This is a genomic window from Pseudomonas sp. S4_EA_1b, assembly GCF_016307435.1.
GTDB classification, from domain to species: Bacteria; Pseudomonadota; Gammaproteobacteria; order Pseudomonadales; family Pseudomonadaceae; genus Aquipseudomonas; species Aquipseudomonas rhodesiae.
Genome location: NZ_JAEILC010000056.1, coordinates 1 through 57532, shown reverse-complemented (window position 1 = coordinate 57532; position 57532 = coordinate 1). Strand labels below are relative to the sequence as shown.

Here is a 57532-nt window from a genome sequence, read left to right as displayed (position 1 = left end):
AAAACGTATCCCTACCTTATGCATCAGGGAGAGACCTTGCTCGAAGGCATCCCGGTCAAATTTTTCGAAAACCAGGCTGGCAAAGCTCTCTGGCGGTGTCTTTCTCTTAAGACGAACCCCCAAGGCAATCATTTCTGCGAGCCCGAGCTCTATCAGACCATCTCTTTTGGGTCGGCCATTCAGGCTCGGTAGATTCTGGATAACGACGGCTGACGCAATCTGAGCCACATCCCACTGGGCGAGGAGATCGACTATCGAGTCTTTAGTGTCCCTCAGAGCCTCTGCTTGGGACTGGAGCATCGGTAGGTAAAGGACAGTTTCTTTCACGAACTCATCTCAACAATAAAAATCAACGCCATACCAGGTATGGCTGCCTCGGAGGCAGGGTCAGTGTATCTGTCACCGAAATATATGCCACCCAAGCGCGACCCCGCATCGCTTAGCGGCTTTGCGCGATCACACCCAATGCCCTGTGAGATTGGGCCCTCACCAGTTGCAATGTCGCCTTTCAATGGTACCTAGAAGGCCCTAACTGCTCCCTCTCAGGGTACAGATCTACGAACCGTACTTGAGGAATTCAGTGAATATGCTCAAGGACGCCACATCTGAAACAGAGGACTACCTCCATGCATGCCCATCAACAGGCCAGCATTGCTTCAACCCCACGAGTCACCAGAGCCGAGCTGTTCACCGGCGACACAGACTACTGGTCGACTTGCCGGAAAGACGACGAAGATGAGCGCATGTATGGTCCGCTGATGATGCCGTACGCGATCCCCGGAGACATGCTCAGCAACCAGAATGGGGAAGCCGCTTGGGCACTGTGGTACGGCTCTCACAAGGACGCCCGCAAAGCTGCAAACCTCTCCAGCCGCAGACTCTCCGACCTTGAGATCTCCTACTCACAGAAGCTCGAGGAGATGTCGCCGTTTACACGCCTCGCAAAACGTCTTGATCTCGACCAAATGCGGCTGGCGGCCGACCTAGCTCACTCCGGCACTGGCGGAGCCGTAGCTTTCAAACTACACACCCAGGAAATGATGCCCCTGCTTCACTTGGACGCCGCACTGCAGCGCCAGATTGGCGCAGCCAACTGCCAACAGATCTATCGCCTGGCTATGGCTGCCCCTGCCCCAGAGTTGGCGAAGATGGTTGAGGGCGAATTCCCGTTCATGAAGGCATTGCATGAAAAAGGGGCTTTCCGTCGCAGTACCAGCCAACACCTCCTCGGCCTGGCTTGCCTAATCCAGACAATCAGGCCTGGCTCGAATCTGCCTGATGCGGAAACTCTGGTTGGCAAGCTCCTTATCACCTGCATCGTTCGCTCCCTTCCTGCTCGCCTTGGCATTCTGGTAGCAGTTACCTCGCCTGAGGTGGCCAGTTGCTTCGATTGGCCATGCCTCTTCCACGGCGTAAGCAGCTCAGATTTTCAGGAAGGCACTGACATCTGGACACTGGTGCCCGGCGAGGTGCTGGAGGAGACCTCAACCAGCCTGAAGGCCTACACCTTCCCGATGTACCCCGACCAGGTTACCAACGAGATCATCCAGCGCCTGGATGTACTGGCCATTGCCGCCGCCAGCGGAAGCCCTGTGGCAATGGAGTTCAACGCTATTCACCAGGACTTCCTGACGAAAAGCGCCCTCGAAATGCATGATGAGTTGAAAATGTTCATCACCGAGGGCGGCATCTTCTTCGCAGCTCATCCTTACGAAGCCCCTGAAGACATGGTTAGGCCCGGCTACAACCTGGCCATTGAGGGCCGTGAGAATGAGATAGCCGAAGCCCTGTTTTCAGTAATCCTCTCCACCTACTTCGCCGGATCTGTGCGGCCTCTTCTCGTGAAGGTCGCTGACTACAAACTCAGCCTTGAAAAGACTGGCAAGAAGATCGAGGAATACTCCAAATCCGGCTCTGCCAAGCTGGTAGCCAAGATCAACGGCCTGGGCAAAAAAGGCATGGCTGAGCTCGCGACTGGCCGGGAGTGGTTCGTCGACGAGGCCATGCGGCTTAAGGGCCTGGTATCTGCCTGGGCTGACTTCTACGGGCAGCTGGACGCGTTCCGGCGATAACGCCTCCTAACGACGCTCTACGCGTCCCGTCCGACCGGATGCCGTAAACCAACAGAAGGATGTCGATATGCGCAATATCATGCCCCACATGGCCGCTGCGGGTCTTGTCCTGGCAACGAGCTGTTTGGCAACCGCGGGGGAACGCCCCTTCACCCGCAACGTCCAGGACCTTAAGCAGGGGCAATGTGTTTACGCCAGCTACGTCTATGAGCAGGGTGAACTGCTCAAGATGGGTGAGAGCACCACTAAGGTTTGCACGAAGGTCGATGGACGAAGCCTTTGGCTCACAGTCGATCCGAAGGCGCTCAAAGAGATGGGCGGCTAAACGAGCAGTGCATAAAAAAACCGGCCTCTTGGCCGGTTTTTTGTTTTGGGATCATCCAAGATTTTAACGCTTTAAGTCGCTAACGAAGGAAGCGATTTGCTCCCCAGTGACTCCTAACAACCCCTACGACCTTGTGAGGGTGCGCACGCCCCCGCCGCGGCCCAATCAGTTTCCCGTAGCTGTCTATGCTGTGCGGATTTCTTCCGTACCAGTACCCGCGAAACAATCCAGGTCCTGACGAGTCGGAATTGAGCCGCTTAGCTCTTAGCTCCCGTTTGCCAATTTGCAGTCGCGCGTAGTAACGAGTGTCGCCGGGAATTTTTACAAGGAGGGTTTTCATGCGAACACCAGGATCAAGAGTTTCGCTGATGCTCTCATAGGATGCGAAAGCGCAAGATCCGGCAGGACACCAGGTCATCGCAAGTAATGGAGGACGAAGATACTTCGAGCTGCAGTGGCGACCCAGTTGTGACAGATGGGGCGCCAGCAGCTGAGGCTCAGGAACTACTGGGGCACCCCAGTAAAGTCAGCATTACCAAGACTCCCGTCGGACTGAACAACCCAGAATTTCCCTCGCCCTCTATCGCTCTTCGCAAAGAAGGAAACGCTGGGCACCAGCATGGTCTGTACGTCGGCCAGATCAGAAAAAGTCTGCACGAGGATCACCAACACTGCCCCGCACTCTTTTACCCGATTTACCAGGTCAGCCAGGCCCTCTGTACGGGCTCGAAATTCGTCGACAATCACAAGGCTCCCCTTGGGGAAGTTGTACTTAGCGACGTCCCGAAAGCCCTCGATCAGGGCCAGATGGATGCGGTCGGGGTGCTCATCGTTACACTTCTGCCAAATCTTGGCGCCCAAATCGGTTTCATGGCGAACCGCCGGGGCATAGCAAGTGACCAAGACCACCTCACCACCTGATTCGCCCAAGTACTGCTGAGCAAGGGCCATGGCTGCGACTGACTTACCGGAACCGCTTACGCCCACAAGCAGCCCTACAGGTCGGTCCTCTGTGAGGTCAACATTGAAATGGCCGGACAGGGATGGGAACTTGAGGCTGACCAGCACGTCCCTCCGCGGGTTCAGCAGCGACTCAACAAGTTGACCTTCGGCTTGACTGAGATGCTCTTTGCTCAGCAGGATCCGCGTAGTGGTATTTGCTACGATCGCAGCGCCAATTTCAGGTGAAGCGCCGACGAGGTCTCTCACATCGGTCGCGGCGTTGATATTGTTCATCGCATTATCCTTTCGCTGGGGTTTGCTGAGTTTGGTTGGAAGATGAGCCCCTATATAGCCCTGTCCACCAGGTGGAAAGGGATCGCATCTAGGCCGGCATGGCTGCCTGCGAGGGAGGGATGATTTGGGAAACTTCAGGTTGTAAAACGCTGATTGTGCGAGGCAGGTTGGCTCTTTCGAGAAAAGCCTTCCCTCGTGCCGATAGCACGTAGAAGGCCTCTTCGCCCATGCTGATGTGGTAGTTGCAGCAATGCAGTCTCTGCCCGATCACCAAGCCCTTCTTGAGTAGCGACTCACAAGCATCGCGGGCCTCGATCTCGAAGTTATGGTCGGTGTCCCAGCGGCGGCCAATCCTCCACAACGGGGCGTCATACCGCATGTAGCCCCCTTGCTTACCCAACGAGCGAAGCATGGTGAATTCGCTCTTGGTTAGCTTTTCTCGTGCGTCCACAGTTCTCGCCTGCTCTAGTCATGCTTGAGATTCATAATCTCTGACCGAGCAAGTGGATAAACCCGAGTTTGCCCCCGCAAGTGGTACGAATCTTTGAATGCCAGATGCGAAAATGGCCCCGATGGGGCCATTTCGACTTGGGCTTACAGCTTGTAGGTATCGGGGTGCCGAACAACTGCCAAGACGGCGTCGGGATGCCCCGCTGCTGCAGCCTTGTTAACTAGGACCTTGGCGAGGTACGGGTCAGAGCGATGCTTAATGGTTGCGAGAGTCATCATTGCTTCACCATTTCCCGACTCAGCTAACGCTTCCAGCGCCTTGAGGCGTTCCGGGTCACCTGGATGGTTCACGGCCATCCAGACGATGGCGTCAGGCTTACCTTGAGCCGCTAGGTCGCTCATCTGAGCGCCGATCTGTTCGATTTGCTGCTCACGGTCAACGGATCTCGCCCATTTCATCAAGGGACCATTGCTGTCCAGAAGGAACAGAAATAGAACAAGGAAGGCAGCGGTAATAGCCAGACCAATTTTCTGTTTCTTGGTCCACAGTTTGAAAGGCTTGTTCAATTCACACACAGCACATTTTTCACTCATCGGCTCGCATCCTCAGGGGCGTTAATAGATGGAAGCGAGCCTAGGCCCTAAACAAAGGACTTACTTGCCAATTCGTCCCTGTGGCGGGGCTCCCCCCTGACGTGGAAATCGCATTCCAATGCTGAAAGCATTGGAGTGGGATCTCAGGAAACACCCCGGCACTATGCCGGGGGATTCCTAGCTACAAACCCGCCATCAATCGAGCGCCCTCGATATCCTGCGCTTTAACCCAGCCACTGCCCTGCACGTAGAAGGCCGGAACCAGTACCGGTGGAGCAGGTTCCAGATCCTCCTCAGTGAGGAACCCGTAGCGCTCAGGCTGGCTCGTAAGTCGTGCAACACGATCACGATGACTGGCTTGGCGCCACTGGTTGAGAAAGGCAACTACCTCCCCCGCTGGCGCGGATTGATCCTCGTAAGAGGCAGTGCCAATCCGGGTGACACAGTCACGCTCAAAGTCCTCCGCAGATCCGTTATAGGTCTCGCGAAGCTTCTCGCAGTTTTCGGTGCCAACCAGCACCTGGTGAAGCCGGTTGTTGAACCAAAATTTCACCATCTGGAGACCGAAGTAATCAGCTCCGGAGTAGACGTTTCCGAAGGCGCTGAGCGGGTTGATGATTTGCTGAAATGCGGACATGGAATCACTCCTGAAAGGAGCAGGACCAGCCCCAGCGGGGCTAAATCCCGCTGGGGTTTTGAAGGGGTTAAGCGACGCTGTGGGTGGCCACAGTTCGTTCAGCCATATAGCGATCAATTGCTACGCGGATATCCGCAGCAATCAGGTTGCACGGATCCTCATCGAAGATGCCGAAAGCAAAGCTGGAAAACTCATCCCAGCTGCTATACGTAAACTCCGAGCGCTTCACCGAAGCAACCAGGAGGACTTCTGCATAGCTTTCACCGTCATCCACGAATTTAAGCTCGTCTTGCCCAAACTCTTGGAAGGTAACCTCCAGTGCTTCAGGAAGAGCATCAGGCGCAAAAGCTTTCGCCAAACGCGCCAGAACGATCTGCTTCTTATCTTCGGTGAATGGTGTGACCTTCGCCGTTACACCGACAACGCTGTTCGGGTTTACCGGCCAGGTGATCACTGGTTGACGCTTGTTGTCATGCCCAGCACAGAAGACAAAATGGCCATCCTCGTCGAGGCTGCCACACTCCTCCAGCACCAGGTCAACCTTATCAACGCACTTGGAAAGCCGAAGCGCCCCCTCACAATCCTCTGCTACGGAGACGGTTGCAGGCTCATCGGATTTGTCGAACGAGACACGCTCGAAACGGCGTTCGACAACGTTGAACATCGCTTGAGGTATAGCGCCGAAAAGGGCCTTTCCAATTTCACCATAGCGACTGAGGCCGACCTCCTCAGCAACCTCTACGACGACCTTTACAGTCGAGCGAGTGATTACCTCTACGGTCAGTTCCAGGGTCTTGGTGGGCTTAACTTGGTTCATGGTTCTCTCCACAGATTAAGGGAGAACCACACCCAGGCGGGGATGGCTCCCCGATGGGTTGCGGCACTAGGCCAATGGTGCTGCAGGCGCAGCTGACAAGGTGCACCGGCATCGGCACACACAAGAGCCTGCATCTTCCCAAAACGCAAAGGACCATTCAAGGCCCTCAGTCTGGCCCAACGCCGGCTTGCATATCTGGGGGAAATGAGAGACTGACAGCATTGATTCTGGACTTCGCTCCCATGCTGACACTTAAGCAACATCCTATTCCTGGCTATCGAGCTCGGACTCTCGTGAATGCTGAGTCTGCCGATCTGACAGTTGCCTTTGCCTCGGACTTCGGTACCGCGGGTGAGCGCCTCACCCACAAGGCCGCCGGGAAGCGATATATCGCGATACCGCTCACCACCCCAGCGGAAGAGGCCGGCATGATCTTGGCGGCGAGTTTGCGCAAGCATGGCGCCTCAACGCTCAACGTGGCTGGCAACGGCATATACACGCTCTCCCAACACGGGTGGACCCAAGAAAGCGTCAACCTTTGGATCTACCTGGCGGTACGTGCCGCATGCCAGGCCGTACCAATCCAGCTGATGCGTAGCGGTGGCCAGACGGGTGCTGATCTGGCCGGCCTGGTAGCTGCGTGTGAGCTCTCCATCCCGGCATTGGGCTACTTCCCAAAAGGCTTTCTGCAACGCGGACTCGACCAGGTCGATCGCGCGCGTACGCCATTCGAGATTCAGCAGCAAATAGACGGCTATCTCGTCTCACTACGCAACGACCTTTGCTCCACCACTCAGCCCCATAGAAAGTTGGGCACCCAATCGACTTTCAATTTCTAGACCGATCCTGACAGAGCATCGACGATGACCAAGCATGAACGCCTTGTTGAAGCACTTAACCTCTGGGTGGCTGTGACCGGTTTCGATGAAGACCGCCGTAGCTTCAAACTCTCTGGGCGCCTCTCTGAATGGGCCGTCCACTCGATGAGCGAGGCCATCAAAGAGGCTCTTGACCTGGATGAAACTAACATCACAGGCTTCCTGCTGCTCAGCTACTTCTCGAGGCATTTCATCGAGCACACGCATTTCAAGCTCAACGAGCTCCTGAACGAGCCTGAACGGGTCGAGTCCTTTGTTGCACAGATCAAAAAGCTGCTCTCGATCATGAACGACAAGGAAATGCTCGAGGACCTGTCCCACTTCCAGTTAGTAACTCGCCAGGCTGTGCGGCACTACCACGCCGACCGTGACGAAGTCATGACCCTGATTGAGCAGCAGGACGATATAGCCTTCCTGCGCCGTGACGCCCTCAAATCTATGCAGCGCCTACGCGTCGACCATTTCCTGGTTGGCGCTACCGAGGATGAGTCCTTCAAGCCAGTCTACAACCGGGAGGTCTATCAGTTCTGGAACATCAACTCGATGCTGCAGGCTGTGTGCAAAGCGCCCTCCGGCGTGTCACTCAACCTGATCCGCACTCCCGACGACTACCAAAGCTACTTCGTCTTCGCCATCCGCAATGGTGGCAACGTCATCACTCTTTCAGACATCGCTCAGCACTCTCACCCGCTGCAGGCATACATGTCCCGGCGGCCGGACAAGTCTTTCGGCAAGCGTGTCGTGCAGAATTGGTTTCCCTACAACCTGATGAATTATCAGTACGACGAGGAATCAGGCAGCCTCTGGATCGAAAAGCAGGATTTCGGAAACGCCATAGCCCCTCTCAACCAAACGGCCTTCCCGCTCTCCCCCATCAAGGACCTGATGCCAGAAGAAATCATCTGGATCACGCTGATGTTCGAGCTGATCGTCGAACGCTTTTGGCGAAAGCCGATCGAGCCCGCTCAGCTCTCCTACACCGGCGACATGGTGAAGATCGAATCCACCCTTATCGAGCACGCTAAACAGGCGGGGCTACCTGTCGTTCAATACGAAGGAATCCAGGCGAAGGAGCTTAACGTCCAGGAGATTGCATACCCTGACGATGCAGTCCGAGAGGCAATCGGGGAGTTCGGCGGGGACCACAATCAGTGGATGGTCGACCGCTACAGCGCCAAAGTAAATCCAGCGTTGATGAACCTGATGGGAAGCGGTGACGTTTCTGCGTATGTGACTTCACGCTCCAATGAGTTGAAGCTCATTTCATCAGGTGAACTCCAGCGCCTCAAAAACAGTGTTTTCAGCCGCAATGACACCCAGTATTACGAGTTCCACAAGCTCGACACTGCCGGCTTTGGTTCGAAAGAACAGATCCTGGCCGACCGTGCGTTCATCGCTCGGTACAACCTGGCCCGTGAGATCAAGCGCCTTGCGTACGCTGAGTACACAGAGCGCAAGGAAGACATCAAGAAATGGTATGAGGAGCGCCTAGCTGCGAATGTGGGAACTCTCTACGCGCTGGCCACACAAGATGAGGTCTGGTTTGACTGCAGCCGCGATGACGCAAAATTGGGACTGGACAACCATTCACGGATTGGCCAGGACATGGCTCGGTACCGCATCGCGAAACTGTACGACAAGGCGGAGTACGACAAAAACTGCCTGTACATCAATCACGACCACACTTTGAGCCAGGGGTGGATCAACTCTGCAAGCGCTCATGCCTGCCATATAACTGGCGCTCGCTCTTCCTACAGCCTGTACCTGACCCCACACACCTCCAGTGACTTGGCGTTCCTCGCGGGCGTACCACACAGTGAGCTTCCTGATGTTCTTCAACACTGGCGTGCCCGGACCGAATCCAGAGGAAACCACATCCTCGACCGGATCGATCCGGTGGCCTGGGCTCTCACAAACCCCTGGGAGTCTCATTCGGCCTTTAAGATCCGGCTGTGCCTTTCTAAACGTGCACTAAACAACATCCAAAAATCGATGCAACTACCATCTGATCGAACTATTTATCGGAGTTACAACGATCAATGGAAAAGCAAAGATCGGTCGAATTGATGTAGGTATCAGGCACTTCGTATTGCATTCCCCCAGGATGCGACATAATCGAGCCCACTACCTTATCTCGGAGCAGCACATGACCAGCTCGCGCCATCAGCCCATTCTTCTCGCCATTTCGATGCACCAGAACGAGAAGACCACCCTTTACATCGAGCACCGCGGGCTCACGCTGGAAATCAGCTTCCTTCCTGATCCAGCGGCAACTCCTGAGGTCAGCCCTAACGCCGAGTACCCCATATCCCAGGAACAATACGAGGCCTGGCACCGGGGCGACTGGTGGTTCTTTCAGCTGGTAATCAAGGTCTATGACCGCGATCGCCGGCAGGCAGACAACAACAAAGCAGTATGGAAGGCTCGAATCCCAAGCTTCATCGACCAGCATGCCCTGCTCGAAAAAATGGCGAATGATCTTTGCGATCTGGAGGGGACCGATATCAAGGCATCGAGCCCCGAGAAAACGGTTGCGGCTCCAGATTTGCGCGACCACGTGTTTACCCTGGAAGAGGGAATGGTTGTCGCTGACGGCAAGTCGCACTACCCCGACCTTGTCCGCATTCGCATCCCCAAAGAACAAGGGCTTAGTCTCGCCATGCAGATTTTACGCAGCCTGGAAAACAGCCAGTACCGACCCGATGAGGCGTACCTAATGGAGTTGCCTTTGTTCGGCAGGCTTGAACGCCTGAAGGACGAATAAGCATGCAGGCAAGAAGCAAGATTTCCCTGTTTGCTGCCTGTGTGGCCTCATTCGGTTCGCTAGCCCTTGTACTCTGGTTGCTGAAGCCTGATCACGTGGATCAGATTGACTACAGGGTCCTTCACTTGGATTCGCCTACGTGCATCATCACCTTACCCAATGGTGAGGTCTTCAAACCGGATGGCCAAAACCGCGAAATGACTTCACGAGTACCTAAGGGGACTCAGATGACGGGAGGCTGCTTCAAAACGTTGCTGAAGCAGCAGTGAATCGATCTCTTACCAGGGTCCTGAAGAACGCACTGGACAGCGCAGAACACAGCAGGTGTGTGGCTGCTGAAGTGTACCAGCATTACGGCCTTGCTGAGCCCACAAAGACTGATCTGATCGTTTGTTGGTGGAGAGGTCTACTTGCCGGTCTCCTTGGAGATCGGTCCGCCAAGCAGCTTGGGCACCGCGTATGGCAAAGGGCATCAGGTTGGGTCAGCAACTCTTTAGCCCGGAGGCGCTAGGGTGCTCAGCTTCAACGATCTTCCCGAAGGAGTTTGCTACGACACCGCCGCTGCGCAGCGTGCCGCTTGTCTTTACGCCTACTTGAGTAAGCCGCTGATCTCTAGCTTGGCGACTTTCCTCGACGGCAAGAATGTCCTGGAGGTGTTTGCCGGCCGCGGTCACCTCAGCGCCCTCCTCCGGGAGCAGGGCATTCCAGTTATAGCTACCAGCTTGCAAAGCAGTCACGACGGCAGCGATATGCTTGGCCATGCCATCGAAGTTGAAGAAATCAGTGTGATTGAAGCCGTGTCGAAGTACGGCGCCTGGATGGACATACTGCTGGTTGCTTGGCCTACGACCACGGGGGAGATGCACCGAGCTCTAGCCTCCTTGCGACACGACGCCCTGATCGTCTTCATTGGGGAGGTAACGGACTACAGTACTTCTCCCCCGTTCCTTGGGGGCTGCGCCACTGACGCGTTCTTTAGCGCCGTAGAGGAGGTGCCTGAGATGACCCTGATGCTTCGGTACCCTACCCCGCGGCTAGACAAGATCAAGGTGTTCAGGCGCCGCAAGTAGAAAGGCCTACCGGCCTACCCCTTGAACTTCACTTTTCCCGAACCAGCAACGGAATGGTCTCTCGCCGCCGGGTTCCCGCGTACGACGACATCCCCAGACCCGGCAATCCGGGCTTTCACAGACCGAGTGACATGCGCATCAATGCCTCCCGAGCCCGCGATCGAAAGCCTTGCGGCTGCTGCAACAAGATCACTGGCATCTACATCACCAGAGCCGGCGATCTCAACCTCGAGGTCATCGACCCGCCCGAAGGCTGTTACATCGCCGGACCCTTGGATGCTGATCTCAAGGGTCTGCTGGTTCAGTCCATACAGGACGACTTCACCGCTCCCCTGTATGCCCACCGTAGGGGCTTCTGGCAACGCCAGGCCTACAAGGCAACCTCCCGAGGAAACCACTACATTCGCAGATGAGCCTCCAAAGCTCATTGACACCCCGCCACGCCCGCCAATGTGAATCGAACCGCCGGCAACAATGTTGCCTGAACCCGAAACGTGGACTCGGCCACCGCCGCCCTGGATGGTGACGCCCTCCTGCTCGATGACCAGCTTATCGCCATCAATATAGGTTTTGACACGGTTGATAACGTCCCGGTTTTCGCCCGCTACAACCATTTGCGGCTTGGAGCCGGTAAAGAAGACGACGTTGACTGCGCCTATCACGAGCAGCTTTCGAACCTGCTGAACAGGGCGCTCCTCCTTCACATAACCATTGGCGGCTTTCCATTCGTTTTCTTCGTGTGCGGGGCCCATAAGAGAAGCGGTCATAGGTTCAAGTACCTGTGAGTTGAACGATGCCCCAGTCTTTCAAAGTCGTTTCGGTAGCGCGTGCCTATTCGCACCAAGGAGAGGGCCGGATTGCGCCCCTGACACACTGATTTAGACATACCTTCACAGCATGTGCTGTTGGGGTCTGTGGAGTCCTTGCACTTTCCAGACATTGTGGAAAATCACTTCATGCACATGAATCCTTCGGCAAATAGAGGTGCTCGATGAGCGAGGACATTGGGTTTCAGGGGTTTGATGACCTGGACGAATTTGACAGCGCTCCTGTCCACGTCGAGCTGCCTCCGACGATCGAAGCCGCATCGAAGAACACATCAGTAGCGGCCGTTGCTGACCTGATCATTGAGACGTGCCCCAAATGCTTTGGGTCCGGCCGCTACCACCACCGTTCCGAGCACGGAATCGTGTGCCTGAAATGTAATGGCAAAGGAACCCTCACGTTTAAAACCACTGCTGCCCAGCGCTCTGCAGCCCGAGCTAAGGCCGCCGCTAATCGCGAAAAGAAACAGACTGCCAACCTAGAGACCTTCGAGGCTCTGCATCCTGAGTTCGCCGAGTGGTGGCGGGACACAGATTTCGCGTATGCCATCTCGCTACGCGATGACGTCAAGCGGTGCGGGAAACTTTCCGAATCGCAAATCGCTGCCGGCAAAAAGTGCATTGCCAGTTTCAAAGCGATACAGGAGGAAAGGAAGAAGCGCGAGGCAGCAGAAGCAGAGCGGGTAAAAGCCCTACCGGTGCTCGACATGAGCGCGGTCACAACCGCGATGGATCGGGCACGTGGCAACGGCATCAAACACCCGAAAATTCGGCTTCTTGCCGGCGACGTGGGCTTTGTTCTTTCGTTCGCAAGCGAGAAGGGGAAGTGGGCAGGCTCCCTATACCTGAAAGACACAGCGGGCGAGTACCTGGGCCGGATCACCAGTGGGAAGTTCTATCGCAGCCGGGACGTCTCAGGTGAATTGGAGGCCGCAATACTCGTTTCCTGTGGAGCGCCGGCGGAGTCTGCAGTCGCCTATGGCCGTCGAACTGGCTCCTGCTCTTGCTGCGGCCGAGAACTGACAAACCATGCCTCCATAGAGGCCGGGATCGGGCCAATCTGCGCAAGCAATTTCTTCGGTTAGCACTCCAGGCTCAATCCACCTTGAACACCAACAACCAGGTTGCTGACACCGTCGGCGACGGAGAAACGAACTGATGGGATCTCCGACCCACAACAAGCAGCTGCTCGAGCTGATCAATACCGTCAGCGACGACGTGGATTCGGCCGCAAGCAAGGATGACCTGCTGGCGGCTATTCAGAAGGTTCGCGACTTCAAAGGGCCGCTTACTTTTGACAACACCACTCCTGGGATCCTGGCCGGGGTCGGGGCTGCATTCCTACTTCTGGCTATCTGGCTCATGCTCTGGGCGCCGCAGAGCGCTAGACACTGGCTGATCGGCTTCACGGGCATTGATTACACCATTATCCAGATCGTGCCGGCGGTGTTTGGAGTGGTATCTACCCTCTCTGCACTGACCTATATCGGAAGCCGTTCCAGCATGCTTCCAGACCTCTCGCGTCGCATAGCACGGATGTCGTCCTACCTCACTCTTGGCCTCAAGCACATCAGAAAGAATCCAGAGAAGATCCTTTCCCGCTTGATGGCTGAGTTCGCGGACTACCACCGCGGCAACTACAGCCGGGAGATTGAGCTGTCGCTTGGGGGCACATACAAGGGGGCTTTGCACCTCATCCCGTATGTCTTCCATCACCTTCATTACGTGAACAAGCGTGTCGTCGTTGAACGTGTGTCTGATGGAAAGGGCGGATATAGAACCGTGGTTAAAACGGTCTACGACCACTTTGACCGCTACAGCATCGTGTTTCGATTCCCATGGGTACGCGGAATCGCAGTTCGAGCTGATGGCATGTCGGACATCGACCGTAAAACCAGCTGGGAAACCACCTCAACTGATTTCAACAGCTACTTCACTCTCACGGGGCCGACTGAGATGGATTGTGCGAAGTTCGCTAAGCCAACCACTGTCCTGACCCTCCTAGAGCTGCCGCGCTACCTGGCCAGCGCAAATCTCGAGTTCTCCCAAGACGGAAACCTCTGTGTCAGCTTTGGCAACGACAACCTGCTCGACTACTCGATGAAGACGTCCCTGGCTGATCCCGATGCTTTCTATGAGGAAATCGCCAAAGGCGTGCAGCTTCCTCATCTCACTACCGTCCTCCAGCTGGTGCACAGGCTGGCTGAGCAGCACGACGACAACTTCACCCCTATCCCAACCCCCGCATCTATTCAGGAGCAATGAAATCGTGGAAATCTCCGTGATCATCACCATAGCCGTCGTGGCGCTCGTAGTTCTATCCACCATCGGCCTCTACAACGGCATCATCGGCGGCCATAACCGTGCACAACGGGCTTGGTCTGACGTTCTGGCATTCGAGCGTGCCAAGACGAAAGTGCTCGAGGCACTCCTTGAGCAGGCCAAACTGTTCAAAGAGTACGAAAGCAAAGTAGTTGAGACAGTAACCCGGCTGCGGAGCGCAATCAGCGGCCTTCCCAAGGAAGCCAATGGCGATGCCCTGGAAACGGTCGAACGGGAAACCAAGGAGCTCCTGGGCGGCCTGCGCGTCGCGTTTGAGGCCTACCCTGACCTAAAGGCCTCTGAAGTGGTCAACAGCCTGATGCGCGAGATTTCTGAGAAGCAGGACAACGTCGCGGCCTCTATCACCATCTTTAACCGAGAGGTCGAGCGCTTCAACAATGCCATCCAAATGTTCCCTGGCTCCCTGGTGAATAGCTTCCTCAACAAGAAGACCGCTATCAACCCCTTCACCGACGAAGCTGCATCTGCGGGCTTCGAGTACCGCCCGAACTTCTAAACCGCCTGGTCTGGAACTGACATTGTCTGCAGCGGCCGCCTTTGGCCGCTGACTCATACAACATCGAATCTGAGGACAGTCAAATGGGCTGGAAGGCAGTAAAGGAACATTACCAAATCGGGCATATCGTCCACATGCAGCCCCAGGGGCTGTGTATTGGCTCCGGCTACATCCCTGACCTAATCGTCGTTGGACCAGATGGCCAGCTCGTAAAGAAGCTCGATAGCCACTCCAACAAGGACCTTTCTCGCTACCAAGCGGAAATGCTGGCGGATCCTGCAAAGCTTCGAGAGCTTTTGGAGACCCCCGACCAGTTCGCCCGCTCCATCCCGGTATACACCTACAAGGGTGCCGAGATCCTGGAAAAGCACTGCGAGGCCCTGGGTTACCCCAATATCACTCATGATGGGGACCTGCAGTACGAGAACACCTATTCAGGCGATCGCGACCAGGTTGTTCGTTGGGCAAAGAGGAGCGCAGCGCTTGGCGCAGTGCACACGCGTCGCTGGATCGAAGACCTGGAGAAGAAGCTGGAGGAGGCCCGGAATCGCCTGAGCTGCGAAGAGACCAATCTCTCGCTGCTTAATTCGGCACATCCCAGCGTGGAGTATGAGCGGCCTGAAGATTTTTGATCGCCCAGCAAGCTGGTAAATAACCCCGGTAGCTTCCAACAGAGCCGGGGTTTTCTTTTGCCTATTCAGCTACAACCACACCCTGGCCGACATCGTTGGCCAAGGCCATGACGGCACTAAAAATCCCATCCGTGATAGATCTTCCTGAGAAAATCTGCACCTTCAATCTGAAGCCCCTAGAACCTGGCTCGCAGCATACCTCTCCTCTGCCTGCTGGCGCCGGTAGGACTCCTTCTGAAGCACCTCAGGTGAAACTGGCTCGCCAGCGTCGAGGCATTGCCCGATGGCCTTTTCGTGAGCTTTTACGATCTGCAGGTACAGGCTGTCGGTTTCAGCAGCATCGAGCCATCCGATCATTGCCAGAGTTTTGTGCATGGCCAGGCATTCGCCGAAATAGCGGCTCCTGAACTCAGTGGTTTCCTGACGCTGCAGATCTTTGATGGTCTGTTCCAGCTGCCAGACCATACCCTCTTTGTCCATCGGACTGCTTGCACCAAGCATCGAGTTCTGTGCGTAGAGCGGCTCCTTTTGCGCCCCTGCCGCAGTATCTAGCGGAGCCACAAACAGCAAGTCGATTTCGATGCTACCTGCAGTGGTCGCTTCGAGAGCACCAGCAAACCGAAGCCGCTTTACAAAGCCCTGAACGTCGTCAACCTGGTTGACGCCAGCGTCATATGCTTCACGAATCCGTTGCAGCTCAGCGAGATATTCCGCGTTTCCCTGGAGCGCCTGCGCCAAACGCTCAAAGATGCTCTTCATGTTGAGCCTCCCATAAAAGATCGGAGAAGTAGACTACAGCCTACCTCCCAGTGCACGCCTTTCGTAGATGGCTTTGGGCGGGTTCAGGGGGACGATCGGTCTAGAAAGGAAGGCTCAGGGGCAGTTGGCAAAAGCGCTGCGCCTCTTCAATGCATTCTTGCAAGGCCTCGTCATCGCTATCGCAACCGCGGCCAGCACCGAGCATCTCAGCATAAAGACTTTTGAGCGCTTGCTCGCCCGCAGTCCCGCCACTCATCTGGTCGAGAGTCTGCCATTTGGATAGGTCGTCTTCCGGAATGAAGCGGTAGGGATCGTCCACCAGGCCGCAGGAGAACGTGCCTTCTGACCGCTGTAGAAGCGCCTTACAGTTCTGATCGTCGCCAAGCGCAACACCCAGGTCACAGACCTGGGCAATGCAGCAGATGCCGCATCCATTGCAGGGGGAACCGAGAGCCGGTTTATCGAGTGACACGGATTCGATCAGGTGCCACTTCATGAGGATGCTCCAGGGAACAGGCGAGGTCTCTCTATTTTAGAGGGTCTCTTTCCCGCTGGTCATGAAATCCATGAAGAACTCGAACCACAGCCCTTCATTATCCGCGGGTAGTTCTAGAGGGTATCGCTCGGGATCCTCCTTGTGCTTAGCATGCCAAGCAGCCTGGAACCGCGTGATATCTCGCCGTACCTCTTCCACAAAGTCATCAATGCCAGCCACAGTCAGTACCCTCAATAGCAATTGCTGCTAGGTTCCCATGGGCCGGCAGATATGCAAGGAAATGGATCGAGACCTCTACTGTGGCGCCGCCCCTTTCAACTTGATCGTTGCAGGCAGTATCTGGACTCGCTGCAACTCCTCATCGGAAAGGTCAATCATGGTCAGGTTGGCGTGACATTCGTTCTCCGATGAGCCGACGGCGTTAATCAAAGGCCGACCATCCACCCATGGGAGGAAGCACTCAAACTCGGTCATCGTTCTTTCACCTTCGTTAGTTTGCCCTTCACTTCTGCCTCCGTAATGATGTGTCCCTTCTTTAGAAGGTTCAGCCAAAGCGCGTGACAGAAAAGGGTTTTAGTCGGCCGTCTGCGCATGAGCGATTCACGCTCGCTGGCGCTCAAGAGGTGAATTTTGCAAAAGAGGTCAACCGCCTTCTCGAACGCCTCTTCAAAGCCGTGCACCGTGGTGGCAAAAACCTGCTGACCCTTGCCATATCCAGGATATCCAACGATGAAGCAGGGAGTGACGTACGTCCCGTAGTGCGATTTCCGTCCACGCTCAACTCTGAACGCTGCCCGAAGCCCCATTGCAATGATGCCTGGCCCGCCGTTGGCACGCCCACGGCGGATACGGTTTTCCCTTTTGACAGTTTCTGCCTCAGCCCGCCATTTTGCATCCAGCTCATCAGCCAAATGCGATGCTTCACGAGGACTGTACTGCGATAGGGCGAAGTATCTTTGCCTGAGTAGATCAGCTTCTCCGATCGTGGTCACAACTCGGTAGCCCACAAACCCGGCCGGATGGTCGCCCTCCCCGTAGAAGTACACTGCCATGCTAAGCGCCTCTTAATGCGTCACTTCCCATACATAGCCCAAGCTGGCTGAACGGCCACGATCGCGCAGCGATGTCCGGCCACGTGCCCCCAGGCCTCGGTAAATACACGCCATCCCTTCCCGTTGCTGCCATCGTGGCCAGGCTCACGACCATAATCTGCGTTTCTCAGCCAACCAGCGACGAAGCTGACAGCCTCCTTAAGGTCAAGAGGGTACGGAAGCGCCAAAGCATCTTGCTCAGATTTCCATAGGAGAACGAGCGTTTTCTTCCCCTTCTCGGACTCAACCTGCGATTCGCTGTGGCTACTGGTCGGGCTCCCGTAGTAGTCAGTCTTTGTAGCAAGGTTGATCTCCTTGTAGTGAGTAGCCTTGCCACCAACGGCCCCCGGCCAGGCGATGCTCAGCGCCATTTCAAGAGGAGCCTTTCCTTCAGAGGTAATGTCGAGTTGTCGGTTGTCCATACGGCATGTCCACCTTCAGGTATCAAGGAAAGTCAGCAAGTGAATGTCACAGCCCTGATAAAGCTTCTGGAGCTGGCGATAAAGGGCCTTACCCTCTTCAGTCAGGTCTTCAAACGTGCAGACCCAAGTCTGGTGGTCCTCAACGCGAGAACCGGACCACCCAGTAGAACCGATGACCATAGCCGCGACGTAAGGCCGCGACGTGTATTGCTCAATTCCCTGCACCGAGGCATCGGCATACCGGGGGTAATGCCGCGAAACCCATTCACCCTGCGCTTTCTGCTCAGCCGCCAGCGCTGCGAGCAAGGCTTCAGGATCGGATTCGTCGACGATCGGCGACAGAGGTTGCGGGCATTTGTCATCACCTACAAATGTCTCGCTCATCACGTCAAATACATTGGCGCCACAGCAAACGCCGAGCTGGGTATCGAAGTCGCGGTTATCGCAGACCACCAGCTTGACCAGCATCCCGCCTTCGAAGGTGTTCTTCCAGGCGGGATCGTTCACTGGAAAGGCGACCCAGCCCTCGACATCAGTGGATTTACGGTTCATTGGGTGGATCGCCTTATTTGGAAGTGAGCGTTCGAATTAGGTCAGCGGCGTCATACAAGCCCAGGCGATTTGCAAAAGCCCTGAGGTCGCGCAACTGATCATTGGTGGAATCTTGACGTTGCGGCTGCTGCGGAATGCTTTCCAGCAGTTTCTTCAGGTTGTCTGGCATCTTTCTGTCTCCAGTTTCCTGCCCTGAAAAGTCGGGGTGAGATATCCCTTGTGACGATTGGATCTGACACCTTCTATGAAGCAGGGTCAGGCATCGCTTTCAGGCTGAAAATAGTCCAGCCGCCAGGTTGGATAACCAGTAGCAACGTTGCAGTACTCAATCACCGCGGCCAGTTGAAGACCTTGGTTCTCGCACCAATCACGAAGGAACGCCTCGATTTTCTTCGGGGCTCTCCCCTCCCAGCGTTGGCCGCGATTGCCAAAGTGCTTCTCGCACAGGAGGTCATGCTTCTTGAAGTCCCACTGGAGAAGCCGATCGGTATAGATCGTGCCGTTAGGCTTCACCGATGAATCAAGGAATTGGGTGATCGGGTCGTAGCTGTACGGATGACTTTGTTTCGTCCGGGCATTCGGGTCGACGGGCATCCCGTACGAAACATACATCCCGCTTTTGTCTACCTGCATGAGCATCCTCTCTTAGCAATTCAATAGCGCTTCAAGCGACTTACAGACTGCATTCTCTCGCACTCCCAAAGAATGCAACTGTCTCTCGCAGTTCTCAGCGTTAGAGCGCTGTAGCCGCGTGCTCCTCAACCAGGCGAAGGGCTTTTTGCATGTCTTCTACGGTGATTTCGCGATCACCAGATCGATCCGAGCAGCACCACAAAGCTCCAGTTTTGGGCGAGTTGCCACCCATGCCGTTTCGAGCTTGTTCATACCGAGCAAACGGTACCAACGCCTCAGTCAGGATCTTATTCGTGACCTTCAACTCATCCGACCCCGTCTCGGCTACGACTCCTTGAGCGGTTGCGCCTAACTCGATCTCCAGAGCTGCCTCAATGTCATCCAGGGCCTTGAGCTCATGCTCGATAAAATTACGGTCATCCGGATCGCCTTTGAGCATGAGCGTGTCTGTCAGCGCCTCACGCCATGCCGCAATATGGGTGCTCACCATGTCAGCGAAGGAAATGTGTCCTTTCAGGTGCTCTTTACCGGTCATGATCTTTATCTCCTTTGTGTTGGGTGGCTATTTGGTCGAGGGTTACGCCATCGACTATTCGGACAAGCAACACCTGCTCGCCGGCCCCCTGCTTGCAGTCTTCCGCCGAAGGCTTGTTTCCAAAAACCGCGTACTGGACGCCATCAGTTGCAGCCACAGACATTTTCTGCGTCGGTCCGCCATCGTCGCCACCAACAACGGCGTACGCGGCTACCGAAGACACCTTTAGCGCCTCGAGCTGGTCCCTGAGAGAGACAAGGGCACGCTCCGCCTCGTCTGCTCGAAGCTTCTCTTTCAACCGCTCGCTCTCATTGGATGCAAGCTCCTTCGCAAGGGAGTCGTAATCCGAACCCAGTACCAGCTCAGTCATCTCCCGGAGGGCGAACTCCTTGGATCGGGCCAAGCCATCAAGACCTGGTGCATAGAATCGGCGAACCTTGGCCATAATTTTCCTCCCCAAGAGGATACCGTTCAGGGGCTACTCTCAAGCAGCCATCTACACTCAATTCTCCCATCCTTTTTGAAACCGCAAGTCATCTGTCCGCCCCTGGAACCGGGCCTGTAAGTCAACCTCGCATGCTGGTCTGGCCTCTTGCAGTTCCAGCAAAAAATGAGAGCCTTAGGCCGATCAACAATCAGAAGGCCTTCCATGAAAAATTCGCTCAATGAACTGCCCCTGGTGATGGGCGACGGGGAACTACCGTTTGCTCTCAACTTCAAGAGCGGCCTGCCGCCGAACAGCTACGGGCCAGTGGTATTTCTCTTGGATAACGGATCGATCCATGAGGGGAAAATCGTGGATTCCGAAACCTTCAAAGCTGGGGCTCTTCTGACTTTCAGCTTTGCCGGGGTTATCCCTGAACCGCTGGAGATTCCAATCCATCGCGTCATCGGATACGCCTATGCAGGCCCCCAGCATCCGTTCGCGAGTGAGCTGCCAACCTGACTTTGAGGTAAGCCCTGCTAAAGGACATGAAGCGATGACAGATACCGCACCGCCACCTGATGGATACGATCTGCTGTCAGCTGAGGATATGGAAGCCAGAATCAAGTCTGGCGACCTTCTCTGGAACGATGGCGAATGTGAGTGGCAGAGTCCCACGGGGAGTGAAATAGGTGACTACGTGTACGGGTACTTCGCTGTCGCTAGACAAGCTGCAGGCAAATAAACAGCCGCCCCCTATTAGCCCCGGTTTACGGGGCTGATTGCCTGATGATTACTTCTCTCGACTGCGAAGATACTTCTGATCAAAGTCAGTAGCCGAGACGCCCGTCATGTCTATCAGAAGCAAGCCCCTAAACCGAAACTACGTGCTCCTCCCCTGGGTCGCGCTTCTGCTCGCTATGTTCATCACCTGGGCGAGCACCAGGGACTACTCTGGCGCTCCCCCTGCCAGGATCTTCGCAAAGACCGCCGTGAGCACAGCAGTCGGCAACATCACCAGTATTCATCTCCATGAGACGTCCTCTTCGACTTCGACCACGCTGGTAACTGACGTAGGGAGCTTCCACGTACGTGGAGCGGTATCAGCTGCGCTTGGTGACGGGGTGACTCTCACGAAAGAAACGACAGGCTCAACCGAGCGGACCTTTGCTTGCATTGAGTCCAAGATCAAGACCGGGTGCTACGATCTGCTGTAACGGCCACCAGTCGGCGGCCGCCCAGCGACCTCTTCAACCCACTTCCGCTGCCTTCGTAGCCAGGTGCTCGCGTACGAATTTCTCGGCACGGGCCTGCCCTCGCTCATAGCTGCGAGCCAGCTGCTTCTGCGCATCAACCAGAGCCCGGCGCCCATACTTTCTGATTATCTCGTCCTGAATCTGCTGCACCACCGGTGATTCATAGATGGGAGCCACATTGAGTGTTCCCATCATCCCGGCGGCCGTGTAATCCCGAGTGTTCATGTACACCTGGTTGTCACGGCGATCCAGAACCTGAAACCCCAGCGCCTCGTAGTACGGCACCTTCTCAATAGAGCAGCTCAGTCCCGCATGTGGGAACAGCGCCAGCATCTCGTTAACCATCGCGCGCGCGATACCCTGACGCCGGCGCCGGCCGGAGACAGCCATGTAGGTCACGCCGCAGGCATCAGGGCAGCCATTTACTGGCAGGTAAATGAGGAACCCAATCAACGCACCAGCTTCGTCTGTGGCCTGAACCATTCCGACCTTGATGTCACCGGTCTGGCCAATATGCTCGACATACACGCCAATCTCTACGCCGATCGCGTGCTTATAGACCTCGTACATCAGGTTGCTCGGCGGTACTGCCAGGAGGGTGATATCGGTGAGGTTCTCTACCGCCAGTTCAACAACCTGGAGGGCAATATGTGGTCCGGGATAGTCCCGAACATGGGTGATCGTAAAGCTCATGCTGTCGCCTTTCTAATCAGGGTGGCCTGGACCAATGGGTGAAGATTTTCACTCCTTTGGCGGTTAGCCACAAATTTCTCACCAAACCTTAAAACCGCAACACGGCCAGGCCACGGGCCCAATTTGAGATTGCATATTCACCAGGGCATGCAGAATCGGAGTCATCGCTGACTACCTAGGGAAGCATTTCAGTGCCTGACTTCTACTACACGATTAAGGGAAAAAAACCTTCTGAGTATGTTCCCTCCTATGAATGGGCCTGGCCTCCAGTCTATAGCGGCCTGGTGAGTGCTCCTGATAAGAAAAAGGCCAAAGAACTGATCGAGGAGGAATACAGCCGCACCTTCCCTCTCCGGGTCCTGAAGAAGGACATGGATGAGCATGCCTATCTGCTTAGGATCGAGGAGGTTGACCCAACCAACGAGTACATCCTTCGCCGGTTCCGCCAGACAAACTGCAAGGAATGCGGGGCTGGTTTCCGACTTATCGACAAGTACAACGATGCGCACGCCGACTTCAAAGGGAAGGACTACTGCTCGAAGAAATGCGCCGACGCCGGCAAACTGAAAGACGTCCAGGAATACCGCCTGGCGGGGGAAAGCAAACTGCCCCCAGTGATCTACCAAATCCGGCAGCGGTCAACCGGCATGAGCTATGTAGGCCAGACAACACAACCCTTCACCCTGAGGTGGTGGCAGCATCTGTGCACGCCAACCGGGTGCAAATTCCATGAGGCACTTCGTGCTGCGCCCGTCACTGACTGGGAATACACGGTGCTCGAAAGCATCAGTTTCCCTGAAGACTGCAAAGATAAAGCCGCCTACATCTATGACCGAGAGCGGCATTGGATAGAAACCCTGAACAGCGTTACCACGGGTTTCAATACTGTCCGACCTTCAGGGATCAACCCTCAGCAGCCCCTGGAGTTGAGCCACGATCTGCAGCAAATCAGCTGAAATCAGGAGCTCCGACTACAAACCACCCTGGGACAGATTCCACATGTAGACAGATCTGTCTAGTTTTTCCCTCTTTGGGGTACGGATTGAGCTAAAAAGGCTTTTCGTACGGATGATCATGTGCCCTCAATCTGATTGCAGGGGGCACCATGACATTGAAAATAATCTCGCTGGGCAAGGGCAAGCGGGCCAGGAGCGGATGGCCACTTACAGGCGCACCACTATTCGCACTCCTGATTTTCCAATCAACAGCCTCTGAAGCTGCCAGCTGCCTGTACGACAGAAGCAATTACGTTTACATGGCCGACTGCACCTACTCCGAAACGGAGATCTGCGACGGCTCAAACAGCCACGACTGGAACGCGGTCATCAATGGGTCCAGGTTCACAATCAAAGGCCCGCAAAGCAGCAAGCCGCAGAACTGGGGCTCTCACGCGTTTACCGCCGGCGGGAAGTCCTACTATTTCGGCAGCAGTCGAAGCAGCGCGTTCTCAGGTAACTGGACCGAGTACGAGCTCTGCGGGGAATTCAACTCTGCACCCACCGTAGCCAACCGCAGCCTTACAACAGCCGAAGATGCGACCGGCTCGATTGCCCTGTCCGCCACAGATCCTGATGCTGGTGATACGCACACCTTTACGATCATCACATCGCCCGGCGCCGAGGCCGGCACAGCCTCGATTGCAGGCTCGACCTTACTGTTCTATCCGAAGCCGAACTGGAACGGCTCCACCAGCCTCACCTACAGAGCAACAGACTCGAAAGGTGCTGTATCAAACACCGCTACAGTCACCATCACCGTCACACCGGTGAACGACCCGCCGGTTGCTCAAGCCAAAACCCTCACCACTGACGAAGATACTTCGGGCAGCGTGGTACTCACGGCAACTGACATTGACTCACCTGCACCAACCATCTTCCAGATAGTCACTCAGCCTAACGCTGCGCATGGTAACGCTTCACTCAGCGGTTCCACACTGACCTTCAATCCGGCTCGGGATTGGAATGGCACCACCACCCTGACCTATAGAGCTCAAGACTCCAGTGGCGCGTGGTCGGCGCCAGCAGTTGTCACCATCATCGTTCGCCCGGTGAACGATCCACCAGCTGTCGCTGGCCGATCAATCACTACTGCCGAAGACACTCCGGCGACACTCACACTCTCAGCCTCAGACATCGACAGCTCGAGCTTCACTTTCGAAGTAGTCAGCCAGCCTGGGCATGGGTTCGCCTCAATCTACGGTGGGAAACTGACCTACACCCCGCCGGAAGACTGGTACGGGACCACCAGCCTTACCTACCGAGCCAAGGACGACGCCGGCGCCTGGTCCAACGTGGCGACGATCGCGATCACTGTAACCCCAGTGAATGACCCGCCTGTTGCGCTTCCGCTCACACTCACCCTGCCCGAGGACACACCGGGAGCAGTGACACTGAAGGCTACCGACATTGATAGCCTCCAGACGTTCGTCTTCGAAATGGTCACCCCTCCTTCAGCAGTAAGCGGCTCAGCATCGATCCAGGGCGACCGCCTTTTGTTCACGCCAGCAGTGGACTGGAATGGCACCACCTCAGTGTCTTACCGGGCAAAGGATCTGGAAGGAGCATGGTCGGCTCCGACCGTGGTGACTGTGGTCGTCACTCCGGTGAACGACCAGCCTACACAGGCGGGCCGCATGGTTACTCGCACGACCGAGAGCGTACCCGTTGTCACAAGGGGTTCTGTCTCAAATTGAGGATTTGGGGGGTGGCAGACATTCTGCCACCTGCTGACTCATTTCCAATTAAGCAACCGACACCCCATTCATTGGGACTGATAGGCAGATCATTAGCCACTAAGTAGTGGAACAATCACTGAATCAAAGAAGAGGTCATGAGTATATGTCTTTGTTTTACAAGGTATTTTCACGTATAATGCGGGCAGCGGGCAGCGGCCGCTGCTGTAGTACTTACTTTAGGAACGCTATGCTCACCAATAGCAATGGGGGCAGGCTCCACCTGTTACTACAGTGGCAACATGAGCCAAGGCGGTACCGCCGTTTACTACAGCAGTGGCAACAAAAAGTGGGTTTGGACGCTGAACAACAACGTCTTTAGCAACTCAAGCGCAAGCACCGTCAGCTATGCCGGAACGACTTATCAGCGCGGTAGCTACAGAACAAAATTCAGCGGACAAGGTTATAGCGTTGACGCCTATGAACTCTGCGTCGTTGACTTGAATACTGCACCAACGGTATCTAGCACATCCCTCACAACACCTGAGGACACTCCCACGTCAATACAGCTTTCGGCTGCTGATCCAGACGCAGGAGACACTCACACTTTTACGATCATCTCCTCTAACCCTGCTCACGGGACTGCTTATGTCTCAGGGAAGACTCTTACATTTACGCCGGCCACAAACTGGAATGGGACGACCACGCTCACATACAAAGCAACAGACTCAGACGGTGCGGATTCGAATATTGCGACCATAACGGTGACCGTCACACCAGTAAATGATGCGCCCGTGTCTCAAGCAAAAACTCTGTCGATTGACGAAGATACTTCCGGATCAATCACCCTTTCTGCTACTGATGTCGACTCACCTGTGCCTGTTGTTTTCCAAATCGTCACATCCCCAAATGTTTCGCATGGATCTGCGGTAATTTCTGGGGCGACCCTGACTTTTACACCTGCAGCAAACTGGAACGGCAGCACCTCTCTCACCTATCGAGCTCAAGACACAAGTGGTGCATGGTCCGCACCAGCTGTAGTCACCATTACAGTTCGACCTGTGAATGACCCACCAGACGTGTCTCCTCGCTCGCTCATTCTTGCAGAGGACTCAGTAGGAAAGCTCACCTTGACCGCGGCTGATGTGGACAGCTCGATTTTCACATTTGAAATCGTCGAACAACCAGCGTCGGGCTTCGCATCCGTGTCGGGCTCCCTTCTGACTTACACGCCACCAGTAGACTGGTTTGGGACTACGACCATTGTTTACCGAGCTAAGGATGATGCTGGAGCCTGGTCAGGGCCAGCAACGATCACAATTACAGTCACACCAGTGAATGACCCACCAGCTGCGGAATCGCTGACGCTTACCATGCCTGAGGACACACTTGGAGCGGTGACGCTGAAAGCCACTGACATTGATAGCCTCCAGACATTCGTCTTTGAAATGGTCACTTCTCCTCCAGCCGCTAGCGGCTCAGCATCGATCCAGGGCGACCGCCTTCTGTTTACGCCGGCACTGGACTGGAATGGCACCACCTCAGTGTCCTACCGGGCAAAGGATCTAGAAGGAGCATGGTCGGTTGCGGCCGTGGTGACTGTGGTCGTCACGCCGGTGAACGACCAGCCTACCCAGGCGGGCAGGATGGTTATTCGCACGATCGAGAGCGTGCCTGCGGTTGTCAGGGGCACAGTTTCACATTGACGTACAGGGCTGGCGAATTAGCCAGCCAATAAGCCCTGTCTGGGGGCTCAACCGATCGTCCGTTATACCGGCTCAGAGTGTTGAATAGAGGCTCGCACCTCACTCGACTCTGAGCCCGTATGTCTGAAGACAACATTTTCCTTAGTCACGAACCCACAGGTGCACCTTCCAGACAATCAGCGGCTGTGCTCCTGGATAAGGTGACCATATCAATCGATCTACCCGGCGCAACTGAAGAGGTTGTGCCAGGTGTTTTATGGGGCCCAGTGGAAGGGTTCCCCTCTCCCGCCTATTGGGCCTATCAGATCCTATGCCGTCGTATCTTGGGCATCACTGTCAACTACAAGCTTGGGGCCACCCTCAAAGAGGAAATTGGCGCCTGCCTACTTGGTGGGCACGGAATCCCCGCCAGAATTGGCGTCGCTGCGTTTCATCATGTCAGGCAGAAAGGTGCGTTTCATGGCATGCCACCTGATGAGCAGACGCTGCAGAACTGGCTGAAAGAGCCCCTGCAGGTGGATGGCCGGCAGGTGCGCTACAGATTCGCTGCCCAGAAGGCGAGATACCTGTCCGCTGCTTTGTCAGCTGCAGACGTGGAGGGGCCACCCTGCTCAAGCGGAAAGGCACTTCGAAACTGGCTGCTCGAGCTACCAGGGATCGGCTACAAGACAGCATCCTGGATTGCCCGCAACTGGCTCGACGCCGACGACGTGGCCATCCTCGACATCCATGTGCTGCGAGCTGGACAGCTAGGGCGGTTCTTCAGCCCTGGCCTCACCGTGGAACGCCACTATCTAGCTCTTGAGGAGCAGTTCATCCAGTTCAGCCATGGGCTCGGCGTTAGGCCGTCTGAATTGGACGCACTCATTTGGCTGGAGATGAGCAGCGCCAATGCAATCGTTCATACCCTCCTGAAATCCCTGGAGAAACCCGCTAAGTAGAGCTGCAGCCTGCGTTCAGGTCCCCAAAATTGCATGTTTGGGCTCAGCCAGCATGCTCCTTATATCGATCGCCTACAGGTACTCGCAGCGGTGACTTGGCCACTTGCAAAATGGGAGTCCCGTGAGAGCCTGAATGCATCTCTTGCCCACAGGGCAGGATCTGAACAAGCGCCGCCAAAGATTGAGGCCCACATGTCCGACCTGATTCTCGCCGACGAACACGAAGAGCCGAAGTTCGAACGGATCAACCGCGTTCAGACCATCGATGCCGGGCAGTACGTCCGGGCAACTGTAGATCTGCCTGATGAACTGATCCCACTCGGTGAAATCTTGGCGATCTCGGATGTCGCCTATGTCGACAACCTCCCGCACACCATCAAGCTTCGCGCACATCCACGCCACTACGGCCATCAGGACAAGCGCAAGGTCAAGCACAAGGGCTGGGAGCTCACTACGCACGCCTTCCTTCTGAAAGACTTCCTGGGAAGCTTCGAGCAAGTAAGCGTCGAAGAGGCGCAAGCTAAACGTGCCCAGGAGCAGCAGGAGGCCATGTCTCGAATCAATGAGATGCAGGCCGATATCCAGGATGTGCAAACCAACCCAGCCCGCCTAGCTCAGATCATTTCAGAAGGCCTGGCTGAGCGCAGGAAAGAGCGTGGCGAAGACGAACCAACTACCCTCCCCGCTTTGACCGACGGGCTCCCGCCACTCACCCTGGGCACAGCTATCGCGCGCGGCGTCACCGAAGCGAGCATGATCCAACTTCGTGGCCAGGCAGACCACCAGAGAGACATTGTCAGCATCAAGGCCGAATGGCTGAAGAAAGCAACACAGAAGCTTTCAGCCGCATTTTCTGCGATGGCGCCCTACTACACCGAACAGGTCGAGATTCCCATGGCTCGCGCTAGGGAAATGCAGGAACAGGTCAAGCGGATCAGCGATGGCCTCCAGTCCCTGGATCTTTATCTTGGGAAGGATGTGTACGTTCACCGCGTTGCAAGCGGCAGAAGCGCTTCCGAGGACCAACCTCTTACCATCGTCCAGCGAAAGCTGGTCATGACAGAAGAGTTGGCAGTGTTCCTCGACGTCAACGACAGCACCGATCACAACTCGATTAACCGCTTCCTCTCCTTGCTCGGCAAGGAACCTGCCCTCGTCGACCAAGTGTTCCTGGCTCCTCGCTGTGTGCTCTGCATGGCAGCCACCCGCCGCCATGTGTCCTACAAAGACGCCTCCCCGCTGGAAAGCGCTCTGGAGAACATGGAAAACAAGAAGGTGTTCCTTCTGGTTCGCGATGGCGAGAACATCTTCTACGTCAGCTCGCCGGTAGAGAGCCACCTTGAGGCTGCACGCCTCTTCCCCACCAAGGATGAGACCGACAAGATTTTTCGAGGCGTAGATGGCTCTGCAATCACCTTCGAGAGCCTCCGGTACACGTCCTCCCTCACTCAGCATGAACGGCATGCGCTTCATTACAAGCGCCTGCTGATCCTGCTTTGCGGCCTCGACCATCGCGAGAAGCTTTTCGGTAACTTCTACGCCGGCGGTGAGAGTCTGAACTTCGTGTCGATGGACTTCCAAGAGAAGCACATGCGCTTCATCTCTGACGACGATGAAGCCACCCTGCTTGCCGGCGCCGACCGCCCCGCTCCTGTCATGGACTGGCTGCGCAGCCGAAACCGCTATCTCACCAGTGGCGCCCGCGTCTTTGGGGTATGGAAGGATATCGTCTCAAACGAAGGTGCTTGCCCTGGTGGAGTCCAGTTTTCTGCCCAGTACGAAGGCGAGTCAGGGGTTCTGATTGCCTTCAAGGGAGACAAGGGTACGGCTGTCGAACTGGACGTGACGATCAACAAAAAAGCCCGCAAGGTGAAGGCCTATCCTCGCGGTTACCGTCGCAGTAACGAGGGCTTCGATAACTCGCTGCCTGTCCCCTACCTGGTGCTTGATGCTATAGAGCCGGAGCAGCTCCACTTCTACATTCACGATCGGTTCTCTCGGATCGAGAATGTCGCCTACCTCCGTCTCTTTAAACGTGCCTTGGCCTGGCTGAACGCGGAGCGTGAAGCGGAAAAACCTGCTCGCGAACGCATGCTGCAAGCCATCGTTAGCAATGGTATCTGCGCAGCTGAGAGCGCACCGGAGACGCTCAATCACGCTATTCGGCTGTGGCGATCGGCCAACCGCGGCAAAGCACTCCCGTCGCTGGGAGACGAAGGGTCTTCGGACTGGAATGAAGTGCTGGATGTCGTCTACCTCCTCGAGCATGGCAAGGCTACCCAGCTCGAGCGAATCAATGCCTATCTCGATGCAGAGGGGTACGCACTTGTCCGCCTGTGTGTCACCGGCCGCGCTCGCCTGGTCGCTTACGTCGAGCCAAAAGCCGAGGAACGTGATGACCGCTTAACACCCCATGTCTGGCTGCACCGTATTGTGCTGCGCCTGGGCAAACGGACTGTCACTGAGATGAGCCGATCCTGGGAGCGCCTCCCGGCTTTCGATGCGGCGGAGCATGAGATCGTCTCCTCATGCAATGAGGCACCCTGGCTTTCGACCTATAGCGGGTTCTCCAGCCACAAGCAGAAGCAGGACCTGTTCCTGGCCTGCGAGAAGGGATTTTTCTTCCTCCGTGATCTCGCCTCGAACGAACAGCGTGTGCGTGAATTTGCAGAGGAATACCTGATTAAGCGCAGGCAAGCCAAAGGGTCGCACGGCAGCGTCCCTCATATCGGACTAGCACTGCCGATCGGCCTGGTGCACCACAAGCAGGGCTCGCGCGAGAACATCCGAGCCATCTGCGTAAGCGACTATCTCGCGAGCGATGCTATCTACTCGCTGCTTGAGGACGGGGCTTTCAAAGAAGACGTTAGATGGTAAGTATTGGGTTCCAGGCCAAGCTCTGTAGCCTCTGAGGCGAATTACGAAGTTATATGTACCCTGTTTTATACCCGGTTTTGAATTTGTAGGTGGTTTGTGTCGCACACCTGGTAGTGTGGAAAGGACTGCGAATGCTGCTGCCTGGTGGAGGGCCTAGCTTTCGGCTATTACCACGCAGGAATAAACGCTCGGTCTGCGCGAGGCTGACCGAGCGTAAGCAAGTGGTCAAGCGACCAATTGCAGGGCGGTATCCAGAGCGCGTTGCTTGATCTGCGCGCCCTGCCCGAACCAGGCTGAGTCCAGCCGGTACTCAATGCTACGCGCACGACGTTCGTGGTCGACATATTCGGTCACCGCGTTGAGCAGCCCCCAAGCAGTGCCGCGAGCTGAGTCCAATTGGCTGCCTCGTCCACGTCCTTCGTACAGCTCCTGCACTTTGCGCAAGGCGCGCTCATTCGGCAGAACTTCTGGCAAGTTGCCGGTCGGTGAGGTTTCGCACATCACGTTCATGAAAAACCCCAAGGCCTCATGCCACTGCACTTTGCGTTCGGCCAGAGCACGCATGCGATACATGAAGTCTTCCCATTGCGAGACGGCGATGCCGAGTTGCTTCTTTACCGCCTTCGGATCAAAGCGGGTGTTGTGCGGCACCTTGATCGCACGAGTAGTACCGTCCAAAGCGACAGTGAGGGTGTTGTTGCACACCACGCGCACAGTGGTCGGCGTTGCCGTCGTGGCCAATGTACCGTCGCAGGACGTGGCCAACAGCAGGTAACCGTTGACCTGGTCGTTGCCCTTAAGGGTAGACCCTTGCCCGGTACGTGCCAGCGCCCAGAACTTACGACCGCCCTTGAGCACGCCGGCTGTTTCCAGCTCGTAGCCGGAGAGCTCGGTCAGGTCGCGGTAGAACTCCAAGACCTCCCGAGGTTGTACCGTGTGATAGCGCTGGGAAACCACCGACAACGGTGCCTTGGTGTCTGAGCGGTAGAGGACCTTTTGTTCAGGGAAGGAGTGAATGGCCCCCAGGTGGCCGACGGCATCCGACTTGAAGTGCACAGGGCTTTCCAAGATTTGCCAGTTCATACCGGCTTCGCGCTGCCAGAGTTCAATGGATTGTTTATGCGGCAGATTGTTGCCCAGGCCGTGCCAGGGGGTAGTCCCAACATAAGCCATTTGTTCGATTTGATGAGCCATGGGAGATATTCCTTTGAGCAATAGCCGGCATAAAGCGCTGCGCATTGCACAGCACCGGCAGAAATAGGGAGTGGAAAGGGGGCGTATAAGCGGAATAGGGATCGCGGGGCGTCAGTCGTAGAGGCTGAACTCGTGCCCACATTCCAGGCACTGGTAATTGTTCAACACTCTCTCATCGATTTGAGAGCCAATCGCTGCACCAGCTACCGCTCCGGTCGCGCCACCTACGAGCCCTCCGAAGATGGCTCCGGTAATACCGCCCAGGGCAATGCCGACAGGGCCGGCAAAAGCACCGACAGTCGCGCCAGCCTCGGCACCTGCTAGTACGCTGGACACGCCACTGGCGGCACCACCAATCGATCCGATGACACCACCGGCCTTTTTGCCGAGATCCTTCGTTGCAATGCGTGCAGAACTACATACGGGACAGTTCATGAGAGAAATTTTCCTATATCAGGCCGATTTAACCGCGGGAGAAGGCCTACTGCTAGGCCTTCAAATTAATGATATAGGTTTGAAAATTATTTGAATCTAATTTGCTGGTGGTATCTGGCTGAGAGTGGTTGCCTTCTTAGCATTGATAGACTTGGTGTTGGTATGTTTCGGTCGTTATGGCTGGTTTGGGCTAAGTGTTGCGAAGCAGTTTAGAGTTTTGCAGCTTTTCTGAGATGTATAAGCCTTTTTCAGTTTCTATCTCTACGAGTATTTCTAGTGCTCGAGCTCGACTGATTTCGTGTTGTTCTGAAATTTTGTCTAGCATCTCGATGGTCTTGTCTGACAGGACAAAGTTATACTGTGACTTGCCCTTTAGGGTGCTTCTGTACTTTCTTTGGTTCCATAGTTTTTTAATTTTCCCAATATAAAGTTCTTCTTTCTCGCTGGTGTAATTCGCGTTGTCGAAAAAGATCAGTAGGTCTTCATATGTTTCGATGGGAGTGCGGAAGATGGTGAGGTATGTGTTCTTTTGTAGCCACTCGTAAGCGAGAGAGCATTTTTGGTTGTCGTCTTTAAACCATGAGTATTTTTTGTCGTGGGCTTTGTGGTCGCGCCACCGCTGCTCCAGACTTTTGATTAGAGATGTCTTTTCGGTAAGGTCTCGTTCCCAGACGTCAAGTACTGCTATAGGGAGATCCTTTCCAGAAAGATTGAATGGGAAGTTAAATTGACTGTGGTTGGTTGAGCTTTGAATTTCTTTTGTTAGCCATTCCACTAGTCGACGTTCGTTCGTGATCCACTCTAGATGTTTCTTGGGGATGAGTTGCTCTCGTCTTTTTTGCAGTAGTGGATCGACCTTCCATCTGTTCGCTTGGAGGTATCGAGCCATCTTGTTTCGCATTCCATGGTCTGGGAGTGCTTCTTTATTGAAACTTTGTTCGAAGAAAACGAGTGTGTACCAAAGCCATATGTCATGGCGCTCGCTGTACTCGGAATCGCCGAGAACCTGGCTTAACTCATCGTTGTAACGTATCGCCATACTAGGATCACTCTATGCAAACTCAAGGGTGAAGCTAGATTTAACCTATCGTGATTATTGAGTCAATCTAGATGTGCTCTAGTAGTAAAAAACTTTATTAGATCCACGATTTCACTGGCTCTGTAGGTGTGTTTTTGGCTATTTACGTTTGAAAAAGGCAAGTCCTCTGAGGCGAGCATGATCCCCCAGAAGGGTGCTGAGGGTAGGAGGCAATGGGCGGATGGCGAGAGGGCGGCGTGCCGACAAGGTGTGGGGTGGGTTCGTCGTCCGTCAAATTTTACTGGCCTTGCCAATCCTCTGGACGAATACAGGAGCTACGTTCATGAGGATAATCCGCCTGAAAGAGGTCATGGATCTTACTGGTCTTTCCCGATCCACGATTTATAAGTACATAGCAGAAGGTCAGTTTCCAATTCCGGTGCCGTTAGGGGATCGATGCGTCGGCTGGCTAGAAAGCGAAGTTCACGACTGGATTCTCGCTAAGGTGGCTGAGCGTGATAAAGCTTTAGGCCTGGCTAGCTGATAATTTGCGTTGACGAGCATAGTCGTCATCATGATCCGGTTGATGTCGGATCATGATGGTTTTTTACCGGAGTTGAATGAGTGAGGTATTTGCTGGTTTTTATAGTGGTTTGGTCAGTATTGGCGGGTAATGTGTTGTTATTTTGTTTTCGGTATGGGTAGTATGCTTTTATTAAGTAACTATCAATTGTGCTGTTAGAGCGGCTAATGCTTGCTTCTGCCGATGGCTGTCTGTATCTATATCCATCATGATGTGAGAATGGCTAATGCTTACTCGTGCCGCTGATTCTATATCTACCCAATACCTAGCATGATATTGCCTGTCTGAAGTCTATCCACTCCCTAGTAGACCCCTTGGTGTCTAGGGCAACCCAGTGCATCACATGCTACCCAAGCACTTATCTCCCTAGTGATTCTCTCTTCAGGCTAGGTGATGTGCAGGATGTTTGGCTAGGGGTGGTTGGCGCCGTGTAAATCGTAAATAAATACCACGCTTGCTGAGTATATGAGTCTTAGCAAAGAGAGTGGTTACCATGCTGCGTCATCCCGATAACACCAACCTTCACATTCACGCTGGCGATCTGTTTGAAGGTCTTCCAGTCATGATCGAGAAGGGGCCATTTGTAACTGAGTACTTGGCTGCATTGAAACGCACCGTTGAAAACACTCTTAGCCAGTATCCGAGGCTTTTAGCCTTTAGAATCGATCTACGTCTGCCAATCGGTATCGACTTGCCTGATTATGCATACACCAATCAGGTCATCAGCAGGTTTATTGAGTCGTTCAAGGCCAAGATCGAGCACAACCGAATGAAGGCTTGTGAGCGGAATCCGTATGCTCATGGAAGTAAGGTCCGTTACGTATGGGCCAGGGAGGAGGGGACAAGGCAACGCCCGCATTATCACGTTCTGATTCTGCTCAATCGAGATGCCTTCTACACGGTTGGTAAGCTGCACTCTGATAACGCCAACATGATCAGTCGCCTGCAGGAGGCGTGGGCTAGCGCCTTGGGGCTGCAGGTCGATCAGGTGACAGGTCTGGTCGAGATTCCTGCCAACCCAGTGTACAGAGTGGATCGCGGGGACACTGGAGGGTTGTCTGACCTGTTTCACCGTGCCAGTTATCTTTGCAAGGTCGCCTCTAAGGCGTATGGAAATAGTCAGCATGGCTTTGGATGCAGCCGGGGGTAATGCCGCTCCTGCTGAGAGCCAAGATGGCCAAAATTGTAAGCGGTCTGGCGTGATTCGCTACCAGTGCTCAAGGCCGCTCAATGAGCGGCCTATTTATTGTGCGTCAGGCATGGCGCGTTGAGCGTAAGCGCAACCGGCTTGCAGGGGCCATCGTTTTCATGCTCTACGCCGATGATTGGAAACATCTACGTCTGTAGTCAGAGGGTTGGCGGACGGATGATGGACAGTGTAGAACGCCTCTTGAAGCAGCGCCTGAAGCTGACGGTGAATCGGAAGAAGGGCCGAGTTGCACGAGCTTGGAAGTGTGGCTACTTGGGCTATGGCATGAGCTGGCATCAACAGCCAAGGCTTCGCGTGGCAGCGATGAGCCTTGGCTGCTTGCGTAACCGGCTCCCGGAGCTGCTGCGCGGAGCGCGAGGCCACGAACACCCTCGTGCGAATAAACCCTGTGCTGCGCGGCTGGGCGAGTTACTTCGAGCTTTGTCAGAGCAAGCGGCCGCTTGAAGAGCTGGATGGCTGGGTCATCGTGAGTGACATTACTCGATTCTCGGTGTCTTTCCCGCGCTTGTATCGTCAGTCAGCTCTGCTTTGAGGTCTAGATGTTTGCCGTAGGTTGGGGTATTGCTGTATTTTTATACAGTATTTCGATTGTCACGGATCGGACTGGTGGAATTCACCAGTTCCGGATAAGCTGCAACGCATGAATAGCACAACCTCAAAAATCAGCCGCGAGAAGTCCGTCTACTTCTCTGGTCACGAAACCTTTCCGCTGCGCCAAATGTGGCTCAAGAAGGCATTCGACCAAGCAACCGTTGGCGGGCTGATCCCTAAGAGTACCTTCACCGATGACTCCGCCATCGCAGCATTCGGTGTGGGTAAGAACATGGTTGCATCCATTCGGCATTGGGCCTTGGCATGTGGGATCATGACTGACGACGGGGACGCGTTCCGCGTAACAGACTTTGCCATGGACGCATTGTCAACGGATGGTCTTGATCCCTATGCAGAAAATCCTGCGACAGCGTGGTTCGTGCATTGGCAGCTAGCGGGCAAGTGCCACCGTTCCACCACGTGGTATTGGCTGTTCAACCATGTGACCGCCCCTACGTTCACGCGCCAAGAGCTCGAAGAGCCTTTGGCTCTTTATGCTCGCAGTCTTGATCCCAAGCACCGCCTTTCCGCAGCCACTATTTCGCGCGACTTGGAAACCTGCCTGCGCAGTTACGCTCCACGAGCTGCAAGCGGTTCTCCTGAAGATTTCGCCGAGCCTCTGCTTGGAGAGTTGGGGCTGCTCCAAGAGGTCCACAAGGGGCAATACGCATTCCGCCGGGGCCCTAAAGCTGCGCTCCACGACGGTATTTTTACTTATGCCCTAATCGATTTTTGGGACAAGACGGCCGCTAACCAAAGCTCGCTAGCCTTTGAAGCGATTGCCTATGCGGAAGGATCTCCTGGCCGCGTCTTCAAACTCGACGAGGAGTCGATCGCCCAACGGCTGATTTCTTTGGCCGATTTCACTGATGGCAAGCTCGCGTGGACCGACTCCGCGGGGCTTCGCCAAGTCCACAGAAAAGTCCTCACCGATGACGATCGAAATGAAATGGTCAGACGCGCTTATGGCTGATACAAAAGAGCCGGCGCTCTCGGACATCGTACAGCTTTCACACCAATACCAACGCTCAATCCGGGTTGACGCGGACATTGGCCGATCCGACGCATTGGAAGGCTACGTCTTCCATGCGACTGCATCGGCCGTGGTCGATGGAATGTGCAGGCAGCTTGCGGCCACCAATCAACGAAGCTTCACCTGGACTGGACCATTCGGCGGAGGCAAATCATCCCTAGCTGTGGCCTTAGCGAGTGCCGTGCATCCCGACAAGAGCCTTCGCGAGAAAGCTCGCTCCGCTCTAAGTTTGGACTCGAAGCCAGACTTTGACAGAGCCTTTCCTGTCCAAAGCGGCTGGCTCGTCATCCCGGTGGTCGGTCGACGCGGCAGCGTCCTCAAGGAATTGGACGTAGCCATCCGCAAAGCCCAGGGCAAGAGCTTTGACGGTCGAAACAAGATCAATGCACAGAGCGTCATTGCCGACCTTATTGCCGCAGCCAAAAATCGCCCGAACGATGGTGTCCTGGTATTCATCGATGAAATGGGCAAATTTCTTGAGGCCTCGGCCCTAGGCGCGGGCGACGATGTCTATTTCTTTCAAGAGCTTGCCGAAGCATCAGCACGCTCTGAAGGTCGGCTGGTTGTGATTGGAGTGCTGCATCAATCATTCGCGCAGTATGCCAACCGTCTCGGAATCAACACGCGTGACGATTGGGCTAAGGTCCAAGGCCGTTATTTGGACCTTCCCTTCGTTGCTGCAAGCGACGAAGTTGTCGAGCTCATCGGCAGTGCGATTGAAGCCAACCAGCGTCCAGATTGGATACGGGAGGCTTCAAAATCTGTCGCCGATGCCATCAGATCGCGCCGCCCCGCGATCGGCAGTGATTTCGCTGCTGCCTTAGAGCGCTGCTGGCCGCTGCACCCGGCCATGGCAGCCTTGCTGGGCCCAATTTCCAAGCGGCAATTCGGTCAAAATGAGCGGAGTACCTTCGGTTTCCTCTCGTCGGTCGAGCCCTATGGCTTCCGTGCTTATCTTCAATCGATGCCGTTGGCTCAATCGACTTGGTATCGCCCTAGTGACTATTGGGACTATTTGCGCGCGAACCTAGAGCCCGCAATTCTGGCTTCTTCCGATGGGCATCGCTGGTCCCAAGCGGTCGAAGCCGTGGAGCGCGCCGAGGCTAAGTCTGGCGACCCTCTTTTGGTAGCGATGATCAAAAACATCGCCGTCATCGATCTGTTCCGCAACGGTTCGGGGTTGTCCGCCGATCTGCCCGTCTTGTCGACGCTATTCCACAATGTGCCGCAGGAGCAGATTGAAGAGGCCCTTAAGAAGCTCGCATTGCTCAAAGTGGCCTTGTTTAAGAGCTACACCGGAGCTTGGTCCGTCTTTGAAGGAAGCGATTTCGACATTGATGCGGCTATTGCCCAAGCTCTTTCCGCGTCTCCCGGTATCGACTACGCCAAGCTATCTCAGCTCATGGGTATGCGTCCTGTAGTAGCCAAGCGGCACTACCATGAAACGGGATCCATGCGTTGGATGGAGCTCTCGCTGCGTAGCATCGAGCAGGCGGAGAAAATCGCCAGAACCTACTCTCCCCAACGGGGCGAATTCGGCCAGTTCATCCTTGCGCTTCCTAGTCGCGACATGACCCTTCGAGAGGCCTGGGAGCGGGCCCACGCCTGTGCTTACGAAGAGCCTTGGCCGGTGCTAGTGGGCATCCCGGATAACCATGCTCGTATTGCTGAGCTAGCGGCCGAATTGGTCGCCTTGGAACAGGTAAAAGAGCGCCACGAGCTTGGAGGCGACCCGGTAGCCCGCCGTGAGGTCTTTGCCCGTTTGGCCGCCACGCGATCCAATCTCGAAGACCAACTGCAGGCCGCTGTTTCACTTTGTAAATGGTACGATGGAGGCGACCAGCTCATCGAGCCCGGAACGAAGCTATCACCTAAAGCTTCGGACCTCGCCGACGATCTCTATAGGCATTGTCCTCGGGTGTGGAGCGAACTAGTCAATCGCGACAGTATTTCGAGTAACAGCGTCAAAGCCCGACGAGATCTACTGCACGCAATGCTCAATGCCGAAGGCCAAGAGCGTTTGGGTATGGAAGGTTTTCCTGCCGAACGCGGTCTTTTCGAAACGCTGCTTGTCGCATCGGATCTTTACCGCCAGGTGGGAGAGACTTGGCGCTTCTGCGAGCCGTCCGCCGCTTCGCCCGAAGGCTTCTCCGAAATCTGGAAGGTCACCCAAGAGCTCTTCTCCGATGCCAGTGCCCGCATAAGCGTGGACACGATCTACAACCGTTGGCGCATGCCTCCGTTCGGCATGAAGCAGGGCATCCTGCCCGTGTTCCTTACAGCATTTTTGCTGGCGCACAAAGCCAACATCGCCGCATACAAGGAAGGCATATTTATCCCCCGGCTCAGCGATGCGGATATCGACGAGTGCCTGCAAGATCCGGCTCGTTTTACGCTCCGCTGGATCGCTATTGATGAGGACAAGAGCCGAATTCTAGAAGGTATCTCCAGTCTCCTTGAGGAGGTTGGAGAGAAGGGTGGCGCCGATCCCCTAGAGGCGGCGCGTGGCCTGGTGGCGATGATCTTCAACCTGCCTGAGTGGGCTCGGCGTACACAGCGCTTGAGTGAAAAGGCCAAAGCGATTCGGGATATGCTGCTAAAAGCCAGCGACCCGCACAAAGTCCTGTTCGTAGACTTGCCTTCGCTACTGGAGGCAGCCGATGGCAAGGCCTACGTGACTGCTTTGCGCGCTCCGCTGCAAGAGATCGCAGCGGCCTACCCAAAGATGCTCGCCGAAGTTGAAACCAAGATGCTCGAAGCGCTCGATGCGACTTCCGCGGATTTGGCGTCGCTACGTGAAAGAGCGAAATCGGTGGTAGGTGTTTCAGGAAATTTTAGGCTCGATGCGTTCTCGACACGCCTGACTTCATACGACGGCAGTCGCCCGTTATTGGAGGGCATTCTGAGCTTGGCGGCAGATAAGCCCCCGCGTGACTGGGTTGACCGTCACATCGATGCAGCGCTCCTGGAGCTTATCCAGTTCGCACGACGCTTCCGCGAGGCAGAGGCTTTCGTCACAGTCAAAGGCCGTGAAGCACGGAGTGAAGCTATAGCCTTGGTCATTGGTGCCGGCGCGCATACCAAGACGATCTCTCGGTCTTTCGCGATTGCTGAGCGCCATCGTAAGACCGTAGAAGACAAGGCTGCTGAACTAGCCTCAATGTTGCAGGGCCAAGGGCTTGAAACCGATGTTTTGCTGGCAATTCTGGCCAAAACTGGCATGAGGCTGGCGACGGAAAAGGAGCAAGTGGATGGCTGAGCGACACGTCTTGGGTCTCTCCGGTGGTAAAGATAGCGCAGCTTTGGCTGTATGGATGCGCGACCATCATCCGGAGTTAGACATCGACTATTTTTTTACTGACACCGGTGAAGAGCTTCCCGAGGTCTATGAGTTTTTGGGAAAGCTCGAAGGTTACTTGGGAAAGCCGATCGAACGGCTCAATCCGCGTCGAGACTTCCGCTTTTGGCTTCGCGAATACAACCACTTTCTTCCGAGCCCTCAAACGCGCTGGTGCACGCGGCAGCTCAAACTGGCCCCGTTCGAGCAGTGGGTTAAGCCATGGTTGGCGGCTGGAGACACAGTTTTCTCCTATGTGGCCATCCGGGCGGATGAGGAGTACCGCGAAGGGTATGCGGCAAAAGCCGAAAATCTGATCGTGAGATTCCCCTTTCGTGGGGCCGGCATCGATAAAGCAGGCGTAGTCGACATCCTGGAGTCGTCTGGCGTTGGCTATCCAAAGTATTACGAGTGGCGTTCGCGCAGTGGTTGCACCTTCTGTTTCTTCCAGCAGAAGATCGAGTGGGTACGTCTCAAAGAGCAGCACCCTGAGGACTTCGAAAAAGCCAAGGCGCTAGAAAAGGACGCCTTGGAGCATGGGTCGCCTTTCACTTGGACGAAGGGCGAGTCACTTTGGGATTTGGAGAGGCCTGAGCGTATCGCCGAAATCAAGGCTGAGTACGAAGCCCGTCGCGCGCGCCTTCGTCGAAACATCCCCATCAATCCTTTGCGACCTGTGAAGGTCTGCCCCGAAGACATCGATGATGTCTACGGGGAGGACGAAGGTGGAGGCTCTTGTCTGATCTGTCACAAGTAGGACTCATCACCTGATGATTGCGGCCTCCAAGGCCGCGCTGAACTCGGCGCTTGTCTGAAACCGGTCTTGGCTACTGTGAAGTAGAGCCCGCTCCATGATTGGGAATAGCTCTGCGGGTCCACACCAGTCGGTGCCTCGGACGATACCGGTTGGATGACGACCGCAGGTGGCGTACCAGTACACAGATGCCAGCTGGAACACATCCGAAGTTTGGCCGATGGCGTCCGCGCAACCCAAGTTCTTGTTAAATGCCTCTGGTGAAATCCACTGCGGTCGCGGTAGGAACGGCAGTTACCTGCCGCCCCCCGCACAGATCCGTACGTGCGGAACTACCGCATACGGCTCCTGCCTCGGGTACCTGACGCGAAGCGATCCTCAGGGTATGGGTGTGCGTTCCTTGGGTGGGGTATGTAGTGGTTTGTGAGCAACCCGAAGCGAGACCATTGAAGTCGATTACGCTGGCTGCGACGTTTAAGGGCCTGCCGCCAAAGACAGCAGACCGCCGAACGAAAACCACCCAGACGTATCAGGTTTCCAGGCACCGCGTGATAATTGAAGTAACCCCTCACCACCCGAGTGAGCCATTGTCCTTGAACCCGAATGGGTTCATGACGTCGACGTTTCAGTTCATCTCGAATGGCCAGCAGCGTCGTCCGCATTCGCTTCTTGACCGTCAGCCGCAGTATTTGAAAGCCACCGTTTCTGTTGGAACTACAACAGTGTGTGAAGCCCAGAAAATCGAACGTCTCCGGCTTACCCAATCCGCGATCTCTACGATTTCTCGCCGCAAAACGACCAAACTCAACCAGTCGTGTTTTCGAAGCGTTGGGCGACAAACCGAACCGGGCCAGTCGTTCTCGTAATTGCTCCAAGAGTTTCTGAGCCTGCGATTTCAACCTGAATCCCACGACACTGTCATCCGCGTAGCGCACGACAATCACATCACCGCGAGCGTGGCGCTCGCGCCACTGCCTTGCCCATAAATCCAGCACGTAGTGAAGATAGATATTCGCCAGCAGCGGCGATATCACTGCGCCTTGGGGCGTGCCCTTGGTCGCAGCCACCCTACGGCCATCCTCCATGACGCCTGCTTTAAGCCACTTGCAGATAAGCCCGAGCAAGCGCTGGTCTGCAATCCGGTGCCCCAGAAACATCAGCATCCATTCATGGTCGATCTCATCAAAGAACGACGTGATACCAAGGAAGAAAAGGAAAGGGGATATCATGTTTAGGCATGAGTGTCGCTTGGCGGGCGTCTGTCAGGTCGGCGCTGATTACAGCATGACCGGGATTGCTTGGCGGGCTTGCATCGATATGAGCGCCACGCGCGAAGACACACGTTAGATCGGCGACGACTCACTCCCCGGACGGTAATGGGATCAAGATACCTGCTAGGTATCGCCAGCGACCTTAAAAATATTGGACGGCTAGCCGGTGCCTGGTAAAAGTTTTCAACATAAGAATAATGATTTGAAAGGCCTCGCGATGCTACCGTCATACCTGTCATCGATCGCTTTTGCTGGGCTTGTAAGGTGGAATTATCCGGGCCGTTCGATAGGCGTAAGCGGGACATAATAAGAGGCAACACGATGAGCCATAGAGAATCGGCGTTCTTGGCACAGCAAGCCTTGCGGCACCGCCTGCTGGATCAGCCGACACGCATGAGCCACTCCCGAGCCAGAGATCTCGCAGCGCATTTGCTGCTGCTCATCGACAACAGCCGTGCGGCATGGCAGGAATGTGCAACCTGGCTTCGAATGGAGCTTGAGGTGGAACGGGTGGATGGTGGCTTCGCAAGCCCCCAGCAAACAACATATCTCCCGGGACAAGCGGAGAGCGTGTGTGAGTCCGGTGGGATCAGGACGATCAAAGGCCTTGAGGTGGACAATCACTCTCCGGCGGTGAAAAACATTTGGGGAGCAAGCAAGCCTGTGGTCTTCGCCTCCCTTGAGGCTGACACGCAGTTCGAGCCAAGGCTTCGAAGGGCCCTCATCTCCACCGGGATTGAATCCAAGATTGCCGTTTCTTTGAAGCAATCAGGACAAGGATTCGGTCTCCTATGCATAGATCGGGCGCAGAGACGTCATGCATCAGATTGGCGGCAGAACCAATATGATCTATTCGAGAGTGTGACTCGCGAAGTGATCTCACCCATCATGTACCAGATCCATATTTTGACTAGCGACACTGATACTTCGATACCTGCATTGTTTGAATCTGCATCGCTGTTGACCCCGGCAGAAATTGGGGTTGCCCGTTTAGCTGCAAACGGACTGAGCTACAAAGAGATTGCGAAGCGCAACGGCCGATCTTTCCATACTGTCGATCACCAATTGCGAAGCATCAGAAATAAACTGAATGTTTCCAGTCATGCGAAGCTGGTAACGCTGCTAAATGGAATGACTGAGCACGAACTGCACGGTTGGGCGGTGGAGTAACACTCCACCGCCAGCGTCTCTAGAATACCAATTTATCGTTGAAGGGGACTCCGTTCTCCTCACAATAGCGAATGTACATGTCCATAAAACCGAAAACGTCCTGGGTTTCGGTCAGCTTGTCTTCCTCGTCATAGAACTCCAGCGAGCCTTGTACAAAAAACAAAGCCTTGGTGCCAGTGTCGCTGGTAAGCGTGTGTATAACACCGGGATTTTCCTGAACGAAATCACCCGCCTGAGCAACCCAATCATATTCTTCGTATCGCCAGGATCCTTCCAGGGTGTAGGCAGTGACCGGGCCGCGATGGCGGTGACGGCCCAGTCCGCTTGGCTTTTTGGCCCAAAGAATCGTGACATACAACGAATTCCGTACATCGAAACGCAACGGCTTTAGCCAGACATCGCCAACCCATGGATGGAAAACTGATTCCGTTTCGTTCAGATAAAGGTCGGCGATTCCGAATTGGTCGTGGCGTCCTAGAACGCGTTTGTCATCCTCGCTCATGGCGCTGTTCGGCCGCGGCTGAATATTGGTAAGCATTTGATGATCCTCAGGCTGTTGTTGAATTTATATAGCCGGCTTGCGGCACACCGATGCTCGCAATATGGAGGCTGCATCGGCTATAGCGAATAATCGCGATGCGGTTGTGACAACGGGGCACTACCTTCGAGCGGTAGGAGATCGAGTGGTCTCCCCAACCCCACAAAAAGAAGAGAGCCTGTCATGACATTCAAAGAGGGTTTGTTCGATGGCAAAACTGCCATCGTCACCGGCGGTACATCGGGAATAGGCGAGGCGGTAGCGCACCATCTCGCACGCTTGGGAGCCGTTGTCTACGCCGTGGGTTTGGGCGCCGAAGTAGCAGCAAAACGTGCGCCGCAAAATGTGCGAACAATGGAGCTTGATGTGCTGAATGGGGACGCCCTCGCAGCGCTGTTTCAGGGCCTGGATAAGCTGGACATTCTCGTTCCCGCTGCTGGAGTGAGCATCGCAGGGCGTGAGCACGATGCTGACGCCTTCGCGAAAGTCATACAGATTAATCTGCTGGCCGTGATGGACTGCTGCCGGCTCGCTCGCGAGCTCCTAAAACGCCAGGGCGGCAGCATCGTAAATATCGCTTCGATGTACAGCACATTTGGCTCTTCTGACCGCCCTGCATATTCCGCCAGTAAAGGTGCCGTGGTTCAGCTCACTAAGTCCCTAGCTCAGGCATACGCTTCGGAGGGCATCAGGGTAAACGCCGTTGCACCAGGGTGGATTGACACGCCACTTTTAGCCCCTTTGAAAGCGAGCACAGTCATAGCCAATCAGATCCTCGGAAGGACACCAGCAGCGCGCTTCGGTCGGCCAGACGAAATCGCCAATGCGGTTGCATTCCTTTGCAGCGATGCCGCCAGCTTCATTACAGCCGCAACGCTGCCGGTGGACGGTGGGTACCTTTCAGTTTGAACTCTATAACTCTTAAGGGCTAAGAAATGAAACAGCTCAAGAAACCACTCGAAACTTTTCAGCAATTCGATACCCTGACCGATCTGCCTCCGCGCGTTTTCTTTGCGGCCCACCGCTACATCCAAGGCCCAGGCGAGCTGGGGCGGTTGGGTTACTACTTAGGCTTTATTGGCAGCACCAAGCCTGGAGTACTCATCCCCTCGGACTTGCCTGCGTCCATTGGCGAAACCGTCTCCGCAGGCCTAGTTCAGCATGAGGTATTTTTCCGCGCCTTCTCCGGAGAATGCTGCTACGCCGCCGTCGCCACGCACGTCGAAGCCTGGAGCAAAGAAAGTGTGGACTCGGTGATCGTCGTTGGCGGCGGCAAGGCGATCGATACCGCAAAATGCGTAGCAAGCCGCCTAGGCGTGCCCTTGGTCGTCTGCCCGACGCTGGCCTCTTCGGATGCCCCATGCTCTGCTGCGGCTGTGGTCTACACCGAAGCTGGCGAATTTGAAGTAGTAGAGTATTTCCCGAGCAATCCCGATGTTGTCGTGATGGACACCCAGGTAGTGGTCAATGCTCCGGTCCGCTTCTTCACTGCTGGGATCGCCGACGCTTTGGCGACAGGCTATGAAGCTAAGGCGACCAGTACAAATCAGCGTGGCAGGTCGATGCTCGGGGCTCGTGTGACGTTGGCTGCGCAGTTGCTGTCCGCCCAGTGCTCGGCGACCATTCACGAGCTTGCCGAGCGCGCCACGAACGATGTGCGTGAACGCAAATTAACTCCCGCCGTTGAGGACGTGATTGAAGCTAATACGCTGCTCAGTGGTACTGGATTTGAGAGCGGCGGCTTGGCAGGCGCTCACGGCGTGGCTACGGCATTGACGTCTATCCATGCTGTTGAAAAGAAATTTCTTCACGGCGAGATGGTCGCGGTAGGTCTGTTGACCCAACTCATGCTGGAGAACGATCAGCAGGAATTCATCAAGGTTAAAACGCTTCTGTTCAAGCTTGGTCTTCCAACTAGCTTTAGAGCGCTGGGGATCGACTGGGAGATGGAAAGCATAGACAGCCTTATCAATATAGCGCTGGGGCTGCCGTTTCTACACAACGTGCCCTTTGAGGTCAACGCTCAGAATCTCAGGGCCGCAATTGAACAGGTGGACGCCGTCGCCTGACGTGAACTCCAGCCTATACGCCCCGTTGTCCCCAAAAACCGAAGCCCCACCGGGGGCTTCGCGTGGAAAACAATAATGAATAAAAATAAGAAGTCCTATATTCGCTACACCGTACTGGGCAGCCTTCTACCGTTGATTTGCAACCAGGCCGCAGCAGACGTCAAGCCTGATCCTGGAGATTATACCGCCTTGCCTGCGGGCACCGACTTAATGGTGTTCTACCAGCAGCATGCGTCAGCGGATAACGCCTATTCCCGTGGTAGCAAGACTACGGACAAGCTGGATTTGACGCTTGATGTCAGCATCTTGCGCTACGTGCACTTCATGCAGTTTTTCAATACCGATTATGTTTGGAACCCTCAGATCGTCCTTCCAATGGGACGGCAGCGCACCGGCCTCGCGAACTCCAGCGTAACTGGCATCGGTGACGTCATCGTAGGTGGTACGCTTTATACGATTGCCGATCGCACTAACCATGAGTATCTCGGCTGGTCGGCCTTCTTCACTGCACCTACGGGCGGCCATGAGGATGACGGTTTCGCACTAAGCAATAATCGGTGGGCTGCCGATTTCCAGTTGGCCTACTCTCGGCGCCTGGCACCGAATGTTGCGGTTGATCTCATCGCGGAGACTGAGCGCTACACTCGAAAGGAGGGAAGTGATATGGACACTGATCCCCTCTATCAAGGTCACGTGCATCTACGTTGGCTTTACTCACCTGGCAGTGAGGTCGCGCTTACGTACCGCAAAGCTTGGGGTGCTGATCAGACTGGAGAGGGGATCGACATCGGTTCACGTAACGACACGACAATAGGACTCACTTGGGCACGATTCTTCACAAAACAGGTTCAAGGACAAATTCAATATTTTCATGACATCAACATAGATGAAGGGCCGAAGCTCTCAAGCGTTCAGTTAAGAGTTCTTTACGCATATTAATCTGGGCAGCATCAGCCCAGCCACTCTCGTCCGGGCTGGATGCTCTGCCACCTAAGATTTGCCTCCTGATGCGAACCTGAAATCCACGACACTGATGCCTCGTCCTCATGCACATCAAGATCATTGCGCTCTGTCATTACCCAGAGACGTAACTGTTGTGAAAATCCGCTTTGAACACACCTGGCACACGCGCCTATTTCAACACCCTGATCAACGCACCGAAATTTTCCAATGACCCCGTTGGACACCGCCAGAAAAAGCGGTGGCAGCTCATCGCTGGAGACATTTACAAAAGCACTTCCATCGAAGCCCTGCTGGAGGCGAGGGGAAAAGCTGAAGGCTACATCCATGGCGTGGTCGATGCCGGGCACCTTTCAACAAAGGATACCGACCGCGACTATTTGGTCTTGTGCGTGGTTCAGAGACGCCGTGATTTTTTGAAGGCTTTCCCTGACGGGAGCGATACGGGATTGGGCTTTGAAGGGTTTGGGATAAGAGGTGCGCTTGCGCATGGTGATCCTTGCGATAAGGGCGATGGTGTCCACGTATTTTTAGGTGGACACCATCGCCCTTAATGCTGGGATTCTGAAGGTGTGTTTGCTGGCCGCTTATTCCTTGATTTCAATATTGTTGTCAGCGCGAATGGCGGCCACCGCGGATTCAATGTCGTGGTCGGACAGGAAAGGAGCTTGAGCGAAGACCAACCCCTGCTCGCCATTGAGCTTGGCAGCCAGATGGCCACGGCCTAACAGTAACTCGGCTCCTGGCCTGTCGAGCGCAATCTTGGAGGTGGCCTCGCTGGAGACCTTCAAAATCAAACGATTACCCAAGTTCTCGCGAAGCTGCATTGGCATCACATCCTTATCGGGGCGTTGCGCCGCGAAGATCAGGTGGATGCCGGCAGCACGGGCTTTCACGCCCAGCCGCTGAACCGCCGCGCCGACCGCCGCCTTGTAGGCATCATCGAGCATCCAGTCGGCGAACTCGTCGTGGACCAGGAAGACCATCGGCAGCCGCTCTTCGGCGGAAACCTTTGAGTTGTAGGTTGGCAAGTCGCGGGCCCTGGCCTTGGCGAAGGCGCGGTAGCGATCCTCCATCTCTTGCACTAGAGCCTCGAGAACCTCGGCGGCCTTTTCCTTGGTGGTGACTATCTCGTCGCGCATATGCGGCAAGTCGCCCAATGGTGCGTAGTCCACGCCCATCTTCGGATCGATCAAGATGATTTGGGCGAGCTCTTTAGGGTTGGTCGCGGAGATATCCAACAGCAGTGCCTGGATCAAAACTGACTTACCACTGCCCGTGGCTCCCGCTACTAACGAGTGCGGCTCATGCGAAGAAAGCCTACCGAACTCCGACCCCAAGTTCAGATACAGCAGCGCGCCGTTAATCTCCTGAAGCCCTAGAAGGAATGAGGTGTTGATGCCCGCGACGTTTCTATTCAGCTCTCGACGCGCCCAAAGCTCCCAGAGCGACACAGCCTGCCTCTTTGCGCCAGCAACCGTCACTACGATCTCACCAGGCTTGGGCTGGACAGTGACGAGGTTGATAGCATGCGTAGTCAAAAGCTGTGTACGCTTGTTCTCAATATCCTCGACGCGAAGTCGATCAGAGCCCGCCAAGCGGATCAGGCAACCATTGGGAGTCAAGCGCGTGCCCAGGATTGCCGCCTGCAGGCCGTAGCTGTTGAGTGCAGCTTTGAGCTTTTTGGTGACATCTTGGGCCCATTCTTCCCTCTCTGCATCGGCTTGCTCATTGCCAGCAAACTTCGACGCGACTAGTTCGGAGAGCGCAGGTCCGAGGTTGGTGTTCGTGGCGGTGACTTGGTTAGCGGCTGAAGCGGCAATAGCTGCGGAGGCTTGGGCGGGCTCTTCTGTCAGATCCGAAGGTGCGGCCGTCAGGCTGTTCAGCGCAGTTATCGAGCCATCACTATCCGAAGCTTCCTCATCAAGGGAGTCGGACTGGCCACCCGAGAGCAGACCCATCGTGGCCAACCATGGCACTCGCGAGGCGGGCTTCTTGAAGCAGTGCCCGACCCAAGGCTGTTGGGCCCCAAGACCTGCTCGAGCTGCGTGCCCGCCGGAGCCTTTAGCGTAGGCTTCGGCGAGTTTTCGCAGGTCAGGCCGATCGAAAACTTCTTGCCAAGCTTCCACGCCTTCAGAGTCATCAAGCAGCTCTTGATCAGATGCCGAGACCGAGCCGGCATCCGAGGTGTGGACATAGACATGCGAGTAGCCACGCAGCGAGATCTCCACCTCGCCCTCACGCAGCTTGGCGCGTGCGCGCTCCATTAAGCCAGTCAACCCGGGTGGGACGTCTGCATCGATCAGCAAATCGGCCAAGCGAGCCAACCAAACGTCCCGATCAAGGCGGCCGGGATCACCAAAAAGCGCCTCACGGAACATGCTCAGTGTTGCCAGGAGCTGGTCCTTGGAATCTCGGCGCGCCTTAGCCAGCCCATCGGCCCCGACATATTTCGACTCAACGATTGAAATGACGACGCGGACGGTTTCCTCGTGCTCTTCGACGTTGAGCGCCAAAATGTCTGCGATGCGGCTCTCCGGTTGTGAAAGCCAGCTCGCGTAATCGTCGAGCAGGAAATAGGCGGTCAAGGTTTGTCCGCCCACAGCTGCGGACTTGAACTCCTCCGCGAGTAAGTGTCGGCTAAGTACCAGGCCAATCAACTCTCCAGCAGAAACACCTCGCTTGGCTGCACGCAGCACAATATCGCCGGAGACCGAGAGCGCGTCGCGCTTCGCCTTGTCTGCAGCGGCCTGGAGTTCATCGGGTCCGATCTGGAGGTTCAACTCTTCCAAGCGCCTGCGGACCAGAACACCCAGTAGCCGGAGCTCGGAGGTTGAGCTCACGATCATATTGCGGCCGTTGGTCGAGCCTCGGCGGTAGCGCACCACTGTGATGTTGTTGTGTTGGAGCTGGCGCTTGTCGAGTAGCTCGTCGTAGGTGGCCACCCATTCGGCCAGCTCGTGGGCGTCCTTGATCATTCCTGCCAGCGCTGGATTTTGCAGGGAAATACGACGTGCCGGTAGGAATCGCTCTTCTGGTAGAGCGTCCGTCTGGCGGCAAACTGCGGCGACAGCCGATACATAGGTCCATCCTGATGCCGTTTGCCATGGGCAGGTTAGGAACGTGGTCGATTTCAGCTCGTTCTCGCCTGATACGCTCCTATAAGACCAGCGCGAAGGAGCGTGCTCAAAATTGGGCCGATCGTTGGTCCACGGCACGGGGAGCCACTCCGTCTGAGCTGCCCGTGCGACCACGTCATGCAGGAAGGCCACATCAAATGCCTTGAATCCTTGAGCACTCTCGCCGGGTGTAGCCGATAGGGGCGTCACAGAAATACGCAGCTTCGAGATGAAGTTGTCGCTGGTCTCGCTGACCACTGGCAAATCGGGATCGTCCCCGGCCTTGTTGACCAGCTCACCATAGACTCGCCGCAGCTTTCCTGGATCTGAGTGGCGTACCGAAACGCTGCATTGGAGCTTGCCATTTTCCTGGATAGAAGAGAGTTCGCGGACAGTGGCGAGCGGTAGATCGGCAGCATCGGCGTTGTAGAGTACGACGCTAAGATTGCTTGCCTCGTGGGGCTGTAACCCGACATAACGCTCCAAAAGCTCACGCGCCTGTTTGGCTGCAGCTGTAGGATCGACATCGGTCATCGCTTCCTCAGCACCGCGCGTGGGCGACTCCAATAGGCTGTAGCCGTTGACCGTGCTGCTCTCCGAAACCAGCGTCATAGCGCCGCCTCGATTGAGGACCGAGATCTCCGGATAAAACGGATGGGCGATCTCGTCGGATAGCTCGCGCATGAATATCTCGCGATCGCCATAGAGAATGCTGTCGCTGGACAGCAAGTGGGTGGCGAAACCGGCAACGCGTCGCGTCTTCACCGCAAGGGCTTTCATGCGTTCTGGATGCCACGGCGGGATGATAATTGCTGGGTTGTCGCCAGCAACGCGAACCGTGCCCACCGATAGTATTTCGGAGACCAGTCGTGAGCGACACACGTCACCACGAGCATGAGCCATGAGGGTGTTCAGCAGCCTGGCAAAAGACTCTGCCTGACGCATGACGGCATCGCCATTCAGCCCAGTTGCGACGAAATCTTCCATCGCCGCGATGTAGTCCTCCTCGAACTTATCCCAGGAGGCTTTTACCTCGTTTTGTTGATGCGGGGTCAGCCGGTCTTCCTCGGCGAGCTCCTTGATCCGAGTCTTGATTTCATGACGAAAACTCCGGAGCCTGTTGGCCGCTGGAACCAGTGAACCCGCGTCAGTCGAGTACGTCGCCTCCAACGTCCCGGTGTCGAGCAGCGAGACATTTTGTACACCACCCTTCTTGCTTACGAGCCGGCGGGGAACCTCTGTGCAACCTACTGCGCCTTTCTCCAAGAGACGTCGCATGTCGTCGACCATCGACAGACCGATCGACGTAGGCTTATAGCTCCAAAGGAGTTGCGTTTTCGCCAAGACAGTTTCTTTGTCCTTAGCAACCTGAATCAAAGCCACATCGAACTTGATCTGCAAGGCCTGGCGCGATAGCGACGAGTTTGGGCGGACCTTGCCCTTCTTATCGTTGCGGAGTTCCTTCTCTTTGGCAAAGAAGGCCTCATAGTCGAAAAGAGGATCGGGCAAATTCGCATTGCCCAAGCGCTCGACTTTCCACTCTACCTTGGAGCCCATGAGCTCCTTTAAGCCGCGATACATAGCCGAGAAGTAACTACCGGCGTCATAGTTAAATCGCTCACGCCATTCCTTGCGGCCCTTGGTCACGGTGAAGCGCAGGATTCGTTCACCTTGCGGGTCGCGAAGGCCAGCATGCAAGCTATTCACTACCCGGGCGAAGCCCTCGAAGAAGTCATTGCAGTCGATAGGCTTGCCATAAAGGGCCTTCTCCCAACGCGAGCAAAGTTTGGCGTCTTGCTCCAAGAGCCTTCGCTGCTTGATGAAAAACTCTTCGTCCTCCTCAGTGAAGTCGGATCGCCGCTCACGGCTCTTCAGGTCCTCCAGAAGCTTGCGCCCTTCGGTATCGAGCGAGTTCTCTTGGTCGCAATCATGGTCAAAGAAGCGGATCGTCGACTCTGCTAAGCCGAGTTGCTTTTCCTTTGGCTTATCGAAGGCCAGGTATACGCCATCGCTTTCCCACTCGAATTGGGCGAGGGCATTGGATGTCTCTTGATCTCCTGCAGGTGCGGCGGCGAAGGCATCGAGAGCTGTGCGGGCCCCTTCCGAAATTTCTGTGGCATTGGCTTCGATACGCTCGGAGATCTCGTCCGGATCGAGAGGCTGACCATTCTGGCGGAGCTTTTTGAGCAGCGGTGCGCGTTGAGCGAAAAGCTTGGTGAAAGCCTTATGCCACGGCTTGCGTGAGGCTGCGAAAGTCTTCGCATTCGAGAAGTAGGAGCTGTCCCTAGGGAGACCGGCGCAAGGCAAGGCGAAGCCAACGGCATCGCGGATGGGCAACCCACGGGTGGCGATAGCTTCGACGATGGCGGAGCAGAGCTCGCCAAGCTGTACTAGCGAAAGTTCCGAGGAGGCGAGCAGTCCGCCAAGAGCTGCCTGGAATACCGCTCGGTCGTCAGACACTGGCGCAATGCCGCCCGCTTGGAGCGTGGCGTCTACCCAAGGGGCAGGATCGGCCCTCATCTCCTTTGCACCGATAGCCATGACATGGCCCAAGGTATCGGCAAGGTTGTGCTCGTTGCCATTAGCCGTAAGGATTGCCGCCTTAGCGGTAGTGGCGTTGTTGCGGACGTAGCCAGCGTTATGCGGAATCAGGATGTCTGGCGGTAGGCCTTGGCCTTCCACCAAGGCCTCCGGGATCATGAGGTCCACTTGGGCGAGCAGATCCGGGTTAGCGAGGATAGCCCATGCTACCGCCGCGATTTGGTTGGCCGAAAGTTTGTCGAGCCTGAAGAGAGCCGCCAAATCGTTAGGCTGGCCAGGATTAGATATGCGTTGGGCGAGGATATTCGCGCCGACGCGCCCAATAATACGATCGGTCAGCATGCGGCCTCTCCCTGGAACGCGAATGGGTTTTCTACAAATGAGCAGGAATCGGAGAGTCTGCGAACCAGACCCAAACCGACGAGACGGGCTTCGAGGTTGTCTCGGTTCTCACTAAGCTCTTCTTGGTCGACTAGTTTGGCGTCGACCAAGCGCGCTCCTTCGGCATCGCCCAGCACCAGACCATATCTGCGCTTGGCTTCGGCAAGGAACTCGTCGAGCTGCATCCGATCGTCCACGATCGACACCACGATCGACTTGAGCAGCCGATCGTTAGGCGCGTAGCGAGTTCTCCGCGAAAGCCTGCGTGAACTAAGCCCAATCGCGCGCGACCATGAAGCATGAATCTTTCCAACATGCTGCTCATGCCGGGCCAGGGCGTTATCGGCCAACTTTGCGACCAATTCATCTGGACTCTTGTCCGTGTAGTCTTCATCGTCGCCACTATCGGCAGGCGGCCATTGGAAGCGCTCACGCATGAGCTTAACGCGCTCGGCCTCGGGGAACTCCGCCAACTCAGCGGCAACCCATTCTGAGTCCAACCGTATCGACTCGACGTGAGCTCTTACAGCCTTAGCCGGCAGTCCTTGATTGAATTGATAGCTGTCGCCAGAGAGCGCTCGTACCTTTGTACGCTCCTTGGATACGATTTCGCAGATGATCTCAACCGGATTGTCATCGCCAGCGACCCGCTTGGCTCGTTCTAGGAAGTAGAGCAGCATGTTCAGACCGGTGATCGTGATCAAGTGCTCCAAAGCGTCGTAGATCGGCATATCCTTGGCAAGGATTGACAGCCAGTCCTCACAGATTTGGTCAAAGCGCGCATTGCTTGTTTCGGGAAGATAACCTGATGGCCGTGGGTCGCTGGCATGCTGCGGCTTACCTTGCAAAGCCCTGGCCAGGCGATTCATCGGCGCCTCGTGATCGAACAGGCGCTTGGTAAGGATGTCGCCGAGCTCCGCTCCACGCTTAGCACGCGTGAGCATGAGATAGAGCAGCTCGCCTGTACGGGCGAAGAAACGGCGGTCGTTGTTCATATTTCCGCGTGAATCGATCGCCAAGTCCTCATAGAGGGCATCAGGACCGAAGGGAAATACGAACTTGGAACTCCAGCGCTTATTACTGCGAGATTCGAACGACGAGGAGCGCAGCAGCTCGATGGCCTTGGCGAAGTCTTCGAAGCTGGTGAACGAGCGGCGCAGGTAGGTCATGTCTCGATCATCCTTGCCCGTTGCCCCAAGATCAAAGCGCTCAAACCACTGTTTCCACCTCTCCTCATCTGACGCAGCGCTTTCTGCAATCGATTCAACGTAGGGGTTGTTGAACAGCAGCCCGCGCAAACGGATTTGCCGCTGCGGCTTGAAGATAACTGGACCGCCCAGCTCCTGATGCGGCCTGAGCGGCCGATCCAGGTTCGAGCCAAGGACGCCCAAAAACTCGAGAACAGTCAGATGCGGAAGCTGCTCGTCATAGAGACGATGTCCCCAAATATTCTCGTCAACACAAAAGTCGACGCTCTTGATCTCAGGCCTCTTGATGATCGCGCTCATTCTTGTGTCCTCACAATTACAGGGCGCGAAAAGCCGTGACCGCCTGGCTCAACAATATCAATGAAGTTGAGTGTCAGTGCGGAGGTCTCGCCGCCGACCTCGTCGTCATCGCCGGCCATGCCAGCCCTCCTGACGTTCTCAGCCTTGCGCAAGAGCTTGGTCTTGAAGGCCAGCAGGTCTTCAAGGCATTCGTTGGAGAAGCTGGCAGGCAAAGCGCCTTCGGCGATGCGCGAGAGAAACTCATGACGGATGGGGGTCAAGTCGAAGGTAACCGAACTTCCCGGGCCGGCAGCGAGCGAAATGTCGAGTCGAGGGCAACCCGTCTCCTCGACTAGTCTGATCGCCATGCCAACACCACCTTGCTTACGGGAGGGGGTCTCGTGATCACAAAGCACGCTCACCCGGCTTTGAGTGAAGCCCCCCGAGCTGGCGATAAAGATGCGGTCCACATTTTCAAGAAGAAGGCCAGTCAATACACGGTTGAGGCCCTTGGCGATACGTCCACGAACTATCTCGCTGACAGGCCTCTTCTCTTTAAGTGCATTGATGATTTCTAAGTATTCGCCAGCAAAGCGGAACGCGGTCATCGACCAATGCGGATAGCCGGCCTCCCCATCCGGAAGAGTGAAGAAAAGCCTGCGCCGCTGGTTTTCGAGCATCGAGAGAAACTCGGCCGACCCTCCTTCTAAGCGGGCGCCCTCATACCCCTCCAAATAGGCGTCTTGGGCTGTACTGAAGGCGATCGTGGCCCCGTAGATAGGATCGCTCGCGACCAGACGAGCGAAGTCAGCTTGCAGTCGCGAGTCATCCTTGCCATAAACTAGCAGTCCGTCAGCTGCATTGGTCGACTCATCGCCCACGCCAAAGCTGGACATCGCCTTGAAGATGGGGCGGTCAGAAGCCCTTCGCTTGGGCAGATTGGCCCCGAAGGCGTTGACATAGACACTGGCTTTACCGAGATCGCTGCTCTCCTGGATTTTCGCGACATCGGCACAGGTCATCAGGTTCTCCTTGGCCTGCTTGGCATCGGAGCAGCCGAGGATCATGTTCGAGCATAGCGCGAGCAAGTCGCGCATAGGGAGGTGTAGCCCATTGAGCCTCGCGATTTCAACCAAATCTCCCAAGCGGCGAGAGAGCTGGCCGCCATCCGACTCGCCCAAGAGTCTGCGGCGGTTTTCGTCGATGGGGCAGACTTTGCCGTCTGCCTTGAGTGCGCAGCGTTTGCAGTTGTCCCACTCCGGATGCCCTGCTACTACCTCAACCACCTCCTCTAGTGTCTTGCGGCTGGTGGAGTGGCTGAGATCGAACACTGCTAGGCGACCAGGCGCCGGGCCGGCCTGTAAGAAGCGTTCTTGAAGCGGCTTACGAAGTGGGTGGGTGCGATCTTGGCGCCTGCCCAAATCGCGGAGACGATCAAGAATCTGACCATGGTTTGCGGCAAGGATCACGATCTCGGAATTATCACCTTCTAGAACAGACCTTTCGAGCCGCTGCAACGGGAGATCGCTTTCCTCGCCATTGAACTCGGAAAGATCTTTGATGAAGAAAGCCAAACGCCCATCGGCTAGATGCAGCTCTTTCACATTGCCCTTGGTTGCCCAATCCTTGGGATCCCCGCCGATACGTTCCCATAAAGCACGGCAGTGGTACGTTTTACCATCCCCAGCAGTTCCGGCGATCAAGATAGACCCCGGGGCCTTGGATTCGATGTGCCGTACCATGTCCTCTAGCTGCGGCGCGGACAAGCTAATCGGCTTAACTCTTGCTCGCCCAAGCGCGCTCGAAACATACTCGTCGAACATCGTCAGGTTGTTCGATGTCGGACCGTAGCTACGCAAAAAACGAACCCAAGCGCTAGCTGGTGGAACCCCATCGCTTTCATCTTCTTGCGGTGTAGTGGTCATATCGCTTCCTAATGAAAATCATTTTCTACGCCAGCCTTCGGGCTTCTCTTTGTCAGAGTGTCGTAGTCAAGCCATCCCAGGTAGTCTCGGCGATCAGCGTATCTCGCTCATGCTTGTGGGTTTCTCTGTCGAGTGAAGCGAACAGTTGGGGCAATTGCCCGAACAGAGACTGATTGCCGATGGTGCTGTCATCGCTGAGAGGGCTGCAAAGATTGTTGAGCGTGGGCTGGCGTTATCCATATGCGGCGCTCCATGAGGCAGGCAGGGCAACTGAAGTCGGGAGACGAAGGCGTGGCCCGTATTATACCGGGTCAGGCCACGAAACGGGGCGTCAGAACCTGATGCGGACGGTTGCGCCAGAGGTTGAAGCCGTCGAGTAATCAGTCCAGTCAATGAACGGTCAGAATGATGGCTTCGTCGATGGTGTTTGGTGAAGTTTTGGAACGCTCGGCTTCGAGGCGCTTGAGCCAAAGGCAGAGGTTGTTGCGCTCTCAAATAGAGGATCTTGACTCTATTGTGGTGGTAATTCAGAAAAACGAAGCACGCAGGGTGGGACTCCGCGGCCGTGATGCTCATCTCGACCAGGGCGGCAAGGCGGACTAGGGGCTCCATCAGCTTGGGATAGAGGAGACCTTTTCGATACGGCGTCGGGGCGCATCATGTGTGCAGGCTTCAGAAAGAAATCGGAAGCGCAGCTTCGGAGATCAAGGGATTGCTTAGGTTGTGGTGTTCCTGGATAGGTGACTTCTTAACCATGATGATGGTGCCTCCGCAGATGAGGCGCAAGCCCAGGGCACTACCAGAGAAAGAATAAAGCGTTGAATTTAATTTGCTAACTTATTACGGATATGCGGAAGTTGCGCGGGCATATTGAGAAAGAATTATGACAGTGGCCAAGGCGAGTAGGTTTCTGTTTTTAGGGTTGATTAGTCCTTTGGGCGTTTTTGGTCCGGGGCAAACCAGCTGATTAAAATCGCAAAAAATAATATGGCCACCCTCTCCACGACTCAATTGTCGTGGAGAGGGTGGCCATTATGACGCTGGTAGCGGCTATCGTATTTCGCTCCGCAGCGTAGGCAAAGGTAATCGTTGCCTAAGAAATGAAAGCAATGGACGTCACGAGTGAAGTCGGTGGTGTCTTTTTTCGATATGCCAATCTCGGATAGTCCTTCCTGAATGAGTTATAGGGTACTCTCACAGTGGATCAGAGGGTGGTGTCTTCGCTTCGAAAGATGCGCGCTGAATTCGTTAAGTAAAGCTGTTCAACACTCCTAAGGTGCGTATCAGGGTTTCGGCTGTTTCTCTGGTCAATACTTCGAATGAGTTGCAGATCAAGCATCGTGTGATCATGCAGGGATAACTTTTGAGGTGCATTGGAGGTTTTGCGTCAGGACTTCACTTGGATTCCGATTCGGCTGAGCAGCCAGTTGAATAGAGCGAGAGTCAAAATCAGGATCAGCAGGACAGGCCAGAACCGTATGGCAAGTACCAATAGCGCGATGACGATAGTGCATCCGACCAGCATGCAGATGAACACGAAGAGAAGGACTAAAAATCGGATCAGGTTCATTCATGGGCTCCTTTTGTCAGATCCAGCCCAACTGAGCGAGAGATACATAGGGCGGCGGCAAAAACTGAGTGCAACACCTGACCTTTCCGGTACGGTGCTGCCCCTATGTCTTATACCGAACTCTGGGTTGAAGAGCGCGGCAGCATTCATGT

The 57532-nt window shown here is 55.4% G+C and carries 53 protein-coding genes and 1 pseudogene (1 of these 54 cut by a window edge); 27 read left to right on the top strand and 27 right to left on the bottom strand.

All coding sequences use genetic code 11. The features are described from left to right. Positions 1-327: the start of a helicase gene (locus YA0848_RS19150; protein WP_065085905.1), read on the bottom strand. It extends 1602 nt beyond the left edge of the window; the window shows 327 of its 1929 coding nt (coding positions 1-327); it begins with the start codon at positions 325-327; its stop codon lies off the left edge, out of view. 299 nt (positions 328-626) lie between these two features. On the opposite strand from YA0848_RS19150, the gene YA0848_RS19145 reads away from it, so the two are divergent. Further along, entirely contained in the window at positions 627-2072 is a 1446-nt protein-coding gene (locus tag YA0848_RS19145) for a hypothetical protein (protein WP_065085906.1), read from the top strand. A 67-nt stretch (positions 2073-2139) separates the two neighbouring features. After that, positions 2140-2397: a hypothetical protein gene (locus tag YA0848_RS19140; RefSeq protein WP_065085907.1), complete on the top strand. Its 258-nt coding sequence runs from the start codon at positions 2140-2142 to the stop codon at positions 2395-2397. Between the two features lie 504 nt (positions 2398-2901). Here the strand turns inward: YA0848_RS19140 and YA0848_RS19135 are convergent. From YA0848_RS19135 to YA0848_RS19115, 5 genes are all read right to left on the bottom strand, one after another. Beyond that, positions 2902-3633, bottom strand: a complete 732-nt coding sequence (locus YA0848_RS19135; RefSeq protein ID WP_065085908.1) for an ATP-binding protein — start codon at positions 3631-3633, stop codon at positions 2902-2904. A gap of 88 nt (positions 3634-3721) precedes the next feature. After that, complete coding sequence (locus tag YA0848_RS19130; RefSeq protein WP_141678526.1) at positions 3722-4084, bottom strand: hypothetical protein; 363 nt, start codon at positions 4082-4084, stop codon at positions 3722-3724. Positions 4085-4227: 143 nt separating this feature from the next. Then, positions 4228-4677 (bottom strand): hypothetical protein, encoded by a 450-nt coding sequence (locus YA0848_RS19125; RefSeq protein ID WP_065085910.1) that lies wholly within the window; start codon positions 4675-4677, stop codon positions 4228-4230. A 181-nt stretch (positions 4678-4858) separates the two neighbouring features. After that, complete coding sequence (locus tag YA0848_RS19120) at positions 4859-5314, bottom strand: hypothetical protein (RefSeq protein WP_065085911.1); 456 nt, start codon at positions 5312-5314, stop codon at positions 4859-4861. A 67-nt stretch (positions 5315-5381) separates the two neighbouring features. Further along, positions 5382-6131 carry a hypothetical protein gene (locus tag YA0848_RS19115; protein WP_065085912.1) on the bottom strand — a complete coding sequence of 250 codons (750 nt, stop codon included), beginning with the start codon at positions 6129-6131 and terminating at the stop codon, positions 5382-5384. A gap of 242 nt (positions 6132-6373) precedes the next feature. On the opposite strand from YA0848_RS19115, the gene YA0848_RS19110 reads away from it, so the two are divergent. The 4 genes from YA0848_RS19110 (at position 6374) to YA0848_RS19095 (ending at position 10843) form a co-directional block, all read left to right on the top strand. Then, complete coding sequence (locus YA0848_RS19110; protein ID WP_065085913.1) at positions 6374-6970, top strand: YpsA SLOG family protein; 597 nt, start codon at positions 6374-6376, stop codon at positions 6968-6970. Positions 6971-6994: 24 nt separating this feature from the next. Next, entirely contained in the window at positions 6995-9076 is a 2082-nt protein-coding gene (locus YA0848_RS19105; RefSeq protein ID WP_065085914.1) for a hypothetical protein, read from the top strand. 79 nt (positions 9077-9155) lie between these two features. Next, complete coding sequence (locus YA0848_RS19100; RefSeq protein ID WP_176707285.1) at positions 9156-9773, top strand: hypothetical protein; 618 nt, start codon at positions 9156-9158, stop codon at positions 9771-9773. Positions 9774-10285: 512 nt separating this feature from the next. After that, positions 10286-10843 carry a hypothetical protein gene (locus YA0848_RS19095; RefSeq protein WP_065085916.1) on the top strand — a complete coding sequence of 186 codons (558 nt, stop codon included), beginning with the start codon at positions 10286-10288 and terminating at the stop codon, positions 10841-10843. 14 nt (positions 10844-10857) lie between these two features. On the opposite strand, the gene YA0848_RS19090 is transcribed toward YA0848_RS19095, so the two are convergent. Beyond that, complete coding sequence (locus YA0848_RS19090; protein WP_083196217.1) at positions 10858-11610, bottom strand: GIN domain-containing protein; 753 nt, start codon at positions 11608-11610, stop codon at positions 10858-10860. Between the two features lie 224 nt (positions 11611-11834). On the opposite strand from YA0848_RS19090, the gene YA0848_RS19085 reads away from it, so the two are divergent. The 4 genes from YA0848_RS19085 to YA0848_RS19070 all read left to right on the top strand — a co-directional run bounded on the left by YA0848_RS19085 (position 11835) and on the right by YA0848_RS19070 (position 15138). Beyond that, on the top strand, positions 11835-12752 hold the full coding sequence (locus YA0848_RS19085) for a DUF6011 domain-containing protein (protein WP_065085919.1): 918 nt from the start codon (positions 11835-11837) through the stop codon (positions 12750-12752). 73 nt (positions 12753-12825) lie between these two features. Continuing rightward, positions 12826-13932, top strand: a complete 1107-nt coding sequence (locus YA0848_RS19080; protein WP_065085920.1) for a hypothetical protein — start codon at positions 12826-12828, stop codon at positions 13930-13932. Between the two features lie 4 nt (positions 13933-13936). Next, a complete protein-coding gene (locus YA0848_RS19075; RefSeq protein ID WP_065085921.1) occupies positions 13937-14506 on the top strand; it encodes a LemA family protein in 570 nt (189 codons plus the stop codon). A gap of 83 nt (positions 14507-14589) precedes the next feature. Further along, positions 14590-15138: a hypothetical protein gene (locus YA0848_RS19070; protein ID WP_065085922.1), complete on the top strand. Its 549-nt coding sequence runs from the start codon at positions 14590-14592 to the stop codon at positions 15136-15138. 162 nt (positions 15139-15300) lie between these two features. On the opposite strand, the gene YA0848_RS19065 is transcribed toward YA0848_RS19070, so the two are convergent. The 10 genes from YA0848_RS19065 to YA0848_RS19020 all read right to left on the bottom strand — a co-directional run bounded on the left by YA0848_RS19065 (position 15301) and on the right by YA0848_RS19020 (position 20071). Further along, complete coding sequence (locus tag YA0848_RS19065) at positions 15301-15897, bottom strand: hypothetical protein (RefSeq protein ID WP_065085923.1); 597 nt, start codon at positions 15895-15897, stop codon at positions 15301-15303. A gap of 100 nt (positions 15898-15997) precedes the next feature. Further along, positions 15998-16393: a hypothetical protein gene (locus YA0848_RS19060; protein WP_065085924.1), complete on the bottom strand. Its 396-nt coding sequence runs from the start codon at positions 16391-16393 to the stop codon at positions 15998-16000. A 294-nt stretch (positions 16394-16687) separates the two neighbouring features. Further along, complete coding sequence (locus YA0848_RS19055) at positions 16688-16867, bottom strand: hypothetical protein (RefSeq protein ID WP_065085926.1); 180 nt, start codon at positions 16865-16867, stop codon at positions 16688-16690. Next, positions 16864-17445, bottom strand: a complete 582-nt coding sequence (locus YA0848_RS19050; protein ID WP_065085927.1) for a hypothetical protein — start codon at positions 17443-17445, stop codon at positions 16864-16866. The genes YA0848_RS19055 and YA0848_RS19050 overlap by 4 nt, the downstream gene beginning before the upstream one ends. A gap of 20 nt (positions 17446-17465) precedes the next feature. Further along, positions 17466-17906, bottom strand: a complete 441-nt coding sequence (locus tag YA0848_RS19045) for a hypothetical protein (RefSeq protein WP_141678528.1) — start codon at positions 17904-17906, stop codon at positions 17466-17468. Between the two features lie 15 nt (positions 17907-17921). Next, positions 17922-18458: a hypothetical protein gene (locus YA0848_RS19040; RefSeq protein ID WP_065085929.1), complete on the bottom strand. Its 537-nt coding sequence runs from the start codon at positions 18456-18458 to the stop codon at positions 17922-17924. 13 nt (positions 18459-18471) lie between these two features. After that, positions 18472-18627: a hypothetical protein gene (locus YA0848_RS19035; protein WP_176707286.1), complete on the bottom strand. Its 156-nt coding sequence runs from the start codon at positions 18625-18627 to the stop codon at positions 18472-18474. 86 nt (positions 18628-18713) lie between these two features. Continuing rightward, positions 18714-19091, bottom strand: a complete 378-nt coding sequence (locus YA0848_RS19030; protein WP_232925137.1) for a hypothetical protein — start codon at positions 19089-19091, stop codon at positions 18714-18716. A gap of 100 nt (positions 19092-19191) precedes the next feature. Then, a complete protein-coding gene (locus YA0848_RS19025) occupies positions 19192-19626 on the bottom strand; it encodes a hypothetical protein (RefSeq protein ID WP_065085930.1) in 435 nt (144 codons plus the stop codon). Next, the gene (locus tag YA0848_RS19020) at positions 19616-20071 is read right to left on the bottom strand and encodes a hypothetical protein (protein ID WP_065085931.1); all 456 of its coding nucleotides are present in this window, start codon (positions 20069-20071) and stop codon (positions 19616-19618) included. Before YA0848_RS19020 ends, YA0848_RS19025 begins: the two co-directional genes overlap by 11 nt. Positions 20072-20275: 204 nt before the next feature. Here YA0848_RS19020 and YA0848_RS19015 point away from each other — a divergent pair, with 204 nt between their 5' ends. After that, positions 20276-20572: a hypothetical protein gene (locus YA0848_RS19015; RefSeq protein WP_065085932.1), complete on the top strand. Its 297-nt coding sequence runs from the start codon at positions 20276-20278 to the stop codon at positions 20570-20572. 728 nt (positions 20573-21300) lie between these two features. On the opposite strand, the gene YA0848_RS19010 is transcribed toward YA0848_RS19015, so the two are convergent. After that, the gene (locus tag YA0848_RS19010; protein ID WP_065085934.1) at positions 21301-21999 is read right to left on the bottom strand and encodes a GNAT family N-acetyltransferase; all 699 of its coding nucleotides are present in this window, start codon (positions 21997-21999) and stop codon (positions 21301-21303) included. Positions 22000-22190: 191 nt separating this feature from the next. Between YA0848_RS19010 and YA0848_RS36425 the strand changes: the two genes are divergently transcribed. The 5 genes from YA0848_RS36425 (at position 22191) to YA0848_RS18985 (ending at position 30194) form a co-directional block, all read left to right on the top strand. Beyond that, the gene (locus YA0848_RS36425) at positions 22191-22955 is read left to right on the top strand and encodes a GIY-YIG nuclease family protein (protein ID WP_065085935.1); all 765 of its coding nucleotides are present in this window, start codon (positions 22191-22193) and stop codon (positions 22953-22955) included. Between the two features lie 149 nt (positions 22956-23104). Further along, a complete protein-coding gene (locus tag YA0848_RS19000) occupies positions 23105-24691 on the top strand; it encodes an Ig-like domain-containing protein (protein WP_083196218.1) in 1587 nt (528 codons plus the stop codon). 281 nt (positions 24692-24972) lie between these two features. After that, complete coding sequence (locus YA0848_RS18995) at positions 24973-26376, top strand: Ig-like domain-containing protein (RefSeq protein ID WP_176707275.1); 1404 nt, start codon at positions 24973-24975, stop codon at positions 26374-26376. A 119-nt stretch (positions 26377-26495) separates the two neighbouring features. Beyond that, positions 26496-27317 (top strand): 8-oxoguanine DNA glycosylase, encoded by an 822-nt coding sequence (locus YA0848_RS18990; protein WP_176707276.1) that lies wholly within the window; start codon positions 26496-26498, stop codon positions 27315-27317. Positions 27318-27509: 192 nt separating this feature from the next. After that, on the top strand, positions 27510-30194 hold the full coding sequence (locus YA0848_RS18985; protein WP_198731396.1) for a hypothetical protein: 2685 nt from the start codon (positions 27510-27512) through the stop codon (positions 30192-30194). Between the two features lie 225 nt (positions 30195-30419). Here YA0848_RS18985 and YA0848_RS18980 read toward each other — a convergent pair whose 3' ends face one another. From YA0848_RS18980 to YA0848_RS18970, 3 genes are all read right to left on the bottom strand, one after another. Then, positions 30420-31388, bottom strand: coding sequence for a DUF932 domain-containing protein (locus tag YA0848_RS18980; protein ID WP_014003958.1), 969 nt, complete (start codon positions 31386-31388; stop codon positions 30420-30422). A gap of 111 nt (positions 31389-31499) precedes the next feature. After that, a complete protein-coding gene (locus YA0848_RS18975; protein WP_014003959.1) occupies positions 31500-31823 on the bottom strand; it encodes a hypothetical protein in 324 nt (107 codons plus the stop codon). A gap of 190 nt (positions 31824-32013) precedes the next feature. Further along, positions 32014-32862, bottom strand: a complete 849-nt coding sequence (locus YA0848_RS18970; protein ID WP_014003960.1) for a hypothetical protein — start codon at positions 32860-32862, stop codon at positions 32014-32016. Positions 32863-33184: 322 nt separating this feature from the next. Here YA0848_RS18970 and YA0848_RS18965 point away from each other — a divergent pair, with 322 nt between their 5' ends. The 6 genes and pseudogenes from YA0848_RS18965 (at position 33185) to YA0848_RS18940 (ending at position 40352) form a co-directional block, all read left to right on the top strand. Then, positions 33185-33385, top strand: coding sequence for a helix-turn-helix transcriptional regulator (locus tag YA0848_RS18965; RefSeq protein WP_181126733.1), 201 nt, complete (start codon positions 33185-33187; stop codon positions 33383-33385). 532 nt (positions 33386-33917) lie between these two features. Further along, positions 33918-34574: an inovirus Gp2 family protein gene (locus tag YA0848_RS18960; RefSeq protein ID WP_198731395.1), complete on the top strand. Its 657-nt coding sequence runs from the start codon at positions 33918-33920 to the stop codon at positions 34572-34574. A 142-nt stretch (positions 34575-34716) separates the two neighbouring features. Continuing rightward, a pseudogene (locus YA0848_RS18955) lies at positions 34717-35097 on the top strand (group II intron maturase-specific domain-containing protein); the annotation flags it as partial. Positions 35098-35274: 177 nt separating this feature from the next. Then, complete coding sequence (locus tag YA0848_RS18950; protein WP_198731394.1) at positions 35275-36198, top strand: DUF4007 family protein; 924 nt, start codon at positions 35275-35277, stop codon at positions 36196-36198. Continuing rightward, positions 36158-39517: an ATP-binding protein gene (locus YA0848_RS36060; RefSeq protein WP_232925136.1), complete on the top strand. Its 3360-nt coding sequence runs from the start codon at positions 36158-36160 to the stop codon at positions 39515-39517. Before YA0848_RS18950 ends, YA0848_RS36060 begins: the two co-directional genes overlap by 41 nt. Then, positions 39510-40352 (top strand): phosphoadenosine phosphosulfate reductase domain-containing protein, encoded by an 843-nt coding sequence (locus tag YA0848_RS18940; RefSeq protein WP_198731393.1) that lies wholly within the window; start codon positions 39510-39512, stop codon positions 40350-40352. Before YA0848_RS36060 ends, YA0848_RS18940 begins: the two co-directional genes overlap by 8 nt. A 329-nt stretch (positions 40353-40681) precedes the next feature. On the opposite strand, the gene YA0848_RS18935 is transcribed toward YA0848_RS18940, so the two are convergent. After that, positions 40682-41578, bottom strand: a complete 897-nt coding sequence (locus YA0848_RS18935; RefSeq protein ID WP_198731392.1) for a reverse transcriptase domain-containing protein — start codon at positions 41576-41578, stop codon at positions 40682-40684. Between the two features lie 363 nt (positions 41579-41941). Between YA0848_RS18935 and YA0848_RS18930 the strand changes: the two genes are divergently transcribed. Further along, positions 41942-42790, top strand: coding sequence for a response regulator transcription factor (locus YA0848_RS18930; RefSeq protein ID WP_198731391.1), 849 nt, complete (start codon positions 41942-41944; stop codon positions 42788-42790). Positions 42791-42809: 19 nt separating this feature from the next. On the opposite strand, the gene YA0848_RS18925 is transcribed toward YA0848_RS18930, so the two are convergent. Continuing rightward, entirely contained in the window at positions 42810-43328 is a 519-nt protein-coding gene (locus tag YA0848_RS18925; protein WP_198731390.1) for a 2,4'-dihydroxyacetophenone dioxygenase family protein, read from the bottom strand. A 183-nt stretch (positions 43329-43511) separates the two neighbouring features. Here YA0848_RS18925 and YA0848_RS18920 point away from each other — a divergent pair, with 183 nt between their 5' ends. The 4 genes from YA0848_RS18920 to YA0848_RS18905 all read left to right on the top strand — a co-directional run bounded on the left by YA0848_RS18920 (position 43512) and on the right by YA0848_RS18905 (position 46911). Next, entirely contained in the window at positions 43512-44237 is a 726-nt protein-coding gene (locus YA0848_RS18920) for an SDR family NAD(P)-dependent oxidoreductase (protein ID WP_104730308.1), read from the top strand. Positions 44238-44263: 26 nt separating this feature from the next. Beyond that, on the top strand, positions 44264-45397 hold the full coding sequence (locus YA0848_RS18915) for a glycerol dehydrogenase (RefSeq protein WP_198731389.1): 1134 nt from the start codon (positions 44264-44266) through the stop codon (positions 45395-45397). 75 nt (positions 45398-45472) lie between these two features. Then, complete coding sequence (locus YA0848_RS18910) at positions 45473-46336, top strand: transporter (RefSeq protein ID WP_198731388.1); 864 nt, start codon at positions 45473-45475, stop codon at positions 46334-46336. Between the two features lie 170 nt (positions 46337-46506). Further along, positions 46507-46911: a hypothetical protein gene (locus YA0848_RS18905; RefSeq protein ID WP_198731387.1), complete on the top strand. Its 405-nt coding sequence runs from the start codon at positions 46507-46509 to the stop codon at positions 46909-46911. A gap of 33 nt (positions 46912-46944) precedes the next feature. On the opposite strand, the gene YA0848_RS18900 is transcribed toward YA0848_RS18905, so the two are convergent. The 4 genes from YA0848_RS18900 to YA0848_RS18885 form a co-directional block, all read right to left on the bottom strand. Further along, positions 46945-52359, bottom strand: coding sequence for an FtsK/SpoIIIE domain-containing protein (locus YA0848_RS18900; RefSeq protein ID WP_198731386.1), 5415 nt, complete (start codon positions 52357-52359; stop codon positions 46945-46947). After that, the gene (locus tag YA0848_RS18895) at positions 52353-53906 is read right to left on the bottom strand and encodes a hypothetical protein (protein WP_198731385.1); all 1554 of its coding nucleotides are present in this window, start codon (positions 53904-53906) and stop codon (positions 52353-52355) included. The genes YA0848_RS18900 and YA0848_RS18895 overlap by 7 nt, the downstream gene beginning before the upstream one ends. After that, positions 53903-55810 (bottom strand): AAA family ATPase, encoded by a 1908-nt coding sequence (locus YA0848_RS18890; RefSeq protein WP_232925135.1) that lies wholly within the window; start codon positions 55808-55810, stop codon positions 53903-53905. The genes YA0848_RS18895 and YA0848_RS18890 overlap by 4 nt, the downstream gene beginning before the upstream one ends. 1387 nt (positions 55811-57197) lie before the next feature. Then, on the bottom strand, positions 57198-57380 hold the full coding sequence (locus YA0848_RS18885) for a hypothetical protein (RefSeq protein ID WP_198731384.1): 183 nt from the start codon (positions 57378-57380) through the stop codon (positions 57198-57200). Positions 57381-57532 lie beyond the last annotated feature (152 nt).

Coding starts and splice junctions, on each gene's coding strand:
- YA0848_RS19145 (WP_065085906.1), top strand. CDS start 627: ATGCATGCCCATCAACAGGCCAGCATTGCTTCAACCCCACGAGTCACC.
- YA0848_RS19140 (WP_065085907.1), top strand. CDS start 2,140: ATGCGCAATATCATGCCCCACATGGCCGCTGCGGGTCTTGTCCTGGCA.
- YA0848_RS19135 (WP_065085908.1), bottom strand. CDS start 3,633: ATGAACAATATCAACGCCGCGACCGATGTGAGAGACCTCGTCGGCGCT.
- YA0848_RS19125 (WP_065085910.1), bottom strand. CDS start 4,677: ATGAGTGAAAAATGTGCTGTGTGTGAATTGAACAAGCCTTTCAAACTG.
- YA0848_RS19120 (WP_065085911.1), bottom strand. CDS start 5,314: ATGTCCGCATTTCAGCAAATCATCAACCCGCTCAGCGCCTTCGGAAAC.
- YA0848_RS19115 (WP_065085912.1), bottom strand. CDS start 6,131: ATGAACCAAGTTAAGCCCACCAAGACCCTGGAACTGACCGTAGAGGTA.
- YA0848_RS19110 (WP_065085913.1), top strand. CDS start 6,374: ATGCTGACACTTAAGCAACATCCTATTCCTGGCTATCGAGCTCGGACT.
- YA0848_RS19105 (WP_065085914.1), top strand. CDS start 6,995: ATGACCAAGCATGAACGCCTTGTTGAAGCACTTAACCTCTGGGTGGCT.
- YA0848_RS19100 (WP_176707285.1), top strand. CDS start 9,156: ATGACCAGCTCGCGCCATCAGCCCATTCTTCTCGCCATTTCGATGCAC.
- YA0848_RS19090 (WP_083196217.1), bottom strand. CDS start 11,610: ATGACCGCTTCTCTTATGGGCCCCGCACACGAAGAAAACGAATGGAAA.
- YA0848_RS19085 (WP_065085919.1), top strand. CDS start 11,835: ATGAGCGAGGACATTGGGTTTCAGGGGTTTGATGACCTGGACGAATTT.
- YA0848_RS19080 (WP_065085920.1), top strand. CDS start 12,826: ATGGGATCTCCGACCCACAACAAGCAGCTGCTCGAGCTGATCAATACC.
- YA0848_RS19070 (WP_065085922.1), top strand. CDS start 14,590: ATGGGCTGGAAGGCAGTAAAGGAACATTACCAAATCGGGCATATCGTC.
- YA0848_RS19065 (WP_065085923.1), bottom strand. CDS start 15,897: ATGAAGAGCATCTTTGAGCGTTTGGCGCAGGCGCTCCAGGGAAACGCG.
- YA0848_RS19060 (WP_065085924.1), bottom strand. CDS start 16,393: ATGAAGTGGCACCTGATCGAATCCGTGTCACTCGATAAACCGGCTCTC.
- YA0848_RS19055 (WP_065085926.1), bottom strand. CDS start 16,867: ATGACCGAGTTTGAGTGCTTCCTCCCATGGGTGGATGGTCGGCCTTTG.
- YA0848_RS19050 (WP_065085927.1), bottom strand. CDS start 17,445: ATGGCAGTGTACTTCTACGGGGAGGGCGACCATCCGGCCGGGTTTGTG.
- YA0848_RS19045 (WP_141678528.1), bottom strand. CDS start 17,906: ATGGACAACCGACAACTCGACATTACCTCTGAAGGAAAGGCTCCTCTT.
- YA0848_RS19040 (WP_065085929.1), bottom strand. CDS start 18,458: ATGAACCGTAAATCCACTGATGTCGAGGGCTGGGTCGCCTTTCCAGTG.
- YA0848_RS19035 (WP_176707286.1), bottom strand. CDS start 18,627: ATGCCAGACAACCTGAAGAAACTGCTGGAAAGCATTCCGCAGCAGCCG.
- YA0848_RS19030 (WP_232925137.1), bottom strand. CDS start 19,091: ATGCAGGTAGACAAAAGCGGGATGTATGTTTCGTACGGGATGCCCGTC.
- YA0848_RS19025 (WP_065085930.1), bottom strand. CDS start 19,626: ATGACCGGTAAAGAGCACCTGAAAGGACACATTTCCTTCGCTGACATG.
- YA0848_RS19020 (WP_065085931.1), bottom strand. CDS start 20,071: ATGGCCAAGGTTCGCCGATTCTATGCACCAGGTCTTGATGGCTTGGCC.
- YA0848_RS19015 (WP_065085932.1), top strand. CDS start 20,276: ATGAAAAATTCGCTCAATGAACTGCCCCTGGTGATGGGCGACGGGGAA.
- YA0848_RS19010 (WP_065085934.1), bottom strand. CDS start 21,999: ATGAGCTTTACGATCACCCATGTTCGGGACTATCCCGGACCACATATT.
- YA0848_RS19000 (WP_083196218.1), top strand. CDS start 23,105: ATGACATTGAAAATAATCTCGCTGGGCAAGGGCAAGCGGGCCAGGAGC.
- YA0848_RS18995 (WP_176707275.1), top strand. CDS start 24,973: ATGAGCCAAGGCGGTACCGCCGTTTACTACAGCAGTGGCAACAAAAAG.
- YA0848_RS18990 (WP_176707276.1), top strand. CDS start 26,496: ATGTCTGAAGACAACATTTTCCTTAGTCACGAACCCACAGGTGCACCT.
- YA0848_RS18985 (WP_198731396.1), top strand. CDS start 27,510: ATGTCCGACCTGATTCTCGCCGACGAACACGAAGAGCCGAAGTTCGAA.
- YA0848_RS18980 (WP_014003958.1), bottom strand. CDS start 31,388: ATGGCTCATCAAATCGAACAAATGGCTTATGTTGGGACTACCCCCTGG.
- YA0848_RS18975 (WP_014003959.1), bottom strand. CDS start 31,823: ATGAACTGTCCCGTATGTAGTTCTGCACGCATTGCAACGAAGGATCTC.
- YA0848_RS18970 (WP_014003960.1), bottom strand. CDS start 32,862: ATGGCGATACGTTACAACGATGAGTTAAGCCAGGTTCTCGGCGATTCC.
- YA0848_RS18965 (WP_181126733.1), top strand. CDS start 33,185: ATGAGGATAATCCGCCTGAAAGAGGTCATGGATCTTACTGGTCTTTCC.
- YA0848_RS18960 (WP_198731395.1), top strand. CDS start 33,918: ATGCTGCGTCATCCCGATAACACCAACCTTCACATTCACGCTGGCGAT.
- YA0848_RS18950 (WP_198731394.1), top strand. CDS start 35,275: ATGAATAGCACAACCTCAAAAATCAGCCGCGAGAAGTCCGTCTACTTC.
- YA0848_RS36060 (WP_232925136.1), top strand. CDS start 36,158: ATGACGATCGAAATGAAATGGTCAGACGCGCTTATGGCTGATACAAAA.
- YA0848_RS18940 (WP_198731393.1), top strand. CDS start 39,510: ATGGCTGAGCGACACGTCTTGGGTCTCTCCGGTGGTAAAGATAGCGCA.
- YA0848_RS18935 (WP_198731392.1), bottom strand. CDS start 41,578: ATGATATCCCCTTTCCTTTTCTTCCTTGGTATCACGTCGTTCTTTGAT.
- YA0848_RS18930 (WP_198731391.1), top strand. CDS start 41,942: ATGAGCCATAGAGAATCGGCGTTCTTGGCACAGCAAGCCTTGCGGCAC.
- YA0848_RS18925 (WP_198731390.1), bottom strand. CDS start 43,328: ATGCTTACCAATATTCAGCCGCGGCCGAACAGCGCCATGAGCGAGGAT.
- YA0848_RS18920 (WP_104730308.1), top strand. CDS start 43,512: ATGACATTCAAAGAGGGTTTGTTCGATGGCAAAACTGCCATCGTCACC.
- YA0848_RS18915 (WP_198731389.1), top strand. CDS start 44,264: ATGAAACAGCTCAAGAAACCACTCGAAACTTTTCAGCAATTCGATACC.
- YA0848_RS18910 (WP_198731388.1), top strand. CDS start 45,473: ATGAATAAAAATAAGAAGTCCTATATTCGCTACACCGTACTGGGCAGC.
- YA0848_RS18900 (WP_198731386.1), bottom strand. CDS start 52,359: ATGCTGACCGATCGTATTATTGGGCGCGTCGGCGCGAATATCCTCGCC.
- YA0848_RS18895 (WP_198731385.1), bottom strand. CDS start 53,906: ATGAGCGCGATCATCAAGAGGCCTGAGATCAAGAGCGTCGACTTTTGT.
- YA0848_RS18890 (WP_232925135.1), bottom strand. CDS start 55,810: ATGACCACTACACCGCAAGAAGATGAAAGCGATGGGGTTCCACCAGCT.
- YA0848_RS18885 (WP_198731384.1), bottom strand. CDS start 57,380: ATGAACCTGATCCGATTTTTAGTCCTTCTCTTCGTGTTCATCTGCATG.